Annotated in this window: 54 protein-coding genes and 3 pseudogenes (1 of these 57 cut by a window edge); 29 read left to right on the forward strand and 28 right to left on the reverse strand. The window is 69.4% G+C overall.

Translation table 11 applies throughout. The features are described 5' to 3' along the window. Positions 1-134: the 5' portion of a HemK2/MTQ2 family protein methyltransferase gene (locus ACFYOB_RS33025; protein WP_388566334.1), read on the reverse strand. It extends 553 nt beyond the left edge of the window; 134 of the gene's 687 nt are visible here — the first part of the coding sequence; the start codon lies at positions 132-134; its stop codon lies beyond the left edge, outside the window. A 577-nt stretch (positions 135-711) separates the two neighbouring features. On the opposite strand from ACFYOB_RS33025, the gene ACFYOB_RS33030 reads away from it, so the two are divergent. Continuing rightward, complete coding sequence (locus ACFYOB_RS33030; protein WP_388566547.1) at positions 712-1494, forward strand: YhjD/YihY/BrkB family envelope integrity protein; 783 nt, start codon at positions 712-714, stop codon at positions 1492-1494. 504 nt (positions 1495-1998) lie between these two features. Here ACFYOB_RS33030 and ACFYOB_RS33035 read toward each other — a convergent pair. Continuing rightward, on the reverse strand, positions 1999-2364 hold the full coding sequence (locus ACFYOB_RS33035; protein WP_388566336.1) for a PRC-barrel domain-containing protein: 366 nt from the start codon (positions 2362-2364) through the stop codon (positions 1999-2001). Positions 2365-2743: 379 nt separating this feature from the next. Between ACFYOB_RS33035 and ACFYOB_RS33040 the strand changes: the two genes are divergently transcribed. Then, entirely contained in the window at positions 2744-3232 is a 489-nt protein-coding gene (locus tag ACFYOB_RS33040) for a flavin reductase family protein (RefSeq protein ID WP_388566339.1), read from the forward strand. Positions 3233-3319: 87 nt separating this feature from the next. Here the strand turns inward: ACFYOB_RS33040 and ACFYOB_RS33045 are convergent, their stop codons facing one another. The 5 genes from ACFYOB_RS33045 to ACFYOB_RS33065 all read right to left on the reverse strand — a co-directional run bounded on the left by ACFYOB_RS33045 (position 3320) and on the right by ACFYOB_RS33065 (position 6994). Beyond that, the gene (locus tag ACFYOB_RS33045; RefSeq protein WP_388566341.1) at positions 3320-3499 is read right to left on the reverse strand and encodes a CsbD family protein; all 180 of its coding nucleotides are present in this window, start codon (positions 3497-3499) and stop codon (positions 3320-3322) included. A gap of 758 nt (positions 3500-4257) precedes the next feature. After that, positions 4258-4431 (reverse strand): hypothetical protein, encoded by a 174-nt coding sequence (locus ACFYOB_RS33050; protein ID WP_388566344.1) that lies wholly within the window; start codon positions 4429-4431, stop codon positions 4258-4260. 92 nt (positions 4432-4523) lie between these two features. Then, on the reverse strand, positions 4524-4856 hold the full coding sequence (locus ACFYOB_RS33055; protein ID WP_388566347.1) for a hypothetical protein: 333 nt from the start codon (positions 4854-4856) through the stop codon (positions 4524-4526). A 420-nt stretch (positions 4857-5276) separates the two neighbouring features. Next, the gene (locus tag ACFYOB_RS33060) at positions 5277-6278 is read right to left on the reverse strand and encodes a helix-turn-helix domain-containing protein (RefSeq protein ID WP_388566550.1); all 1002 of its coding nucleotides are present in this window, start codon (positions 6276-6278) and stop codon (positions 5277-5279) included. Positions 6279-6718: 440 nt separating this feature from the next. Beyond that, positions 6719-6994 (reverse strand): isoamylase early set domain-containing protein, encoded by a 276-nt coding sequence (locus tag ACFYOB_RS33065; RefSeq protein ID WP_388566350.1) that lies wholly within the window; start codon positions 6992-6994, stop codon positions 6719-6721. A 683-nt stretch (positions 6995-7677) separates the two neighbouring features. On the opposite strand from ACFYOB_RS33065, the gene ACFYOB_RS33070 reads away from it, so the two are divergent. Continuing rightward, the gene (locus ACFYOB_RS33070; protein WP_388566352.1) at positions 7678-8157 is read left to right on the forward strand and encodes a lamin tail domain-containing protein; all 480 of its coding nucleotides are present in this window, start codon (positions 7678-7680) and stop codon (positions 8155-8157) included. 311 nt (positions 8158-8468) lie between these two features. Here ACFYOB_RS33070 and ACFYOB_RS33075 read toward each other — a convergent pair whose 3' ends face one another. Both ACFYOB_RS33075 and ACFYOB_RS33080 read right to left on the reverse strand, forming a co-directional pair. Then, a complete protein-coding gene (locus ACFYOB_RS33075) occupies positions 8469-9662 on the reverse strand; it encodes a hypothetical protein (protein ID WP_388566354.1) in 1194 nt (397 codons plus the stop codon). Positions 9663-9885: 223 nt separating this feature from the next. Further along, positions 9886-10178, reverse strand: a pseudogene (locus ACFYOB_RS33080) (hypothetical protein); the annotation flags it as partial. Between ACFYOB_RS33080 and ACFYOB_RS33085 the strand changes: the two are divergent. Continuing rightward, complete coding sequence (locus ACFYOB_RS33085) at positions 10164-10394, forward strand: hypothetical protein (protein ID WP_388566555.1); 231 nt, start codon at positions 10164-10166, stop codon at positions 10392-10394. The pseudogene ACFYOB_RS33080 and the gene ACFYOB_RS33085 sit on opposite strands and share 15 nt — an antisense overlap. Positions 10395-10578: 184 nt before the next feature. Next, a complete protein-coding gene (locus tag ACFYOB_RS33090; RefSeq protein WP_388566356.1) occupies positions 10579-11169 on the forward strand; it encodes an SMI1/KNR4 family protein in 591 nt (196 codons plus the stop codon). Between the two features lie 150 nt (positions 11170-11319). Here the strand turns inward: ACFYOB_RS33090 and ACFYOB_RS33095 are convergent, their stop codons facing one another. Continuing rightward, complete coding sequence (locus ACFYOB_RS33095) at positions 11320-11787, reverse strand: RICIN domain-containing protein (protein WP_388566359.1); 468 nt, start codon at positions 11785-11787, stop codon at positions 11320-11322. A 149-nt stretch (positions 11788-11936) separates the two neighbouring features. Between ACFYOB_RS33095 and ACFYOB_RS33100 the strand changes: the two genes are divergently transcribed. Continuing rightward, entirely contained in the window at positions 11937-15713 is a 3777-nt protein-coding gene (locus tag ACFYOB_RS33100) for an NACHT and WD repeat domain-containing protein (protein WP_388566362.1), read from the forward strand. A gap of 224 nt (positions 15714-15937) precedes the next feature. Then, positions 15938-16733, forward strand: a pseudogene (locus tag ACFYOB_RS33105) (IS5 family transposase). A gap of 129 nt (positions 16734-16862) precedes the next feature. Here ACFYOB_RS33105 and ACFYOB_RS33110 read toward each other — a convergent pair. After that, the gene (locus ACFYOB_RS33110; RefSeq protein WP_388566365.1) at positions 16863-17624 is read right to left on the reverse strand and encodes an SDR family oxidoreductase; all 762 of its coding nucleotides are present in this window, start codon (positions 17622-17624) and stop codon (positions 16863-16865) included. A 188-nt stretch (positions 17625-17812) separates the two neighbouring features. Here ACFYOB_RS33110 and ACFYOB_RS33115 point away from each other — a divergent pair, with 188 nt between their 5' ends. Both ACFYOB_RS33115 and ACFYOB_RS33120 read left to right on the forward strand, forming a co-directional pair. Beyond that, complete coding sequence (locus tag ACFYOB_RS33115) at positions 17813-18685, forward strand: helix-turn-helix transcriptional regulator (RefSeq protein WP_388566367.1); 873 nt, start codon at positions 17813-17815, stop codon at positions 18683-18685. A 330-nt stretch (positions 18686-19015) separates the two neighbouring features. Beyond that, entirely contained in the window at positions 19016-20104 is a 1089-nt protein-coding gene (locus tag ACFYOB_RS33120) for an alpha/beta hydrolase (RefSeq protein ID WP_388566370.1), read from the forward strand. A gap of 90 nt (positions 20105-20194) precedes the next feature. Here the strand turns inward: ACFYOB_RS33120 and ACFYOB_RS33125 are convergent, their stop codons facing one another. Beyond that, positions 20195-21247, reverse strand: coding sequence for a YncE family protein (locus ACFYOB_RS33125; protein ID WP_388566373.1), 1053 nt, complete (start codon positions 21245-21247; stop codon positions 20195-20197). 145 nt (positions 21248-21392) lie between these two features. Between ACFYOB_RS33125 and ACFYOB_RS33130 the strand changes: the two genes are divergently transcribed. Beyond that, positions 21393-22316, forward strand: coding sequence for a LysR family transcriptional regulator (locus ACFYOB_RS33130; protein ID WP_388566375.1), 924 nt, complete (start codon positions 21393-21395; stop codon positions 22314-22316). Positions 22317-22444: 128 nt separating this feature from the next. On the opposite strand, the gene ACFYOB_RS33135 is transcribed toward ACFYOB_RS33130, so the two are convergent. Then, on the reverse strand, positions 22445-24211 hold the full coding sequence (locus ACFYOB_RS33135; protein ID WP_388566377.1) for a DUF4157 domain-containing protein: 1767 nt from the start codon (positions 24209-24211) through the stop codon (positions 22445-22447). A 1123-nt stretch (positions 24212-25334) separates the two neighbouring features. Between ACFYOB_RS33135 and ACFYOB_RS33140 the strand changes: the two genes are divergently transcribed. Beyond that, a complete protein-coding gene (locus ACFYOB_RS33140) occupies positions 25335-25775 on the forward strand; it encodes a hypothetical protein (protein WP_388566380.1) in 441 nt (146 codons plus the stop codon). A 207-nt stretch (positions 25776-25982) separates the two neighbouring features. Here ACFYOB_RS33140 and ACFYOB_RS33145 read toward each other — a convergent pair whose 3' ends face one another. Beyond that, positions 25983-26870, reverse strand: coding sequence for a hypothetical protein (locus ACFYOB_RS33145; protein WP_388566383.1), 888 nt, complete (start codon positions 26868-26870; stop codon positions 25983-25985). Here ACFYOB_RS33145 and ACFYOB_RS33150 point away from each other — a divergent pair. Next, positions 26869-27057 carry a hypothetical protein gene (locus ACFYOB_RS33150; RefSeq protein WP_388566385.1) on the forward strand — a complete coding sequence of 63 codons (189 nt, stop codon included), beginning with the start codon at positions 26869-26871 and terminating at the stop codon, positions 27055-27057. The genes ACFYOB_RS33145 and ACFYOB_RS33150 overlap by 2 nt on opposite strands. 33 nt (positions 27058-27090) lie before the next feature. Here the strand turns inward: ACFYOB_RS33150 and ACFYOB_RS33155 are convergent, their stop codons facing one another. After that, the gene (locus ACFYOB_RS33155; protein ID WP_388566387.1) at positions 27091-28632 is read right to left on the reverse strand and encodes an AMP-binding protein; all 1542 of its coding nucleotides are present in this window, start codon (positions 28630-28632) and stop codon (positions 27091-27093) included. A 1301-nt stretch (positions 28633-29933) separates the two neighbouring features. Between ACFYOB_RS33155 and ACFYOB_RS33160 the strand changes: the two genes are divergently transcribed. The 6 genes from ACFYOB_RS33160 to ACFYOB_RS33185 all read left to right on the forward strand — a co-directional run bounded on the left by ACFYOB_RS33160 (position 29934) and on the right by ACFYOB_RS33185 (position 33918). Beyond that, on the forward strand, positions 29934-30284 hold the full coding sequence (locus ACFYOB_RS33160; RefSeq protein ID WP_388566390.1) for a hypothetical protein: 351 nt from the start codon (positions 29934-29936) through the stop codon (positions 30282-30284). 603 nt (positions 30285-30887) lie between these two features. Then, entirely contained in the window at positions 30888-31391 is a 504-nt protein-coding gene (locus ACFYOB_RS33165; protein ID WP_388566393.1) for a hypothetical protein, read from the forward strand. A 360-nt stretch (positions 31392-31751) separates the two neighbouring features. Then, positions 31752-31877 carry a hypothetical protein gene (locus tag ACFYOB_RS33170; protein WP_388566396.1) on the forward strand — a complete coding sequence of 42 codons (126 nt, stop codon included), beginning with the start codon at positions 31752-31754 and terminating at the stop codon, positions 31875-31877. Positions 31878-32299: 422 nt separating this feature from the next. Further along, complete coding sequence (locus ACFYOB_RS33175) at positions 32300-33079, forward strand: SDR family NAD(P)-dependent oxidoreductase (protein WP_388566398.1); 780 nt, start codon at positions 32300-32302, stop codon at positions 33077-33079. A gap of 13 nt (positions 33080-33092) precedes the next feature. Next, complete coding sequence (locus ACFYOB_RS33180; protein ID WP_388566401.1) at positions 33093-33572, forward strand: lanthionine synthetase LanC family protein; 480 nt, start codon at positions 33093-33095, stop codon at positions 33570-33572. A gap of 106 nt (positions 33573-33678) precedes the next feature. Beyond that, the gene (locus ACFYOB_RS33185; protein WP_388566405.1) at positions 33679-33918 is read left to right on the forward strand and encodes a hypothetical protein; all 240 of its coding nucleotides are present in this window, start codon (positions 33679-33681) and stop codon (positions 33916-33918) included. Between the two features lie 102 nt (positions 33919-34020). On the opposite strand, the gene ACFYOB_RS33190 is transcribed toward ACFYOB_RS33185, so the two are convergent. The 4 genes from ACFYOB_RS33190 to ACFYOB_RS33205 all read right to left on the reverse strand — a co-directional run bounded on the left by ACFYOB_RS33190 (position 34021) and on the right by ACFYOB_RS33205 (position 36117). After that, positions 34021-34401, reverse strand: a complete 381-nt coding sequence (locus ACFYOB_RS33190; RefSeq protein WP_388566407.1) for a toxin Doc — start codon at positions 34399-34401, stop codon at positions 34021-34023. A gap of 2 nt (positions 34402-34403) precedes the next feature. After that, a complete protein-coding gene (locus tag ACFYOB_RS33195) occupies positions 34404-34589 on the reverse strand; it encodes an antitoxin MazE7 (protein WP_388566410.1) in 186 nt (61 codons plus the stop codon). A gap of 325 nt (positions 34590-34914) precedes the next feature. Then, entirely contained in the window at positions 34915-35697 is a 783-nt protein-coding gene (locus tag ACFYOB_RS33200; protein ID WP_388566416.1) for a phosphotransferase, read from the reverse strand. Between the two features lie 60 nt (positions 35698-35757). Next, on the reverse strand, positions 35758-36117 hold the full coding sequence (locus ACFYOB_RS33205) for a Ku protein (RefSeq protein ID WP_388566552.1): 360 nt from the start codon (positions 36115-36117) through the stop codon (positions 35758-35760). Between the two features lie 83 nt (positions 36118-36200). On the opposite strand from ACFYOB_RS33205, the gene ACFYOB_RS33210 reads away from it, so the two are divergent. Further along, a complete protein-coding gene (locus ACFYOB_RS33210) occupies positions 36201-36536 on the forward strand; it encodes a hypothetical protein (protein ID WP_388566418.1) in 336 nt (111 codons plus the stop codon). A 451-nt stretch (positions 36537-36987) separates the two neighbouring features. After that, positions 36988-37656 carry a glyoxalase gene (locus ACFYOB_RS33215; RefSeq protein ID WP_388566421.1) on the forward strand — a complete coding sequence of 223 codons (669 nt, stop codon included), beginning with the start codon at positions 36988-36990 and terminating at the stop codon, positions 37654-37656. Positions 37657-37821: 165 nt separating this feature from the next. Here the strand turns inward: ACFYOB_RS33215 and ACFYOB_RS33220 are convergent, their stop codons facing one another. Both ACFYOB_RS33220 and ACFYOB_RS33225 read right to left on the reverse strand, forming a co-directional pair. Continuing rightward, on the reverse strand, positions 37822-38139 hold the full coding sequence (locus tag ACFYOB_RS33220) for a hypothetical protein (RefSeq protein WP_388566424.1): 318 nt from the start codon (positions 38137-38139) through the stop codon (positions 37822-37824). 261 nt (positions 38140-38400) lie between these two features. After that, entirely contained in the window at positions 38401-39072 is a 672-nt protein-coding gene (locus ACFYOB_RS33225) for a DUF4097 family beta strand repeat-containing protein (protein ID WP_388566427.1), read from the reverse strand. Positions 39073-39286: 214 nt separating this feature from the next. On the opposite strand from ACFYOB_RS33225, the gene ACFYOB_RS33230 reads away from it, so the two are divergent. The 4 genes and pseudogenes from ACFYOB_RS33230 to ACFYOB_RS33245 all read left to right on the forward strand — a co-directional run bounded on the left by ACFYOB_RS33230 (position 39287) and on the right by ACFYOB_RS33245 (position 43568). Next, a complete protein-coding gene (locus tag ACFYOB_RS33230) occupies positions 39287-39409 on the forward strand; it encodes a hypothetical protein (protein ID WP_388566430.1) in 123 nt (40 codons plus the stop codon). Positions 39410-39645: 236 nt separating this feature from the next. Then, positions 39646-39765 (forward strand): annotated as a pseudogene (locus tag ACFYOB_RS33235) (LysR family transcriptional regulator); the annotation flags it as partial. Between the two features lie 598 nt (positions 39766-40363). Further along, on the forward strand, positions 40364-40612 hold the full coding sequence (locus ACFYOB_RS33240; protein ID WP_388566557.1) for a hypothetical protein: 249 nt from the start codon (positions 40364-40366) through the stop codon (positions 40610-40612). An 838-nt stretch (positions 40613-41450) separates the two neighbouring features. Next, the gene (locus tag ACFYOB_RS33245; protein WP_388566433.1) at positions 41451-43568 is read left to right on the forward strand and encodes a collagenase; all 2118 of its coding nucleotides are present in this window, start codon (positions 41451-41453) and stop codon (positions 43566-43568) included. Between the two features lie 224 nt (positions 43569-43792). On the opposite strand, the gene ACFYOB_RS33250 is transcribed toward ACFYOB_RS33245, so the two are convergent. Both ACFYOB_RS33250 and ACFYOB_RS33255 read right to left on the reverse strand, forming a co-directional pair. Beyond that, positions 43793-45130, reverse strand: coding sequence for a carotenoid oxygenase family protein (locus tag ACFYOB_RS33250; RefSeq protein ID WP_388566436.1), 1338 nt, complete (start codon positions 45128-45130; stop codon positions 43793-43795). Between the two features lie 2 nt (positions 45131-45132). Further along, positions 45133-46413: an MFS transporter gene (locus ACFYOB_RS33255; RefSeq protein ID WP_388566439.1), complete on the reverse strand. Its 1281-nt coding sequence runs from the start codon at positions 46411-46413 to the stop codon at positions 45133-45135. A gap of 135 nt (positions 46414-46548) precedes the next feature. Between ACFYOB_RS33255 and ACFYOB_RS33260 the strand changes: the two genes are divergently transcribed. After that, entirely contained in the window at positions 46549-49212 is a 2664-nt protein-coding gene (locus tag ACFYOB_RS33260) for an ATP-binding protein (protein ID WP_388566442.1), read from the forward strand. On the opposite strand, the gene ACFYOB_RS33265 is transcribed toward ACFYOB_RS33260, so the two are convergent. Further along, entirely contained in the window at positions 49174-49566 is a 393-nt protein-coding gene (locus tag ACFYOB_RS33265) for a DUF2255 family protein (RefSeq protein ID WP_388566444.1), read from the reverse strand. The two genes, ACFYOB_RS33260 and ACFYOB_RS33265, sit on opposite strands and share 39 nt — an antisense overlap. 107 nt (positions 49567-49673) lie before the next feature. On the opposite strand from ACFYOB_RS33265, the gene ACFYOB_RS33270 reads away from it, so the two are divergent. Continuing rightward, positions 49674-49922, forward strand: a complete 249-nt coding sequence (locus tag ACFYOB_RS33270; RefSeq protein ID WP_388566447.1) for a hypothetical protein — start codon at positions 49674-49676, stop codon at positions 49920-49922. A gap of 72 nt (positions 49923-49994) precedes the next feature. Here the strand turns inward: ACFYOB_RS33270 and ACFYOB_RS33275 are convergent, their stop codons facing one another. Both ACFYOB_RS33275 and ACFYOB_RS33280 read right to left on the reverse strand, forming a co-directional pair. Next, on the reverse strand, positions 49995-50387 hold the full coding sequence (locus ACFYOB_RS33275) for a nuclear transport factor 2 family protein (protein ID WP_388566450.1): 393 nt from the start codon (positions 50385-50387) through the stop codon (positions 49995-49997). Between the two features lie 81 nt (positions 50388-50468). Next, positions 50469-51689: an alpha/beta fold hydrolase gene (locus tag ACFYOB_RS33280; protein WP_388566453.1), complete on the reverse strand. Its 1221-nt coding sequence runs from the start codon at positions 51687-51689 to the stop codon at positions 50469-50471. A gap of 91 nt (positions 51690-51780) precedes the next feature. Here ACFYOB_RS33280 and ACFYOB_RS33285 point away from each other — a divergent pair, with 91 nt between their 5' ends. The 3 genes from ACFYOB_RS33285 (at position 51781) to ACFYOB_RS33295 (ending at position 53390) form a co-directional block, all read left to right on the forward strand. Then, positions 51781-52383, forward strand: coding sequence for a TetR/AcrR family transcriptional regulator (locus ACFYOB_RS33285; protein ID WP_388566455.1), 603 nt, complete (start codon positions 51781-51783; stop codon positions 52381-52383). 144 nt (positions 52384-52527) lie between these two features. After that, the gene (locus tag ACFYOB_RS33290; protein WP_388566459.1) at positions 52528-53205 is read left to right on the forward strand and encodes a hypothetical protein; all 678 of its coding nucleotides are present in this window, start codon (positions 52528-52530) and stop codon (positions 53203-53205) included. After that, a complete protein-coding gene (locus ACFYOB_RS33295; protein WP_388566461.1) occupies positions 53202-53390 on the forward strand; it encodes a hypothetical protein in 189 nt (62 codons plus the stop codon). The genes ACFYOB_RS33290 and ACFYOB_RS33295 overlap by 4 nt, the downstream gene beginning before the upstream one ends. Positions 53391-53393: 3 nt before the next feature. Here ACFYOB_RS33295 and ACFYOB_RS33300 read toward each other — a convergent pair whose 3' ends face one another. Both ACFYOB_RS33300 and ACFYOB_RS33305 read right to left on the reverse strand, forming a co-directional pair. After that, a complete protein-coding gene (locus ACFYOB_RS33300; protein WP_388566463.1) occupies positions 53394-54035 on the reverse strand; it encodes a CE1759 family FMN reductase in 642 nt (213 codons plus the stop codon). After that, entirely contained in the window at positions 54032-55132 is a 1101-nt protein-coding gene (locus ACFYOB_RS33305) for an LLM class flavin-dependent oxidoreductase (protein ID WP_388566466.1), read from the reverse strand. The genes ACFYOB_RS33300 and ACFYOB_RS33305 overlap by 4 nt, the downstream gene beginning before the upstream one ends. Between the last annotated feature and the right edge of the window lie 353 nt (positions 55133-55485).

Raw genomic sequence — 55485 nt, forward strand, 5'->3', positions numbered from 1 at the left:
TCCGTCCGGAGGCCGACGTCCTCATGGGCCAGCGCCTCGGCGAGGAAGCGGGTATCGGCCTGAGGCCGGTAGACGCCTGGCAGCGCGATCAGGCCGACAGGCAGCGTGCCCGGGGTCAGAGCCGTATTGGACACCACACACCTCCGGTATCGAATGCAGCCCGTTCGAGGCGGGCCGCGGAAATTGACGCCACCGTGCGGCTGCCCCGCCCGAAGCGCCCCATCCGGAATTCCGTCGATCTTCGGAGGAACAGACGGAAATGCCCTCTGATCTTGGTGTCGCCCAGCGGGTTCTACGGGTCCTCGGCTGAGGCGGCGAGCGTCCCGGCTGCCACAGCCCCGCCACACCATCTCTGCAAGCACGGCTCAGGAGCGCCGCCCTGACCCGGACAGATGGCCTCACTTCCACATCGCGTTCGAGTCCGTACCGGCATACCCGCTGAGGGACGGCCGAGGCGCGGTGCTGGAGCGCCGGGTGCAGGAGACCCCGGCCGGACCGGCGGATTTCGCGGCGGCCGACGCGCGCGCCTGGCGGGACCTGTACGAGTGTCGAGCCGCGTCGGCCCGGACCTGGTGCAGGGCTGACAGCAAACGCCTCTGACCCGCCCGCCGCAAGGGCAGGGGTTCGACACGGTGGATTCCCGGACACAAGGGTCCTACCGTGGGAGCAGCAGCTGGAGCGGCCATGCTCGTCACGTCACCCCTCGGGCGGATACGCAGCGCGATCCGTCGTGCGCGGGCCGGACGTCGCTGGGGCCATGTCCGCGACCTGGATCTGTGGCAGCGTTCTCTGGGGTTCGCCGCGCTCGGATTCCTGACCCTGGTCCCCCTCCTGATCGTCGTGTCCGCGGCGGATACCCGCGGTGGGCAGGGTTTCGCGCAATGGCTGGGAGACGGGCTCGGCGTGTCGCCGGCTGCCCGGGCGGAGATCGAGCAGCTCTTCGCCCTGCCCGGCGAGGCATGGCGGACCACAACGGCTTTCGGCCTCGCGCTGCTCGCCGTGTTCGGCCTGTCCTTCGGCATCGTGATGCAGAACGGATACGAAAGGGTCTGGGATCTGCCTCCGGCCCGCTGGTGGGCCAGATGGCGTCACGTACTGTGGCTCGGGGTGCTGGTCGGTGTCCTCTACCTCTCTGTGATCACGCCGCCGTGGCGCGAGTCCCCGGCCCGCGGCTTCGTGACGGTGGTAATCGGAACCCTCTTCTTCTGGTGGTCCCAGCGGCTGCTGCTCGGCGGCCGGGTCCCGTGGACCGCACTCCTTCCCGGGGCGGTGGCCACCATGATCGGACTGCTCGGGATGCGGATCTTCTCCCGGCTCGTCTTCTCCCCGCTGATCGCGTCCAATGCCGTCACCTACGGCCCGTTCGGAACCGTCCTCGTCATACAGACCTGGCTCGTCGGTATCGGCGTCGTCGTATTCGGGGGCGCACTGGTCGGCCGGCTGCTCCACGACGAGCTGTTGCGCCGGACGTTCCCGTCGGACCCCGGCCAATGACAGCTCCTGCGCGGCCCGGCCGGTGAGCTCTCCGATATCGGGTAGGCGCCACGCGTGATCACCCCGATGACCCGCGCGGCTACCGGTTTCTCGTCGCTCTTTTTGATCGTGCCCGGCGTGATCGCGGCCGGACTTCTGATCGCCTCGTTCTGGTACGGGACTCCTACGCGCCGCCCGGCGCAGGGACCCCGGGGCGCAGCCGGCCGACCGGGGGCCTCAGGCGCAGGCCCGGCAGAACTCCTGGCAGCCGCCGGAGGACTACCCCGACCGGCCTGTCGGCCGACTCCCGCCCGGAGACCTACACGTCGTAGGCGAGTTCAGCTTCAACGACTGGCAGCCCGGCACCCACTCCTTCCGCTGTCTGGCTGCCGGTGACCACTGGTTCAACAACGGCAGCGCCGGCGACCACAGCGGCCCCAACAGCCGCCTGCACACCGGACCGGGCCGAACGGACATGGGATTGGGCCCGAACTCCTCAAGTTCGGGCCCAATCCCCATGCCGGGTCAGACAGGGCGGCGGCCGTAGCCGCCGGCCGAGTAGTACGCGCCGAGCTCCTCGCGGTAGCCGACGTCACCGAGGTGCTTGTCACGGTGGAACTCCGGGGCGTTCTTGATCTGCTCCTTGGTGCCGTCGACGTAGACCGTCTCCTCGTCCGCGTCGATCCGGATCACGGTGCTCGCCGGGAGCAGCACCTCCTTGCCGAAGATCCACACACCGGTGTCGACGACCAGGTAGGCGTCACCGGCCTCGTAGGAGTGCTTGTCGACCTTGCCGATGCTGCCGTCGGTCGCCTCGACCTTGTAGCCGGTCAGATCGGAACCGGCCAGGTGGCCGGCGGTCGACTTGTAACTCCACACATGCTCAGTCACGCGAAACAACTCCTCCGAATGGACGGGGGGACGGCGACGACTTCCTTGCCGTCGCTCCCCTTCTGAAGTCGTGCGCGGTGGCATTCGTGCCCCGCCCGAACTCGCCTGCCCCACCCTCGGCGCTTCATTCGCCGGGGCGTTGTCCCCGCCCCGTACGACTGTGCGCACGTTCTCGGTGTCTGTCCCGAGGGCGCCCTCACGGTCCGCCTCCACACTGCGCCATCCGGCGGCACAGGTCCTCCATCCTGGGTACGAACCGTGGATCGGCCGGAAGGGACGACGGCCGGGTCGCACCGGCCCGGCAGCCACTGCGCGGGATAGCGTGGCCCGCACGCCGTGTTGTGGTGCACCGGAGCGCTGTAGAGGCAGGGGCCTGATCGTGGGAAAGCTGGATGCGTTCACCCGCGCACTCGACTATCCGGTGTACGTGGTGACGGCGGCGGCCGGGGACGAGCAGGCCGGTTGTCTGGTTGGCTTCGCCTCCCAGTGCTCGATCGATCCGCCCCGCTTCATGGTGTGGCTCTCCAAGGCCAACCACACGTACCGGATCGCACGGAACGCTTCCCACCTCGCGGTGCACGCGCTACGGAACGATCAGAAGCGGACGGCGGAACTCTTCGGAAGCCGGACCGGCGACGACATCGACAAGTTCGAGCACGTCACCTGGCGACGGCCGGCCCACGGGAACGCGCCGGTCCTGGAAGACGCCTGTGCCTGGTTCCTCGGCCGGATCGAGTCACAGGTCGACGGCGGAGACCACGTCGGATTCCTGCTCGCGCCCGTCGAAGAAGGCCCTCCCGGTCCCTCGCGGCCGGCTCTGCTGCTCTTCAGCGACGTCAACGACCTCTCACCGGGGCACTCCGCCTGAACCGCGGCGCGGCCGCCCGCCCGTGCACGAGTGCCCCGCCGGGCCACTGCCCGGCGGGGCACCGCGTGGGTCAGGTCGGGCGGCAGGTCAGGACCTGCCGGTGGACCGCTTGATCTTGTCCGAGGCCTTCGAGGTCATCTCCTCGGCCTTGCCGCTCATCTGCTCGGCGCTGCCCTCGGCCTGCATGCGCTGGTCGTCCATGGCGTCGCCGACGCTCTCCTTGACCTTGCCCTTGACCTGCTTGGCCTTGCCCTTTGCCTTGCTCATGACGGGGTTCCTTTCCTGGACGGGGTGCTGCCCACCCTCCTTCGGTGGCAGCCACACCGCAATTCGTGCCGGACCGCGATGCACACCGGGTTCACTCGTTCAGTCGGGCGGTTCCGGCACCGCGGGCGGCTCGCCGGGGGCGGGCCGGACGGGGGCCGGACGGGGGTCGCGCGGCTTGGGGCCGGGACTCGGGGGTACCGGATCGCGGGGCACCGGATCCGGCCTCCCCGGAATGGGCCCGGGGCGTTCGGGTTGCGGTTCGGTGATCGAGTCCATGTGGTTCACGGAGTTCCTTTGCTTCGGCTCTCTGCGTTCCGGCATTTCCGGCGTCTGCCCGGCCCGTGCCGCGGCAAACGGCCCACACGCCAGGCGGCGGGGGTAGGGGGCGGTACACCTCGGCAGGTCATCCGTCATCCGGTCATCCGTCATCCGACGGAGCGGACATGGACGTTGGCAGCCACTGGAGCTGACCCACCGCCTTGTGCTGTGCGCCGCCGCCGATGCGGTCACGGGGTGGCGCTCATACCCGGGCCCCTTGGACGAGGGCACCCCCGGGACGGAGGTCACCGGCGGCTCCCTGCTCCTGGTCTCCGAAGTCGTCGCCAACGCCGCCTGCACACGGGGCGGGTCCACCTCCCTGGTCCACTGGCCGGAGGGCACGGGCTGCTCATCGCGGAACGTCTGGGCCCGAACTGCGGCTGGAATCCGGTGGACGGCAACAGGTTCGGCAGGAACGTCCCGCGCGCGACCCACGTACGTCACTCCGGGGCGGCGCCGACGTCCGCCAGCAGGCCGTCGCGCGGAATCGTGTCGTCCGGCTCAGCAGGCGGAACACCTGCCACCGGAGATGCCCATACGCTCGCGATCGCCACCTGCGTCCGCTCGTCCCCGTAGCGCAGGGAGGGGATCAGCCGGTCGGCGATGACCGTCACGCCCCAAAGGGTCGCGCCGGGCGTGGCGCTCCTTGTCCGGAGAGCGGCCATGCCCTGTGGTCAGCTGTCGCGACCGGGCGCCTTGTCCGCCTTCACCGCCGACGCTGGGGTCGCCTCGCCCGGCGGGTTCGCCGGACGAGCAGGGCAGCGGCCAGTACGCCCGTGGCCGCGATCAGCGGGGTGCGGTTGGCCCGTGCCGTGGTAACGGCCCGACCGGCCTTTCCTCGCACGGAGTCGAGGTCCATGTCCGCGGCGAGCCGTCCGGCGCGGGAAGCCGTCTCGCGGACCTGTTCCTTGACGGCGGCGGTCCTGGAGACCAGCGCCTCGACCGTCCGTCCGAACTCCTCCCGGGCGTGAGCCACCTGTCGGCCGAGTTCCGCCGGGGTGGGGACGGACTTGATGCCGTGTGACTGCGTGATCGTCATCGGGGTGCCCTTTCCTTCGATTCCGCCGGCGATGGCTGCCTGACCGGTGTGCTGCTGCGCAGGTACCCGGCTACGGGCCGATAACGCGTGCCGGGGCGAGTTGCTGTCCCCCGTCAACCTTCTCTGCCGGGAAAGGGCTCGTTGATCTCGGCGAGGGCGAGGCCCCATCCCTGACATACATCGATCCGTCAGACACCAAGCCCCAGCTGGACGTCCCTTCCCGCGAATCCCTCAGTCCATGTCGAGGCAGTAGACCCCGGCTGTCGCGTCCGCGACACCCACATGGATCGGAGTTCTCGTCGGGGAACGCAGAGAGCCTCGCGCAGTCCTTCAGGCGTCCTCAGCCGCCCGACCGCGCCAACCAGGACGACGCCGTCAGAATCCATGACGGGCGCACACCGAGCGACTGCGTGCAACCTGTCATCGCGGGACGGCCGCCCGGTATTCGGATGGAGTCATCCCATATGCGTCACGGAACGTCCGACTGAACACCGTGGCACTGGAGAAGCCCCAGCGGGCGGCAATTGCTTGCACGGGGTGACTGCTCGACTCCGGGGATCCAAGGTCGGCGCGCGCACGCTCCAGTCGGCCCTGGCGAATGTAAGCCGCCACGCTGACGGGGTGATGGCTGAAAAGGGAGTGAAGGGAGCGCAGGGAGATGTTGTGGCGGTCGGCGATCGCTTGGGGCGTCAGATCTGGGTCGACCAGGTTGTTTTCGATGAAACGAATGACCCGTTGCAACATTTCCTGGGCGCGGGCCTCGGCCGGCGCCACCTCGGGGGTTCCGAGCTGCTGGGCCAGGCACGCGGTCGCCAGATCGAGGGCAATGGACCCCATACTGACAAGCTCCGCGGGCCGACAGCTCGGCCCCTGAGCGAGCAGGGTGCTCAGAAAGCCGCCGAGGATCGCACCTGTTCCCCTGTCGCCGCGGATGCGCTGCCCAAGGAGGCCTCCTACCTTGTCGTGCCGCAGCGGCAGGATCGAGCGGGGAACCTGCAGAATGCCCACCGTGGACTGCTCGTCGGTGCTTTCCCCTTCGCTCGGACGCGAGGTGTCCGTCAGGACCAGGTCCCCTGCGGCAACCGACTGCTGGCCCCGCTGGGTAATCCGGAAGGCGCCTCGAGTGACCAACGCCAGCTGAAACTGCTCGGGATCGCCCTTGCGCACATGAGCCGACGTGCGGCGCGACAGCACTGGGGAGCATGTGAGCGCCGACAATCGCACGGAACCGAGATTCAGATCGGCGATGTCAGCGTGAAAGCCGGCCGGATGCCTGGTGCTGAGACTGACAGGCATGACGTGATCCGACACCGCGTCACAGAACCATTCGAACCTTTCAGAAGAATCACGCCCAGCGCGAACACCTTGCGTCCACAAAGGAGTCGACGCCTCAGCCAAGGCCCCCTCCAACCCACTCGTCATCTCTGGCACGACCAGACAGTCTCATGCCCACGAAGAAGATCGAACCTCGGGCCGAAGCTGCCCACACGCTTGACGAAGGACATAGAGGCCCCACACACAGTCACTGCGAGAGATCGTCGCGCAGCGCCACCCCGAGGCTGGTCAGGTGGAGGAAGGATCACGACCACCGAGGCAGAACGCACGAAGGCCGTCGACGCGTCCGATGCCGGGCTGGATGCTGCCGAGCGGGGCGGTGACCGGCGCCGTGTGACGGCTGCCCGACGTGCCCGCAGCCGGGCCGCGCCACGGGGCTGGGAGCGGCCCTCCAGAGCGAGAACGAGCACGCCACTACGGCGCCCCGCCGCCCGGGAGGGCCAGGACCAGCCCAACCCCTCCGGACCGACGGCGTGGCCACCCAGCACGCAACGTCTCTCAGCGCGGTGCTGCAGGGGCGGAGGGTTTCAGGTGTGGATGTGGCCGTTGCGGCCGTCGTGCGCGTCAGCGGAGTCGTCGTCGAACCAGTGGTCCCCCACTCCCAGATAGCGGAACGCGTGCCGCTGCCCGGAAGGCAGGTTGACGGTCACGGCCCTCATTCCGCCCTTGCGGTCCTTGAACTCGTGCACGCCTGGGGTCCAGCCGTTGAAGTCACCCACGACGCTCACCGGGCCCGGAGGAACACCAGCGGGCAAAGTGAAGGTCACGTCGGTGGAATCCTTGCGAAGCTTGCGTTCGAGCACGGCCGGCTCCCTAAATCGCCGTCGGACAGGCACAGGCCACCATCGTCAACCCCGCAGGCCTGAACCGTAGTACGGCACGAGCAGCACACCCCCGCCAGGGCGACCCCCGGATCCGCCGCACGGCCCTGTCCCCGCTCCGTGTCCACGGCGAGCGTCGTCGGCGCCTGGCGTCACCGCACATCGCAGGACGCTCACCCATCCTTGGGCCGGAGCGGGACGGCCCGGGCAGGCGAACCGCTCCGGCGTAGCTCTTACGGCTCACACCCCAGACACCATCACCCCAACACGCCCGCCCGGGCTGCCCGCCGCGCGGGGTCGCCGCTGGCGTACGGGGATTCGGAGAAATCGCAGAAGTGGCTGTTACGGGGCGTTGAACCCGTTCGGCGCAGGGGCTACGGGCGGCAAGGAAGCCGGGCGCCGGTGAGGCGGGACGCTGCGGTCCATGGGCCTCCTGGGCATGGACCCGGACCTGCCTATTCCGACGGTCAATGCGGCGTTGACGCATGCCCCCTGCAAGGGAGAGTTACGGACATGTCCGCATTGGGCAACACCAGCTGTTTTCGCTTCTTTCGAGCAGGGCTCGGAGCCAGAGTGTGGCTCCTCGGCACGACGCCGGGAACTGTTCGGAGCCCGCCCGGCCGGCACGAGGCCGGGCCGGGCTGACCGTTGAAGGAGCCATCCGCATGTCTGCTTCTCTCGCCACCCGCCGCACTCTCGCCGGCCTCCTGGCCGCCGGAGCCCTCATCGGCGCCGCGGCGGCGCCGGCCGCCGCCGACGACCACCGGCGCGACCACCGTGGCCCGTACCCGCACTCCTCCGTCGTCATCGGCGACGTCGAGAACGCCGGCCGCGGCCGCGACAACCGTGCCCTGAACAGCGAATGGGTCGAGGTGAAGAACACCGGCCGCCACAGCGTCGACCTGCGCGGCTTCACCCTCACCGACAAGCAGGGCAACCGCTACCGCTTCAACGGCTTCCGCCTCGACGGACGCTCCAGCGTCAAGGTCCACACCGGCCACGGCCGCGACACCCGCCACGACGTCTACCAGGACCGCCGCCACCAGATCTGGGACGAGCGCGACACCGCCACCCTCCGCGACAACCGCGGCAACGTCATCGACACCGAATCCTGGGGCCGCCGCGGACACCACCACCACCGCTAGCCCACCCCGGCAGCCACACCCACACGGACTGTGACCTGCCGCCAACCACACCGAACGGCGTGCCACGGCAAACCAGCCGCGGCACGCCACACCCATGCAGACCCGCACCCAGCCCCCGCGCCGACGGGAGGAGCGCAGGTTTGGGGCGGTCACCCATCCTGTCGGGGTGGAGCCTGTCCGCGTACAGGCCGAAGTACCCGACCAGACGCACCTGAGCACGTGGGGCAGGCCCCGGCTTTTCGGCAGACCGCCAGGTCCGCCGAAAGGGGCCTACCGCAGCCGCACGCCTTCATCCGCGCGGCTTCGCTCCCCTACGCCACCGTGTGCGGTACCCAGACGGCGGCATGGAAAGGGCCGTTGGCATTGACCGGGTCGGCGGACGAAAGTGCTGCGCTGCCTGCGACGACGCCGCGACGGTTGACCTGAGCCGCGGAGGAGTTGAGGCCGCCCAGGGAGGCCAGGTAGGTGAAGTCGCCGTTGTCGACGCGGGCGACGAAGGCGAAGGAGTTGGGGGCGAAGTTGTCACCGACCATGAGGTTCCCGGCGATCTGCTTGACCTCTGTGACACCACGCCCGGAGCCGATCACGGCACTCGTGTGCGTCATGAGGTCGAACGAGCTGGCGAGCAAGCCGTCGCCGCCGGTCACAGTGCTCCCGCTGATCAGCTGCGCGGTCAGGAAGTGGGACCCCAGGTCCGTGCGGATGCCGGTACGGAGGTCGTAGGCGTATCCGGTGAGGCGGTTGCCGGCCGTTCGAGACTGGCCGACCACGGTTGAACCGCTGATGTCGTTGGCTGTGCTGGAGCTTCCGCCGAGGGTGCCGAGATCGGTCATCGTCCGGGTGCGCAGGTTATAGGCGAACCCGTGCATTGTGGTGGGAGGCGTGTTCGGCAGGGAGGAGCTGCCCACGACGATCACACCGCTGACGGCCGCCGCGGTGCTCTCGCCCGACGGGCCGGCGAGGCTGCCGAGATCGGTCATGGTCCGGGTGCGCAGGCTGTACGCGAACGCGTGGGTGACCAGGTCGCCGGAGAGCGACGACGTCCCCACCACGGTGTCACCGTCGAGGCCCGTGATGTTGGTGCTGCTGCCGCCGAGAGTGCCGATGTCGACGAGCTGACGGGTCCGGACGTTGTAGGCGAATCCATGAGTCGGACCGTCGGCGGAGAGGTCTGACTTCCCGACGACGTAATCCCCCTCTACGCCGGTCGCCTGGCTGGAGTGCCCCAGAGTGCCGAGATCGGTCATGGTGTGCCTGCGCAGGTCGTACGCGAAGGCGTGTTCGACGGCGTCGCCTCTCGTCAGTGAGCTACCGACGACCGTGTTGCCGTCTATGGCCGTCGCCTTGCTGCGGGTACCGCCCAGGGTGCCGAGGTCCTGCACGGCGTACTGCACCGACCCCGCCGCCGACTCTGCCGACGACGTGTCAGCCCCGTACGCCGGACCGGCACCCACGGCGAGCAGGCCCGCGGCGACCAGAAACCAGGCACGTGAACGTATGCGCATGATGCCCCCCTGAAACAGACGATCGAGACGAGCACGGTTCGGCAGACCGCTGTGGCCCTTCACAAGCACGGGCCGACCAGATGCTGCACGGCCTTCACTTGTACGTCAGTTCCGATCGGCCAGACAGTGGGCGCTCGGCCATAAATAGGACGTTCGTTACCGCTGCCAAGACGCGGGCCGCCGACCTCGCGCTCTCATGGGCTGGGCTGGGCTGGGCCGGCTCTCAAGGCCGTGCCCAGCCAACTCCTCGCCGAAGACCACCGCCTCCATTCACTCCCGCGTGGTTGTCCGCCAAGAGCGTGGTCCAGAAGTCGTGGATGGGCCGCGCCGAGTCCGGGGTGGACATCCCGACCTGGGTGAGCAGGATTCCGGTGAGCTGGTTGTCCGGGTCGGCGTAGGCGGTGGTACCGGCGCCGTCGTCCCAGCCGAACTGGCCGATGGGCGCGTAATCGCCACGATAGGTGCGCACTGCCATCCCAAAGCCCAGCCGGCCTGCTGCCCTTGGCCGACCGCGAGGAGACGGCCGCCGGGCCCGCACCTCGGACGGGTGCTCGCACGATCGATGCGTACGCCCGCGGGCTGGCCGAGTGCCTGCTCGTGTGCGCGCGGGAGGGTTTCGGCCCCGCGCTGATATCTGACGTCTGCGCGGTCCTCAGCCTGCCGGGACGGGACAACCACGTGCCACAGCGTGACCGGTTCTACCTCGACGTGATGCACAAGCACACGGCCTGACACAAGGCGGTCCCGGCCGGCCGCGTGGGTGCAGCTGGTCCTCGACAAGGTCGCCGCGTACGGGCACCGAGTCTGACTCAGGTCACCAGGTCGTTTCCTTCGGATCATCCGAGCGCGTAGCGGGGCCGGCGGAACACGGGGGCCAGCCAGTACGGCGCGGCCGGTCGGCTCTAGGCTCGGCATCATGCATCATCCGTCCCTACCCGCGCCGTTGACCGAGGCTGAGCTGGCCATGGCCGAGCACGAGCTTGGTGTGTCCTTCCCAGCCGCATACCGCGCGTATCTGCAGGAGCCGCAGCCTGCCAAGCGCGTGTTCCAACCGTGTCGAAAGGAGTGGGGCTGGGACTGGGGCGCCGACCGTGACACGCCGGCGGAGCTGCTGGCCCTGCCCTTCCCCCACCCCGACTCCTACTTGATCGCGAACGCCGAACTGGATGCACGCGAACCGCGACTGGAGGAATGCGTCGACGAGCAGGCCTACACCGAAGCCTGGCAGGCCTGGGACCAGGAGTATGAGGTCTTCCAAGACCACAAGACCGCAGGAGCCGTGATCCTGCAGGACAACGGCTGTGGCTTCTACACGCTGCTGGCAGTCACCGGCCCCCTCGCCGGCACAGTGTGGTGGGATGGCCGCGCCACCTGCGACCTGATCATCTCGCTGTCTCTCGATCACGCGGGCAGCGCCCGCCCGGCCACGTTCAGCGAGTGGCTTCGCCACGATTCCTGGGAATTGCTGCCGCCGGGCTGGGGTCAGTCCCCACCCTCCACCCCGTAGGCCCACTCTTTCAAAATCATCTCGACCGCGGTGCCGGCGCGCGACCGCCATCTCAACGCTTGGTTGCGCTGCCGCAAGTGTCTTTGCAGCCTCGCCGCGAGCGCGACCGAGTCCCGGCCCGGCACGCGATGTGCCGGGCCGGGACAGCGTTCAGAAGTCCCAGCTCTGGCTCCGCGCGCCGTTGCAGCCCCAGCTCACCAGGAGCTGGCCGTTCTCAGGCCGGCCGCCCAGGATGTCGAGGCACTTTCCGTTCACCCGGTTCCGGATCTCGCTGCCGTTGCGGAACCACTTCTGGTGGAGACCGCCGTTGCAGTCCCACATGGCCACCGATCCCTGGTCACCCAGATGGGGACCGTAGATCTCCAGGCACTTGCCGTTCATGCTGGAGCGGATCTGCTCACCGTCCCAGCGCCACTGCTGGTTGGTGTTGCCGGTGCAGTCCCACGTCACGGTGGAGGCGCCGTTCTCCTGATGGAACATGAAGATGTCGGCGCACCTTCCGTTCAGGTTGGACTTGAGCAGCGGCGCCGCGGCAAACGCAGGCGCGCCCGTCAAGGCAGCGCCGGCCAGCAGCCCGGTGATGGCCGCCAGCAGCATCAGTCGTCGCACAGACCTCATGGTTCTCCTTCGTATCGCTCTTGCGCGGTTGCGCTGGGCCCATGTCTAGCGGCCGGTTGATGTCCGGCGCCGGAACGAGGATTCCGGACATCAAGAGCTGGACAATCACCTCCCATCACGACTGCGAAGAGGCATAGAAAGGGAAGGCAATGCCACGCCAGGAACGCCCGCTCGACGTGGACACCGGTCCGGTGACACGGTTCGCGGCCGACCTTCGGAAGCTGCGCGAGGTGGCGGGACGGCCGCCTTATCGGGCGCTGGCCAAGAGGGCGCACTATTCGTCCACGACACTGTCGGACGCCGCGGGCGGGCACAGGTTTCCGAGCCTTGCCGTCACGCTCGCGTACGTCGAGGCGTGTCAGGGTGACCGCCGCGAATGGGAAACCCGATGGCATGCGGTCGCCGCCGAGATTGCCGCGAGCGCACATGGCGATGAGCCCGGGGAAACCAGCCGGGAGAGCACACCGTACGCGGGGCTGTCGGCGTTCCAGCCGGAAGACGCCGACCGTTTCTTCGGGCGCGAGCGGCTGACCGGCGAGGTGCTCGCGAAGGTGCGTGACCACCGGTTCCTGGCGGTCTTCGGGCCGTCCGGAGTGGGGAAATCCTCGTTGCTTCGGGCGGGGCTCGTCGCCCGCGCGCGGGCATTGGGGTGGTCGGTGATGCTGTTCACACCGGGTCCGCATCCCGTGGAGGAGTGCGCGATCCAGCTCGCCGCGGCGACGGGAGAGGCTCCCGGCGCGCTGGTGACCGAGCTGCTGGACGATCCCACGGCGCTGCACCTGCGGATCCGGCAAGCCTTGTGCGACCGCACACCGGACATCGACGCGCTGATCGTCATCGACCAGTTCGAGGAGGTCTTCACCCTCTGCAGGAACCGGGACGAACGAGACGCGTTCATCGTCATGCTGATCGAGGCCGCCACGGCGGCGACCAGCCGGACCCGGGTGGTACTCGGCGTGCGCGCCGATTTCTACGGCCACTGCGTCCAGGACCCCCGGCTGGTCGAGGCGATGCGCGACGCGCAGATCGCGGTCGGTCCGATGAACAGCCAGGAGCTGCGCGAGGCCATCACCCGGCCGGCCATGCTCGCCGACTGCACCGTGACCGGCCCGCTGCTGGCGGCCGTGGTCGCGGACGCCACCGGCCAGCCGGGTGCGTTGCCACTGGTCTCGCACGCGATGGCCGAGACCTGGCGCCGTCGCAGCGGCAGCCGCCTGACCCTGGACGGGTATCTGGCGGCCGGCGGCATCCAGCACGCGCTCGCGCACACCGCTGAGGCCGCCTACCAGGCGCTTTCGCCGGTTCAGCAAGGCCTCGCCAGATCGCTGTTCCTCCGGCTGACCGCGCTGGGCGACGGTACTGAGGACACCAGGCGCCGGATCACCAGGGAAGAGCTGGACCCGAACCCCGACACCGCCTACGTGCTCGAATCCCTCGCCCGGCAACGGCTGGTGACGCTGGACCAGGGGTGCGTCGAGATCACCCACGAAGCAATCATCCGGTGCTGGCCGAGGCTGCGCGTCTGGCTGACCGAGGACCGGGACCGGCTGATCTTGCACAGGCAGCTCACCGACGCGACCGCCGATTGGGAGGCGCAGGACCGCGACCCGCACGCCTTGTACCGGGGTGCCCGCCTGGCCGCGGCGCTGGACCTGGCCGCCGCGGACGGCAGCCGGCTGACCTCCAAGGAACGGCGCTTCCTCGATGCGAGTCAGGAAGCGCAGGCCGGCGAGATGGCGGCGGTCAGGCGACGGGCGGTCCGCCTGCGGCAGCTGGTCACGCTGCTCACCGTGCTGGTGGTCATTGCGGCGACCGCGGGCGGGCTGGCCATCGACTCGCGAGACTCGGCCATCCAGCAGCGCAACGTGGCCCTTGGGCGGAAGGCCGCCGCGGACGCGGCTGAGGTGCGGCAGCAAAACCCCTCGCTCGCCGCGCAGCTGAACCTGGCCGCGTACCGGCTGGCGGCCACCGGCGACGTGCGCGACCAGCTCATGAGCACGTTCGCGACGCCGTACACGAGTCGGCTCACCGGCCACACCTCCGACGTGGTCTCGGTCTCCATCGCCCCGAAGGGCACGGTCCTGGCCACCGCGAGCTGGGACCGCACTGTCCGGCTGTGGGACATCGGGGACGCGCACCGCCCAGTGCAGTTGGCCGTCTTGGATCAGCCGGAGCGGCTGAGGTCGGTGGCGTTCGGTGAGGGCGGCCGGATCCTGGCCACGGCGAGCGACCGATCGGTGCGGCTGTGGGACGTGGCGGACCCGCGTACGCCCGTCGAGCTGAGCACCTTGCCGGACCAGCCGTCCGCGCCGACGTGGGTGGCGTACCGGCCCGGCGGCGTCATCGCTACCGGCCACACCGACGGCGCGGCGCGGCTGTGGAACGTGAACGATCCCCGCCACCCGCGGCTGCTGGCCACCTTGCCGGGCCACACCGGCACGGTCACCTCGGTCACGTTCAGCCCGGACGGCCGCACGCTGGCGACCACCGGCGACACCACCACCAGACTGTGGAATGTCGTCGATACCGCGAACCCGCTCCTCCTCGAGGTCCTGCGCGGACACACCGACACGATGACCTCGGCCGCCTTCAGCCCTGACGGCCGGACCGTGGCGACCGGGAGCTGGGACCGCACCGCGCGGGTCTGGGACATCGGCAGCAGCCCGCGAACGCAGCCACCGGCCGTCCTGCTCGGCCATCCCGCGATCGTCTGGTCGGTGGCATTCAGTCCGGACGGCAGAACGCTCGTCTCGGTAGGCGGGTCCACCCAGTTCTGGGATGTCGCCGCCCCGGCAAAACCGAAGCGGATCAGCACGATCGAGGGCGGGTTCTACCAAGCCGCGTTCAGCCCGGACGGCCGCGTGCTCGCCAACTCCGACCGGCTCCTGGACGTGCGGGATCTGTCGCTCGCGACCCACGACGACGTGGTCACGTCCCTGGCGTTCGGCCCCGGCGGCCACCTCCTCGCCAGCGCCAGCTGGGACGGCACCGCACGCCTGTGGCAGGTCACCGGGGGCCGGGCCCTGTGGCCGCTGTCAGTCCTGCACGGGCACACCAAGTTCGTCCGGTCCGTGGTGTTCAGCCCGGACGGGCGAACGCTCGTCACCACCAGCGAGGACACCACCGTCCGCGTCTGGGACGTGACCGATCCACGGAGACCGCGGCTGACATCGGTCCTCACCCCCGGCGCCGGCGAAGTCGGCGGCGCCGGCTTCGGCCCGGACGGCCGCCTGCTGGCCGTCTGGGCCCAAGGTACGGCCGGACTCTGGGACCTGGCCGATCCCGGCAACCCTAGGCAACTGAGCCGGATCGCCGAGGACGGTCCGGACGTCACGATGGCCTCGTTCCGGCCGGACGGCCGCACGCTGGTGACGAGCACCGGCGAGTCCGGTTCGCTGCGGTTCTGGGACATCAGCGATGCGCGCAGCCCCAGGGAACTGCCGTCCCCGTTCCGGTCCGACCCTCTGACCGGCGGCGTATTCAGCCCCGACAACCGGAGACTGGCCGCTTTCCACCGAAAGGACAGGACGGTCTGGCTGATCGACGCGAGCGACATCGGCCGCCTGGCGAAGGTGACGCGGCTACCGGCGTCCGGCTCCTTGCTCTACACATTGGTCTTTGACGCGGACGGCCGCCGCCTGGCAGCCGGCGCCGCGGACAGCAAGGCCCTGCTATGGGAGGTGAGCGGTGCGGCCGCTCCCGCTGTCCTCACCGGCCACTCGAACCCCGTACCGGCCGTGGCATTCAGCCCGGACGGCAAATCCCTGGCCACCGGCGGCAACGACTTCACGATCCGGCTGTGGGACACCGGCCTGGACAGGGTCGCCGCCCGCATCTGCGACAGTGCGTATCCCCGGATCACCAGAGCGCAATGGGCGCAGTACTTCGCGGCGGTCGACTTCAACCCACCCTGCCCAGCCACATGACATCTGGCACACCGCCTGGACGCGCCCGCCGTCCTCGCGGCGGACAGCGGTGAGGACGCACTCATCTGAAAGCTAAGAGGTGGCGCGCATAGGCGGCAGGCGGGGCCGGCTGGCAGACGGAACAGGCACAGGTTCCGTGATCACGGAGTTGCGACGCTCTGTGATCACCGGGGAGACCTGTGCCTGCGCTGCCATCCTGGCTGACCGAACCGCTCTGAGACCAAATGGCCGCCCTGATGCCGCAGCGGCCCGAGTTCGATCCGGCCCACCCGTTGGGCTGCCACCGGCGCCGGATCAGTGACCGGCTCGTCTTCGACAAGCTCCTTCAAGTCCTCCGGTTCGGCTGCTCCTATGAGGCGATCACGGACTCCGCCTGCTCGGCCACGACGATCCGCAGTCGCCGCGACGAATGGATACGCCTGGGCCTGTGCGCCGAGTTGAAGCAGATCGCGCTCGACGCCCATGACCGCATCGTCGGTCTCGTCCTCGATCAGATCGCCGTGGACGGCGCCATCACCAAGGCCCCCGGCGGCGGCGAAGCGGCCGGACGCTCACCGGTCGACCGGGGCAAACAGGGCATGAAGCGCTCGGGCATGACCGACGGCTACGACATCCCGCTCGGCCGCATCCTGGCCGGCGCCAACCGCAACGACTCCCCACGGCTGGCCCCAACGCTCGATCTCCTGAGCGAACTCGGGCTCTGCCCGACGAGATCACCGTCATCTCGACGCTGGCTACGACTCGGCCCACTCCCGCGCCGTGCTTGCCGAGCGCGGTCTGCACGGCCGGATCGCCCGCAAGGGGATCAAAGCGCCGGTCCAGGCCACCCACCGGTGGCACATCGAGCGCACGCACGCCTGGCAGAACGCCTTCCACCGGCTCACGCGCTGCTACGAACGCCGGACCCGCGTTACCGAGGCCTTCTTCGACCTCGCCGACACGATCATCACCGTACGTAGTCTGATTCGCCGAGCCTGGACCACTCACCGCTGGGCAGCCCGCCCCCGACGCCGACCATGACGGGCCGGCGGCAGGGCCATGCGCCTCGCCGACCGGTAGCGCGCCGTCACGGACCGCGGCGGCGATGTCCTCAACGAGGCGAGGGCGATCGGCCGACTTGAGTGGCGGTCCAAAGGGCGAACGGCTGTGTCAGCCTTGGCGGCTGGGGAGCATGGTCAGGGCCTGGGAACGCTGTGCGACGAGGTCGTCGTAGGTGCCGTCGCGCTCAGCCCAGCGATGCATGACGACCCGGTCGACCAGGATCTCCTCAGGGGTGGGGTCCTGCGAGAGCAACTGCATGACCTCGGCGCCGAAGTCGTCGAGCGGCAGTGCGAGCGGGTTCACTTTCTCCTGTCCTGCCGTGGCGACGGCCGGGGGGACGAGCTCGACGACGCTGACGCCGGTGCCGTCGAGTTGTGCGCGCAGTGCCTCGGAGTAGGCGTGCACCGCAGCTTTCGAGGCGGCGTAGGTGGGCATGGGCGGGAACGGCAGGAAGGCGATGCCGGAGGTGACGGTGATGAAGGTGCCGGCGCCGCGTTCGACCAGGTGCGGGGTGAAGGCATCGATGACGCGGATGGTGCCGACCAGGTTGGTGTCGATCGTCGTCCGTGCCGCCTCGAAGTGCGCGGAGTCGCGCAGGTCCTCCAGGAGCATGACGCCCGACATGGTCACCACGGTGTCCAGTTCGGCGTACTGGGCGAGCACGGCGTCGCGGGCACGTGCGACGGAGACACTGTCGGTGACGTCAATGCCGAAAGTGCCGAAGCCTTCTTGGGCGAGTTCCGAGAGTGCCTCCGGGCTACGGCCGCCAACAGCCACGGTACTGCCCGCTGCGGCGAACCGGCGGGCCAGTTCTCGCCCGATGCCCGAGGTCCCGCCGACGATGAGAACGGTGCGGTTGGAGAGATCCACGAGATCTTCCCTTCAGTTCAGGGCGCGACGGCGTTTGGGCTCGCGGCGCATTCAGCGATGGTCCCTGTCCTTCACAAACAGTGATGCCGCAAGTCTTGACGGCATCCGCCGGGTGTGGCAGGGCCCCCGTCTTCCCTGGTCCTGCCAGGGCCCCCTCTGAAACGCGCGCACCGCATTACGGTGTCGGTATGAAGGATAAGGAATTGGACAACCGGCTCGGAAGCTACCTCCGCGCCCGGCGTGAGCTGGTCTCCCCGGTGCAGGCGGGGCTCCCGTCCGGCGGCAACCGCCGCGTCCCAGGCCTGCGCCGTGAGGAAGTCGCCCTGCTCGCCGGAATCAGCGCCGATTACTATCTGCGCCTGGAACGGGGCCGCGACAAGAATCCTTCTCCTCAGGTCCTCGAATCACTCGCGCGTGTCCTGCACCTCGACGACATCGAGCGGACGTATCTGCTCGGCCTCGTGGCAGCCCGCCCAAGGACGCCGCGCCGCAAGCGGCCCGAGCAGGTACCGGCACGGGTGCACCAGTTCCTTGCCCACCTTCAGATCCCCGCGTTCGTCGAGGGACGCGCCTTCGACGTCCTGGCCTCCAACCCGATGGCCGTCGCGCTCTCCCCGCGACTGCGGCCCGGTGAGAACCGGCTCCGTTCCCTCCTCCTCGACCCCGAGGAACAAGCCTTCCACCAGGACTGGACGAAAGCCGCCGCCGGCTTCATCGCCGCCCTTCGCACCACCATCGGGGACGACACCGACAATCCCCGGTTCGTCGAACTCATCGGAGAACTCGCACTGTCCAGCCAGCGGTTCCGCACCCTGTGGGCCCGACACGACATCCGCAACCTCGACGGAGGCACCACCACCGTCAACCACCCAGTCGTCGGTGAACTACGGCTCCACCGCGACAAACTCCCCGTAGGCGACGTCATCCTGGTCGTCTACTACCCGGACAAGGACAGCGACAGCGACGAGAAACTGCAACTCCTCGCCGCACTCTCACACACCGAACCTACCGACACAGCACGCAGCAGGCCAGCAGACACCAGGCACCCGAAGACACCCTGACGAACCCCGGCCGTCCGGCGGCGCAGCCAGAACGACCGCGCCGCCATTTGCGCCATTCGCAGACCGTCCGGGTGCCGTCGTCATGAGCCCCCGGCGTCCTTTCAGCGCAGGCACAGGTCTCCCCGGTGATCACAGAGCGTCGCAACTCCGTGATCACGGAACCTGTGCCTGTTCCGTCTGCCAGCTGGCCCCGCCTGCCGCCCATCCGCGCCGCCTCTAAATGATATTTATTGCATATTTTTGCAACCTGGGCGTCGAGGAGCGCATCCCAAGAGGAGGACCCACCCGTTCTGCCCGCCCAGGGCAGCCGCACTGTTCGGAGCGAAGTTCGTGCACGAGTACCCGCAGTCGCAGCAGCCCAGGCGATCCCGCAAGAAGGTGTGGATCGCCTCCGCGGTGGCCGTGGCCCTGCTCGCCGGCGCCGGCGCCGGGTTGATCTACTGGACGACGGACTGGTTCGACGGGAACGGCGAGGCCGTCAGCTACGGGAAGCCCTCTGCCGGAGCGGACAAGGGCAAGGAGACCGGCGGCGGGAAGCAGGCCACCGCGCCGAGCGCGGACCCGGACGTGTCCCTCCCCGCCGGTCCGTTCGCCGACTTCAAGCAGACGGTCAAGCTGGACGACGGCACCCGCATATCCAAGGCCCGGGTGAAGGGCGCCAAGTCCGGCTTCGAGGGCAGCGTCTGGGTGTGGACGCCCAAGGAGTACGACCGCCCCGAGTACGCGAAGAGCGCCTTCCCGGTCATGATCGCGCTACCCGGAGGCAACGGGAACGCCGACAACTACTGGGCGACCATGCCGAAGCTGGGCCTCCAGACGGCCATCGCCGAGGGCGCCGCAGCCGGCAAGAGCCTCCCGTTCATCCTGGTCATGCCGCTCCTCAACCCGGACAGCAAGTACTACTACGACGGCTCCGACATCCCCGGCCAGGCCAAGATGGGCACCTGGATCGGCGAGGACGTACCCGACCTCGCCCGGGCCAACTTCCGTACCTACAAGTCCCGCGACGGCTGGGCCTTCATGGGCAACTCCTCCGGCGCCTTCGTCGGCCTCAAGCAGCTCCTGCAGAAGCCGGACCGCTTCCGGGCCGTCATCGCCAATGGCGGCGAGATCGTCCCGGACTCCCCGCTCTGGAAGGGCCACCAGGCGGAAATGGACGCGAACAACCCCGAGAAGCTCGCCCCGAAGCTGATCAACGGCAAGGGCCCCGAGGTGAACGTCCTCTTCCAGTACGGCACCAAGGAAGGCGGCCGCGACCGGATGGAGAAGTTCCAGCAGGAGTTCGGCAAGGGCCCGATCAAGGTCACGATCCACGAGATCCAGGGCGGCGACCACAACGGGTGGGACTACGTCCGAGGGATGAAGGAAGGCCCCCTGGAACAGCTCAGCAAGCTGATGAAGGGCCCGAAGCCGCAATAGGGGCGGTGCCGGAAGGCCTCGGCGCGCCCGTCCTCCGAGGGGAGGACGGGCCCCGGCGACAGATGTACTCACCGGACCGGTAGGCGGCGATCAGGCCGGGCGCGGGAGATACGCCAGACCATGCGCACCGGGCTCGCCGAGCTTGGCGATGTCCAGCCGGGCCAGGCGATCCAGCGTCTCCAGGTCGACGATGTCGACGGTGGACGAGACGACACAGGCCACGTAGGCGAGTCGGCCGTCGGGAGACGAGGTGATGGTCAGCGGGAAGAGCCCGACCTCGAGCTCGCCCAACTGCTTGCGGGTGTCGGCGGAGAACACCGTGAGGCGACCCGGTGCTTGACGTCCGAGTCGCGACCCCGGATCGGGCACCGTGCGCACTTCGCCCGCGAGCAGCTTCCCCGTCGAGGTCAGGTGCACCGGCAGGACGATGTCCTCCGTGGGCAGGGTGTCCACGACGAACGCCGTCCGGGTGTCGATGACCCGGATTCCAGTGGTCGGCCGCTCCTCGGCGGTGCCGGAGAAGTTGGCGTAGGGCGCGGCGACGAAGGCGTGCGTGCCGTCGGCGGAGACGGCGAGTCCCTCACTGCCCGGTACCTCGACCTTCGCGGTGAGGACGCCCCGTTCGAGGTCGACGACCGACACGAACGGCGCCTCCTTGTTGGTGGCGTAACCCGTCCTCCCCGCCGGGTCGATGGCGAACCAGTGCGGGCCGGGCGCGTCCGTGTCGATCCTGCCCACGGGCCGACGGGTCGCCGTATCGATCACCACGACACCGCCGGGCCTGTCCTCGGCGCCCTCCACGCTGACGTAGAGCCGGCCGCGCACCGGGTCCAGCGCCAGGCCGTGCGGCCCGTGTTCCGGGGCGAGGTCGACGACCTCGACGATGCGGCGGGTGTCGGGGTCGACGACGGCCAGTTCGGTGCGCCGACCGCCGTTCGCGTGGTAGTAGCCCGAGTGGTACGTCAGCGTGCACCACAGCAGTCGTTGCGTCGCATCGAAACACAACTCGTGGGGCTCGGCGGGTACGTGCACATCGCCGAGGTGGCGGTCGGAGGAGGCGTCGAAGAACGAGACGGTCGGTCCGCTCTGACTGACGACGGCCAGGACATCGCCTTCCCGACCGGTACGGGGGGACTGCTGCACAGCGGCTCCTTGAAAGGGGCTGAGGGAGAAATGCCACGCGTTTTCGGGGGCGTCTCCACTCTCGGCGCCGGAAGGTGCCGCATCAATGCAAAGATTGACACTCAATCATTGCCCCAGACGTAAAACTGCAGTTCAGGAGCGACTGATGGATCTCAACCTGCTGCGAGTCCTCGACGCCTTGCTCCAGGAGAACAGCGTGACCCGCGCCGCGGAGCGCCTCGGCACCTCACCCGCGGCGGTCAGCCGCACCCTGGCCCGGCTCCGCCGTACCGTCGGCGACCCGCTGCTGGTCCGGGCCGGCCAGGGGCTGGTCCCGACCCCGCGCGCCGTGGAACTCCGGGAGGAGGTCGGCGCGTTGCTGCGCAGCTGCGACAGCGTCCTGCGGCCCGGTGCCGGGTTCGACGCCGTGCATCTCCAGCGGACCTTCACGGTGCAGGCCACCGACCTGCTCCTGGTGGGCGTGGCCGGGAGCCTGACCGAGCGGATCCACGCGGAGGCTCCGCAGGTGGACGTCGTCTTCCTGCCGGAGGCCGTGGAAGGCGGCCCCGGGCTGCGGCAGGGCTGGGTGGACGTCGAACTGGGCGTCCTGGGACACCTGGACCCGGAGATCCGGACCCGGCAGCTCACCCGGATGCCGCTGGTCGGCATCGCCCGCAGCGGGCATCCCCTCTTCGACGGGCGGATCGACGCCCGTCGTTTCGCCGCGGCCGACCACATCGGCATCTCCCGGCTCGGCAAGCGCGTCGGGCCCATCGACAGCGCCCTCGCGGAACTCGGACTGCGGCGCCGGACCGCGGTCGTCGTGCCCAGCCACACCAGCGCGATGATGCTAGCCCGGGACACCGACCTCGTCGCGCTCAGCCTGGCCGACTGGCTCCCCGACACCATCTCGGCCATGGGCCTGCGGACGTTCCCCGTCCCCCTCGACCTGGAACCCCTGGACCTCGGGATGGCCTGGCACCCCCGCAACTCTGCGGACCCGGGACACCGCTGGTTCCGCGAACACCTTGCGTCCGCCGTCCTGGCTCCGGCCGGGCCGGGGGCGGCAGCCGCTCACACTCTCAGCTGACCGCGCCCTGCCCGACCGCTAGCGGGACCCTACGGTTCTTGGCCCGATTTCCCTGGGAATCAGTTCGGCGAGGCGTCGGTGACGTCGGTCAGCGCTGGTCAGCCGACCATTTGGCGGCGGCCCGTGGGTCACGTGACCAGCCCCGCGTTGCGGAGTGCGGTGAGGCCCTCCGGGTAGTTCGTGCCGATGTAGGTCAGGACATCGGCGTCCGGGACGGTGAGCTGCTTGTATGCGGCGCACTCCTGGAGCCAGACGATTCCGGGCTGGACGCTCAGGCTCTTGAAGCTGCTCTTACCGTCGCTGCCCTGGAAGCCGTACTTCTTGTGGTTGTTGGTGAGCCACTGGATGACCGCGGCGGTGTCCTTGGGAAGCGGTTCGAGTGCCGTGATGCCGGGCGTCTGACCCCTGCCCGCGATCTCGGTGGCCACGTCGGATGCGCTGGAGTTGCCGCCGAGCACCCCGGCCTTGTAGAGCGCCAGGCAGGCCCTCATGTACTCCTGGCGGCGTGCCGCGTTCACGTTGCCCGTGACGCTGTCGGCCGCGTTCCGGGCGTGGTCGAGGAGGGAGGGGGAGGTCTGGAGGATGTCCTGACGCATGAGGTTCATGGTCACCTCGAACCGCCCGCGCTCCATCCAGTAGTTCGCGAAGATCATGGGGTCGTTCGTGATGTCGGGGCTGCCCGCGTTCTGCCACTTGGCCGCGTTCGACTCGACCGTCTGTGCCGTCACCTGCGGATAGGCGATCTCGGCTACATAGGGCTTGGTCTGCCACCCGGAGCCGTCCTTCTCGAAGATGTGCCCCAGGCTCTTCGCGGACGTGATGTCGTACCAGGCGACATCGCTCCCGTCGAGCTGGAGGACGACATCGGGACGGGTGTTGCCGTGGGTGACCTGCATCGCCACGGAGAACTTGAGGCCGGAGGCCGGACCGGTCCAGGACTTCCGCTCGGTGAGGAACACCTTCGTGGCGAGGGACTCGATGGCGTAGCCGGCCATGGCGGGGACCAGCGCGGCTATCTCCGCCTTCTTCGCCGGGGTGGCCTGGAGGTATTCCTGCCACTGCTCCGCCCACCGGCCCAGATATCCGTCCGTACGCGCGAGATTGGCGTCGGTCGGATTCTGGGTGGCCTGGAGCCAGGCGATCTGGACGGCCGCGTCGAGCTTCTCGCCGAAGCCCACCAGGTCCTTCCCGACCTGCTCGCTGGGGACCTGGCCGGACGTCGGGTAGGGGTGGATGGAGCGCTGGACGGACTCCGGGCCGCCGCCGGTCCGTTCGGCCGTGCCCTGCGCCGCCTGGCGGGGCACCGGTCCACTCAGAGCCCTGGTGGCGTTGGCCTCCGCCTCCCGCTCGAAGCGGTCCGACGGGTCCGAGACGCGCAGCCCCGACCCGTTGTCCGTGCCGGCCACCGGGCCCTGCCGCTGCTGGATGACGTGGGTCAGCTCATGGGCCAGGGTGTGCCGGTCGGCGCCGCCCTCGCCGATGACGACGTGGTTGCCGGAGGTGTAGGCGCGGGCGCCAACCTCGGCGGCGGAGGCGCGGGCCGCCTCGTCGGTGTGGATCCGTACGTCGGAGAAGTCGGCGCCGAGGCGGGCTTCCATCTCGGTGCGGGTGGCGTCGTCAAGGGTTTTGCCGGGGGTGCGCAGGACGTCATCGACGGTGGAGCGCTGTACGGGGTGCTCGGTCTGCTGGTGGTCGCAGTCGGCGCCGTGCTGGTGTCGTTCCTGGGCCCCTGGGTGTCCGGCCCGGCGGAGCATCTGGACGACTGCCGCGTTGCCGACGGTGCTCTGCAACGCGAGGAGGCCCGGGGGCGGCGTCGGGTTCACGGCCTGGGGTTGGCGGGCCGGTGCCCTGCCCTTGCGTGCCTCGGCAGACCTGGCCCGTTCTTCGGCGTGCATGCGACCTCTTCCTCGGCGAGCAGACGACTCCCCTCTGGATACCGAAGGCGCGGGCGGTCGGGCCATGTACACGAGGGCAGAGCAGGGGCAACGTGCGTGGGCCGTACAGGCGGGCGGCCATGGCGCGCCGGGCCATCAGGCCGAGTCCGGCCCGGCGGACGATCAGGTCAGACTGTTGCGGCGGCCGCCGACAGTCGAGACCGTCGAATTCGGACGGGTGGCCGCAAGGCGGTGAAGGTCTTACGTGACCACGGCGGATTGCCCGCCCGGCTGAAACGGACACACGGCTCTGAAGACAAGCCGTCCGCGTAGCCCCCTCCCCTCCCCCTCCCCCTCCCCCTCCCCCACTCACCCCCGTGCCGCCGCTCTGAACCGCGGAGAGCGCGAACGCAATCCGTGCACGCGCCGCCTTGAGCGGCCACCAGGTCGCCAGCCCAGGGCATCGTCAGTTCAGGTTGCGAGGGGCGATGACAACGCCTTCATCGACGCGGTGGATACCCCGCCGAGTTGCTGGATCGTCCCGTCCGGGCGGCGCAGCAGGACTCATGCGGGTAAGAGGAGACGGCTACCGGGCACCAGCACCGCCTCGTCGAGGAGTGCTCCGGACGAATGGTGCATCTTCAGCCGATCGTCAACAGGCGCCGCCGGCCCCGCAAAAGGAAGGAATGGGCAGGTAAGACCGCCTGCCGCACCTCGGTGGAACCGGTTTTCGGTATCCGGACGGCACCCGGAACGAGCCGTGGCGGCGACCTCCAGCCCACAGACCGGGGTGCTTCATGACTACGGTCGGTCCGTCCGGCGACAGCCGCCTCTCCCCCTTGACCACGGAGGCATCTCGTGTACGACGAGCCCGCACCCCACACCGACCCCGCACACCGACGGGCACGCTTCGAACCGAACCATCCCGTCGGACTCCTCAACGCCGCGTGCGCCGACAACCGCGTGGCGCACCAGGTCGACAACACCCCTGGCTGCCCTGGGCATTCACCCGGCCCGCCCGGGTAGCAGAGCACCGGCGCCCCCCGGGCCCGGGCGAACCCACCTCTCGCAAGCACCCGGCTCGCTAACGCAACCCCGGCGGGGGACGCACCCGCCACCACCACGGACAGGAGACCCTCCCGCCATGACGACGACAACGAAAACCCGTGCAGGGCTGACCACCGTGCTGCTGCTCCTGACCGTACTGACTGCCGTCGGACCAGCCGCCGCCTGCCCCGAGCCCGTGTCCGCGGCGGGGGTCGGGGAGACCTCGGCGTCCGCCCGCGATGTACGCCTCATCGGTCACTGGTCTGAGCCCGTCGACGAGAACCGCCCCGGAATCACCCACTACATCGAGAAACTGACCTTCACCGCGGACGGCCGCTTCGAACAGATCAACAACTACATCTGCAACCAGGAAAACTGCCCCGTCTTCAAGATCGGCCTCAACAAGGGCACCTACCGCACCAACGGCAACACCATCCACCTCGACGGCAACCTCACCGACCTCAACGGCACCATCAAGGCCCCCGACACCATCACGATCGACGGCCACGCCCTCCACCGCGTGGACAACGACCACTGACCCCACTTCACCGGCCGCCCCGCCCCCCGCGCCTCCGCCAACATGGGGTGCGCGGGGGCCGCGTCGAAGAGGGGGTCGAGCGGATCTCGTTCGTACCCGACGACGAGACAGGCCACGGCCACCGGTCCGCGGGAGAGATTCACGAGCCGGGCTCGAAGTCGACCTTCCGGACGACAAGCCGCTGCTCGGCCGGGTACTGGGCGTGTGTCAGATCTCGAGGGCGCCGGGGAACGGTCCGTTCCCGATGCCGGGCGCGGTTACTGCCAGCCAACCGTGACCACTCATGGGGGTGTTCTCGTCGATCTTCTCCGGGTCGACCGTCAGTGTTTCCGCCACGTCGTTGGCACTCGTCTCGCACGAGGCGTTCGGTTCGTACAAGCCGGGTTCCCAGTATTCGTCGTCCGTCTGGGGGGTCTCCCAAGGCATCGGGTCGCCCGTCCATGCCGGCTCGCGGTAGGTCTGGTAGGAGCGGATCACCCGGCCCTGCTCGGCGATCGCCCAGCTGTGATCGTCGTCGTAGGCGTCACGGAAGTAGAAGTGAGCCTGCCCGCAGTACGCGCTGACCCGGGCCAGTACCTCCTCCTCGGCGCACCTGGGCACCGGGCCGCCGAACACCATCCGCCAACCGGCGAACTCGGGCGTGACGAAAGCCCGGTGGACGGTCTTCTCCTCGCCCTCGGGGCCGGTTGTCACGGCCGTGTCATGCTGCACTGCCGACATGCCCAAGGCCATCGTCGCGGGGATGCGGTCGTACATTTCCAGGGCGTCGAAGACACCCTCGTACGTTGCGGCCGGCACCGCGATCCACATGAACGGGCAGTGGTAATCCAGCGGCCGGTCGTTCAGCAGCTTGATCCGAACGAGGCGCTCCAGCGCCCGCCGGTCCCGGCTGTTCAGCTCATTCCCGGCACCGATCATCGCCAGCGCGTGCAACGCATGCCGGCGCAGTGTGCCCGGCCCGTTTCGTCGTATCTCCAGCAGGTCGCTGACCCCTTCGGATCCGAGCGCCTTCAGGTCCTTTTCGACCTGCCACACAGCATCTCGGCGGGCGATCTGCGACAGGAGCGACTCAAGGGTCCGGTTCTGCGTACTCATGACGCCGACCCTAGAACAGGTCTCGATCGGGCAGTACTTCACCGACGTCCGCAGGCCGGCGGACTCGGCAAGGACCCCCGTATGCGCCGAGAGCGGACGGGGCCACGAGCTGGAGGTGGAGGGGCTGGGGATCGTCTGGGGCATCGCCGCCCACGGGTTCGCCGTGGTCGGCGATGCACGTCGTTGACTCCGCACGGTCCCGGCACGGGTTCTTCTACGGTCAGGGAGACGCGACCAGCGCGACAGCCCGGCCGCGGAGCAGCTTCTTGTCCGGCTTGCCCGCGTCGGTCAGGGGCAGCGCGTCGACGAAGGCGATGCTCGCGGGCTCGTACATGTGGCCCTTCCTGTCCCGCACCATGGCGCGCAGCTCCTTTTCGCCGACGTCGCCGCCCGGCGTGCGGACGACGACCGCGTGGACCCGCTCCATGAGGTTGGCGTCGGGGACTCCGAGCACTGCGCTCTGCAGTACCTGCGGATGGGAGTTCAGCACGTCCTCCAGTTCCACCGTGTACACGTGGCCTCCCACCACCACGATCATGTCCTTCAGCCGGTCCACGATCGTGACGTAGCCGTCCGAGTCGACGAACCCGATGTCACCGGTGTGCAGCCAGCCGTCCCGCAGTACCTCCGCGGTGAGCTCGGGCTGCTTCCAGTAGCCCTTCATCACGTGCGGGGAACGTACGCATATCTCGCCGTGCTCGCCGGCGGGCAGGTGTCGTCCGTCGGTGTCACGGACGACGACCTCGACGCCTTCCATGATCTTCCCGGCGGTTCGCAGCAGCTCCGGGCGCCGCGGATCGTGGTCCTGGGGGGAGAGCATGCTGATCCCGCCCGCTTCGTTCTGGCCGTAGAACTGGTTCAGCACGGGGCCGAAGCGACGGACCGCCGCCGCGAGGCGGGTCGGGGAGGAGGCGCAGCCCCCGTACGTGAGCATGCGCAGGCTGGAGGTGTCGGTGCGGTCGACGTCGGGGTGGTCCATCAACTGATAGAGGAGCGGCGGCAGCAGGAACATGTGGGAGATGCGCTCGCGCTCGATGGCGGCGAGTACGGCGCCGGCTTCGAACTCGTCCAGCAGGACTACGGTGCCGCCGCGGCGCAGCGTGGTGTCGGCCATGAGGCCCGCCGCATGCGCGAGGGTGGTGCACACCAGGGCCCTGACCTGCCCCTCCTCGGACCAGTCCGGTCCGATCGACACGCACTGCTCGAAGGTCGTGCAGATGGCCTTGGGATGACCGGTGGTCCCACCGGTGTGACGGATGGTGCAGATGTCCTGCGGACGCGCCGCGCCCGTTAAGACCTCCGTGGACTCCTCGGCGGCGAGCTCCACCAGGTCCGGGCCCATGACGCTGCCTCCGCCGAGCACCAGCACCTGTTCCAGCGGCACCCGCTGGGCCAGGTCGGCGGCGCGCTCACGGTATGCGGGGTCGACTATCAGCGCCCGCGTCTCGACGTCCCGGAGGATGTCGGCGTGCACGTCGGCCGAAAGGCCGGCGTAGAGGTGGTTCACGGCGCAGCCGAGCAGCCCGGCAGCGTAGCGGGCCGCGATCGTCTCGGGAAGGTTGCCGGCGAGGAGGGTGACCGTCTGACCGCGCCGCACCCCCTGGGACCGCAGCGCGCGGGCCATGCCGTAGACGAGGCCGCGTAATTCACCCGCGCTCACGCGCCGGCCCCGGTGTACCAGGGCCTCGCGGCCCGGTTCCTTTTCCAGGGCGTCGAGAATCTCCTCCACGTGGCTGCGGAAGTGTTCGGTGGTGTCGTCCATAACGATCCCCATTGGTTGACTTGAGCAACTAGCGGGAGGTTAAGGGTCGGTGATCCACAAGCCCAAGCCGGACGCCGACATCCAGCCAATACCCGCACCCTCCCCCACGCCCCCGTCCGCGCCCTCCTCCGCGTCCGCGAAACCCGACCGAAACCGCTCGACCACCCGCACCTCCCAATCACCACCAACGGCCCAGCGCCCGGCGCAGTCGGTCGGTCGGCGCACGGACGGCCCGAACTTCCCGGCCGCGGGGGCGGCACTGATGGAGCTCGTTGAAGAAGGCCACCCCCTGCTCGGGGGCGACCTCGCACCTGCCCAGTGGATCTCCCCACCCGTCCGGCACCTGAGCTGCGGACGGGCGCCACAAGGGAGGGGCCTGTGGACGTCGGGGAACACTCGGCGTGCCCGCCGAGGCGGACCAACAGGCCGTCCCGGGCGAGGTAGCCCACGGCCGAGGCGGTCACCCGCGGCCCGCCCATACGCGTCGAGCCGACGACGCGCCCCTTACCACCCCTCAGACCATCCCGACCGGTGTCGCTCACGGCGTCCCTGCCTTGGCTGTTCTCTGTGAAGTGGCGTTTTTCCGGTGAACGCCTGACTGCTGATCGGGTGACCGTCACCCCCAACCCGTATCCGGCGGGCGCGGACCGGGCTACAACCGTGGCCGTGACGATCACCATGACGCGCTCGGCCGCCGCTGTGGCTCTGGCCGTGAACCCCGTGCCCCTGCCCACCACCACCGCCCACGCGAGCGCGGCGGTACCCGAGGGGCTTCCCATCCGCGTCGCCGCCTCCACCCTCCCCGTTGCCGACGAATCCCGTACCGGCTACCAGCGCGACGCCTTCAAGCACTGGACCGCCGGGGGCAACCCCACCTACGGCTGGAACACCCGCTCCGAAGTCCTGATCAGTGAAGCCGTCGAAGCACTCAATATCGGCCCCCGCTGCACACTGACCGGCGGCAGCCGGTTTTCCTACGACGACGAGCAGACCGTCACCCCCACGGAAGCCTGGGGTTCGGGGCCGGCACCTGGACGCCCGCTCGGTGTGAGGCGTACGCCAACGACCACGGACAAACCAGCTCCCACCTCGCGGCCACCGCCCGCTCCAACCACTCCAAGGCCGACCAGGATCCGGCGGAGCGGGCGCCGCCGTCCTCGTCCGCGCTCTGCCGGTACGCCTCGGAGTGGACCGCCTCTACGACCTCGCCGCCGGCTACGGCAACGACACAGGAACACTGCCTGATCCCGTTCACAGTGCGGCATCCGCCCGCACGAACCGTTCTGTTCTGAGGAGAGAAAATGTTGCGAATCCCCAAGGCTCTGGCCCCGGCCGCCTTGACTTGTGCACTTGCGGCCGGACTTGTCATCGCCACCGGCGCACCGGCCAGCGCCGACCGGTGCCCATCCAGCAGGTCACCGAAGATCGACGGCGCCCAGGCGCACTGGACTCTCGCGTGCGACACGGGCGACGTGAAGATCTACGGGTGGGTCGACGACACCCGCAGGGACGGCAAGTGCGCCGTTGTCCGCATCCGTCCGGCTGCGGGTGAGGCCCGGGAATTCCAGGCGTGCGGGTCCGGTACTCGCGAGACATTCAGCGTCACCTACGACGACCAGAACGTGGCCGAAGTGACGCTACGCCTGCGCTGACCTCCGTCAGCCCATGCACCCGAGCGCGCCTCTCACGCGCCCGGGTGCCCCAACACCTCACCGCGCCCGGCCCCTTCAAAAGCGCAGCCTGTCCAGCCATGCCAGTGAGCCTTTTCAGGCGGGCCGCCGATCGGGAGGTTGCCGGCGAGGTGGGGACCCGGGGTTGCAACGGCCGCCGTCGCCGCGCCCCGCGAACGCGTCCAGCGCGTCGGCCGTCGCGGCGCCTTCCGAGCAAGCAGACCACGCGGGAGACCCGGCGGTGCTGAGCACCGGCCTGCGGCGGGGCACTTGCCGCACACCATCTCACCCGGTGGGTCCACCAGCTCGGGCCCGCTCTGATGGCCGTCGCCAGCCGAGGCGCTGGCCGCCTACGAGTCCGGGACGTACGCCCTGCCCCTCGCCTCCGGACAAGATTGGGGCACCAGACCCGCGGGTTCCCGCTGAAGGGCCATCAGGGGTGTGACCGAGATACGCAGCAAAGGGACAACGAGAGGCAATTCACCCAAATAGCTCTCCCGGCTGGCCAAAGGCAAGTCGATAAAGCGGGAGAGAAATTCAGCCGCTCGGCTGGATTACCGCTTCGGCTTTCCGGAGGTACGAACCATGGAAACTTTCGCGACCATTGATGACATCGTTCGCGGCGGACAGGTCACCCTCGCGGCGGATGATGGGAGTGTCCTGGCAACGGTGCGGGAAACGGTCATGAGCGGCAGGACCGCGACGTTCTACCTGTCCCGCGCCCAAGCCGACGCAATCAAGGTGTGGTACTGGACACCCACACGCATCAGAGAAGCAGGGATGGAGCCCGTGTCAGCCGAAGAAAGGGCTCGGATCGAGTCCGAATTGGGGCTCAAGTGCACACCGCCCGCCTACTCGAACACGCTTACGTGCGAGTGTGGAGGCACGTACGGAGCGTTCGAGTTCCTTCAACAGGGAATCCGCGAACACGGAAAGGAGTTGGTGGAGGCGATCTTCGCACTGAAAGACACTTCCGTCATTCGCGTAAATTCCAACAATAGCGCCATTTGCGCCAAGTGCAATCAAAGGATGCTGCGATCCCACTACTACGACTACCGTAATTACGGATGCTGTTCCGTCGCTGTGTAAATTCCCGCAGCGTAAAGCCTGGTTTCCCGGTTGACTCGGGACGGCTTTGCCTCTCGGATCTCCTCGCGGTGGGGGTGCAGGGCTGATGCGTTCTGAGTTGGCGAGATGACTTGACCAGCTGCGTACGCGAGGTACGTCGAGGAAAAGCTCGGACTGCTGTAACTGGGCACCGCGGAGTTCGCCGCCCATCACGGGGCGGCGACCCGCCAACCGACATGTTCTCGGTGTCCCCCGGCACCGGCACACGGGCGCCGGGCGACTCGCTGGGCCGACGGCTGGGGTACCTCACCAGGGCTGCGGCTGTGCGTTCTGTACGGGTTGCAGCGGCGCAGGGTGTGGCTGCAGAACTGCCACCGCACTGTGACCGGGGAGGCGGCCGGGGTGCCGGGGGCGGAGGTGAAGCGGCGGGAGAGCGAAGACCTCCCGCCCGGCAGACTGCGGCTGGCCTCCCCGTACGACACGGACGCGCGCCACGGCCTCAAGTAGGGCTCCTGATGGGGGTGTGACCGAGATACGCGCCACGGGGCAACGGGATGATCTTGCTCTCTTCATGAGGCGGTCCTGGTGGCCTCCCCCGCGGCGCTGGGGCCGCTTTCGTACGTGCGGGACTCAGGCCGGTCCCGTCGGTCGCGTCGTCCTCGGCGAGGATGCGGCAGACGGCGGCAGACGGCGGCAGACGGCGGCAATCGGGGGGTGTTCGCCTTTGTTCCTGCCCGAGGCGATGACGAGCTTGCGGGCGGTCTGCGGCATGGGCACGCGTCCTGTCCGCAGGGTGCGGGCGTAGGCGGCCTGTCGTCGACGACCCTGGGGCGTCCGCCGTGCCTGCCGCGTTCGCGGGCGGACACCTGACCTGTGGGACATCGGACACCTCCCACCCACTGGACGCACGTCCCGTCTAGGGTGCAGGCATGATCTCGCACAGCTACCTCTCCGAACTGTTCTCGCTGGACGGCCGGGTGGCCGTGGTGACGGGCGGCAGTTCCGGCATCGGCCGAGCCATCGCCGGGGCTCTCGCGCGAGCGGGGGCGAACGTGGTGATCGTGGCGCGCCAGGAGTCGGAACTGGCCTCCGCTGTCGACGAACTGGCGGCGGACGGCTGCCGGGCGGCCTGGGTGAGCGCCGACCTGAGCACCCGCGACGGGGTGCGCGCGGCCGCGGAGCAGGCAGCCGAAGTGTTCGGCGAGCCCGACATTCTCGTCAACAGCGCCGGGATCAACCTGCGGCCGCCGATGGGTGAGCTGGGCGAAGACGTGTGGGACGCCACGATGGCGGTGAACCTGGAGGCGCCCTACCTGTTGGGCCAGCGGTTCGGGCCCGGCATGGCCGAACGGGGCTTCGGGCGGATCATCCACATCACCTCCCAGCAGGCGCACCGGGCGTTCGTCCAAAGCGGCGCCTACGGGGTCTCCAAGGGGGCACTGGAGTCACTGGCCCGCTCTCAGGCTGAGGCGTGGTCGCCACACGGCGTCACCTGTAACACGCTGGTGCCCGGCTTCGTCATGACCCCGCTCAATGCGCGGTTGTCGTCCGACCCGGAGAAGGTGGCGGCGCTGGCCGCCCGCACGATGGTCGGGCGCAACGGGCTGGCCGACGACTTCGCCGGAGCGGCGGTGTTCCTGGCAAGCCAGGCATCCGGCTACGTCACCGGGCAGGCGATCTTCGTCGACGGCGGGTTGTCCGTTCACTGAGCCCCACCACCGTATGAAAACCGAACCAGCTCGGGCGCCACGCCCTTTACATGGTCGAGTCCGTCCAAGCCCGCTGGCGGGCCGTGCTCACACCCCGCCTCGTCGCCTCCGTCCGCGCTGGCGCCATCTATGGACCGACACCGCACACGCCGCACTACGAGCCACCGCCGCGCGGAGCCGCACAGCACCCGAAATGAGTCAGCCCGGCCTCTGCCACGGCCTGGGCGGCCTCCTCGTCGCACTTGAGGCCTTCCGGGAGGAACGCGCCAGCGACGTGCTCGACGAAGCCATTGAGACCACCGTCCAGAACATCATCCGCAGGCACCGGCCGGCCGATCCCTTCGGATTCACCGTCCCACAGGAAGGCTCCGGACTCCGCTTGGACCACCCCGGCTTCCTGGACGGCGTGACCGGGATGCTGCTGGCCTTGTGGAGATACGCCACCAACGAGCCGCCGCGCTCCGGCTGGGAGGCGGCCCTCCTGTTGTCCTAGCGTCCAGCGCCGTTTCGGGAACACACCGTCGATCCGGGCCCGGACTTGACGGCCTGCCTGCCTGCTCCAACCGATCAACACCCAAACACAACCTGAGGTAGATCTGATGACGAACAAGCTCGCCCGTCCCCTGGCTCTCACGGGCGCGGTCGCGGCCCTCTCCTTCGGCGCCATGCTGCTCGGCACCGGCGCCGCGAACGCATCCGCGTCCTACACGAAGTACATAGACACCTACCCGACGTACTCCACGTGCATTGACGTCGGCCAGAACTACATGCGCGAAGGCTTCCGCAACTACGACTGCCTCGCCACGACCGGCGGATGGCAGCTCTGGCTTCGCTACTGACGCCGAACGTGGGTGGCGCGAGGCCGCCGGTCCGCCGGGCCCGGGCTCGCCGTGGCCGAGCGTCCGGTGAACCGAGCGGCCTGCTGCGGTCGGAGGACTCGATCAGGAGCTGGGGCGCAGCGAGCGCAGCCGGTCTGCGACGTCGAAGACGTTCAGGCGCAGGGCGCGGATGTCGGTGATGAGGTCGCGCCAGGGTTCGAACGCGTCGTCCACGTCCTTGCCGGAGGCCCGGATGTAGGCGACGGCGACGCCATAGCCGAAGTACTCGTTCCTGGCCGGCAGTGGGCGCAGGAGCACGATCTGCTCCAGGAGCGCGGCGGCCCGCCAGTACGCGTCGGGTTCCTCGGTGGCCAACGCCGGAGTGTTCACGCGGTGGCGGGCGACCGCGGCGACCAGTCCCGAGTAGTCCAGGACTCCCAGGTCTTTGCCGAGCAGTTCCTCCTGGCGGTCAAGGAGCCACCGGATGTCGATGTGCAGGTCCAAGGTCAGGCCGCCCGGCGCGTGCTCGCGGAGGCCGGGAGTACGCCGAACTCCCGGCCGAGGGCGAGCTGGTTCTCTTCCTCGATCGCCAGCTCCGCCAGGTAGGCGCGCACGCTCTTGCCCTGGGCGGCGGCGACCGCGGCGAAACGGTGCCTGCTCTGCGAGTCGATCTTCACGGTTGTGTCTGCCATGGCTCCGAGTACGCACCTTTGCATACCTATGCGAATACCCCTTCATACTCTGCACCAACTCGGGAGGTGTTGCGAGTCAGCGGTCGGCTCCGTGTCCGGCGGAATGCGATGTGCGCGGCGCGACCCCGTGAGGGGACCTGCGCAACTGGCCACCGGCAAGCTGGCATCCAGCTGGCAACCGCGCCGCGAATGACAGATAGCCACCCACGGCACCACACGCCGACTCGGCAGGCAGCCGCGCGGGCGACGCGCACTCGGCACCGCAGCCACCCCGATATCCCCTGATCCGCCGTCTCGCCACGTGGTCGCGTCCAGCCGGGTCGCGTCAGGCGTGGCCGAGTAGTTCCTCGCGCCGGGCCAGCGCCCACGCGCGCTCCTCCTCGATGTCCGGAATAAAGTCCTGCCGCAGGAACGCCGCCCAGGGGTCCGCGCCGAGCGGGCCCAGGCGCGCGATCCGTTCGGTCTCGTCGCGCTGCAACCGCGCCAGCGCGTCCAGCACGTCGGCCGGGACCGCACCGTAGGCGTCGCACAGCAGCCGCAGCCGTCGCGCCAACGGCGCGCCATCTGCGCCGTAACCGACCTTGCGCTGACGGCGGGGAAGCCGCAACGGCACGCAGTACCAGGCAAGTTGTGCGAGGTCGTCCAACGCCTCGCCGGGGATGGCCAGGTCCCAATCGATGACGCCCACCAAGCGGTCGTCCGCCCAGACCGAGTTCCAGCTCGTGAGGTCGCCGTGGCGCATGATCAGCCCGGGACGCCAGCGGGCGTCCGGGTCGCACCAGACGGCCTGCGACGAGGGCCGGAAGTCCCGTACCGCCTCGTGGTAGTCGCGCAGCCACCGCCCGAGCGCGGTGACGCCCTCGTCCGCGAGCAGCGCCCGCGGCCACGGGTACAGCCCGACCTCGCCGCGCAGCAGCGAAACCACCTCGTGGCCGTCCACGGGACCGTCGCCCAGCGCGCGCGGCACGCCGGCGAATCCCACCTGCTCCAAGTGGCGCAGCAGTTCCCGCACCGCGGGGGTCCACACGCGCCAGGGCCTGAGGATGCTCTCGCCCTCACGGCGCACCGTCGACAGGCCGCCGCGCATCGATTCACCGTCCTGGATCACGGCGGAATCCTAGTGAACGCGGCAGATTGCCGGGCCCGGCCGCCCTCCCCCTGGCGCCACTCAGCAGCCTCGTGGTCGGCGATGAGCGCAACCGGTCCGGCTCACGGCTCGGACCGTAGGAACCGCCGAGTCGAGTCGAGTTGCCGCAGGTCCCCCCTCACCGACGTTGACGAACCCGGCGATCTCCAGTGAGCGGGAGCGGCCCGGCGCTATCTCGTCCAGCTCCTCGGGCTCAAGCACGTACTCGTCGCCGGTGTCGTAGCCCTCGCCGATGTCGTCCAGCTCGACCTCATCGCCGGTCCGCGCTTTCACTCGCCGGTTGCGGATCCGGTCCGAGGTGCCCTGCCGGGCCCGGCAGGTCAGGCCGCGGGGCCGAGGTCTCCTTCGAGGAGTGTTTGTACGATCTGGGACCGGTCTCAGAGTCGTGGCGACGCTCGTGTGTACCCGCGCCGCACGGCCAGCGGCGCAGCGACTGTTCCATCCGCACCGTGAGGAGACGTACCGTGCCGTTCATGAGCCGCCGCTCCCGTGCCTCAGCCCTGGGCTTCCTGGCTGCCGCACTGTTCGCTTTCACTGGTCTGTGCTTCTACCAGGGCAAGACGCCAGGCCTCCTCCCGGAAAGCAGTTGGGGAGCCTGGAGACACGATGAGATCGCCGGCTGGTCGACGCACGTTAGGGTCAACACCTGGTCGCAGGCCGCCGAAGCCCAAATCAACTGGGGCAAAGCGGAAGCGATCGAACTCAACGCATACGGCAAGACGGCCCGCGGTACCACCACCACGGACCGCACCGTCTTCACCCTCACTCCCGACGGAAAGCTCACCGCAAAGCGGTCTTGAAGAACCAGACCCGGAAACCGACGGCTGGTCCTCGGCGGTGACCTCGCCGTCTGGGACACCGTAGCCGGGTGACTGTCCTTCGAAACGCTCCAGCGCCGCGCCGCTGCCCGCGGCCGCACGGCACTGGCCCGCGAGAATTCCGGCCTTCTTCATCGTCTACTGGTGACGACCCTCGGCCCTGCTGTCCTCCGGCTAAGGAGCGGGCGTGAACTCGACATCGGTACCCTTGGCGCCCGCCGCGATGTCCAGAAGCCGCTCCCGCTCGGCCTTACGGCGGGGAAGCCGGAGCCTCGGCGGCCCGACCCGAAAAGGCGGCGCGGTCTCGGCCCGTCACAACACGCGGTCGCCCCACGCGATCAAGGTGGAGGGAGTTGTCGGCGTGCGTGGCGAAGCAAAGCTCAAGACCGGTCAGGAATCGAGAAGCCCCGGCCGCCGCGCAGCCCCTAGCGTGATGGTCATGGCAACCACCGCTTCCATCGCAGCCAACACGTCCATCGCGTCCGTCACCCTCGAGGTGGCCGACCCCGGGGCCGCCCGCCGCTTCTACAGCGCCTTCGGCGTGGAGACGTACGTACGCCTGCGGGCGTCCACGGCGCACTCGACCGGATTCCGTGGCTTCACCCTGGCGCTCACGGTGTCCGGGCCGGCCACTGTCGACAGCTTCGTCGGCGCCGCCGTGGACGCCGGCGCCACGGTTCTGAAGCCCGCCGTGAAGTCACTGTGGGGCTACGGCGGCGTCGTCCAGGCCCCGGACGGGACGATCTGGAAGATCGCGACCTCGGCGAAGAAGGACACCGGCCCCGCAACCCGCGAGATCGACGAGGTCGTCCTGCTGCTCGGCGTCGAGGACGTGAAGGCCACCAAGGAGTTCTATGTCGGCCGGGGCCTTGCCGTGGCCAAGAGCTTCGGCGGCAAGTACACCGAGTTCGCCAGCGGTCAGTCCAGCCCCGTCAAGCTGGCACTGTACAAGCGCCGCGCTCTGGCCAAGGACCTCGGCGTCCCCGTCGACGGCACCGGCTCGCACCGCATCGTCCTCGGCAGCACCGCCGACACCTTCACCGACCCGGACGGGTTCGCCTGGGAGGCTGCCGCGTCGGCCGCCGCCCTCACGCAGTCCTGACTCCGGGCCCCACGGGCGGCTCGGTCCCAACCGGGACAGCGCCGCCTCATCCCCCCTCGCCAGGCACCGCCTGATCCGGAAGGCTGTCCACACCAGTCGGTGACGTCGGGCAGCTTGGGGTGGCTCTCCTTCTGGTTCCGTATGAACGGCGGGCAGTCAGCCGGCTCACGGCTCATACAGGGGCAAGAAGTGGATGACCGCTTCCTCATACGGGTGGGCGTCGCGAACCGCCTGCTGGACTGCACGGGCCTGTTCCTCATCGCAGAAGGATTCGATCCTGCATTCCTCGCCGGACTGTACGACGCCCACCTCGCCGTCAAATGGCTGCGAGCCAGGCAGCGGCTGCCAGGTGCCGGTCACCCGCCAAACACTGGAGCACCGGGCATACTCGCCGACCCGTCCCGCTCCAGCCGCGTGGAGGGCATCGATCACCACCTCCACATGACTCTCGGGAACGGAAATCTCAACCTTCAGACGCGTCATGCCCGGACCCTAACAGCCCACCGCGGACAGCCCCTTCGGAAGTGCTGCAGCGCAGGCCGACGTCCGGCGCTCCCTGCTTTTCGGGTCAGCCGAGCCTTTACGAGTTCGGTGAGGGCGGCGACGAACGGCTGCTCGGTCGGGGCGACGGGAAACTCGACGGCGGTCTTCCCGCCTCCATGTTGATCACGACGATCGCGATAGGCCAGGCCAGCGAGCATCCGCGCCGACAGCCACACCATCAATGGCTTCTGCCAGGACCTCTTAGAGGCTGCGGGCAGTGATGTTGCCGTAGGCGGTGGTGGCGTGGATGTTGAGGTCGGGGGTGGCGCCGTCGGTGTTCTTGAGGGTGTTGTGGATCCGGCCGTAGCTGGTGCCGGCGTCCAGGGAGGCGGAGACTCCGCGGGCGGCGCCGACCGAGATCTCGCCGTGTTCGGTGCGCAGGGTGAGGGTGCCGCGCTGGGCCTCGGCGATCTGGAGGTCGCCCTTTTGGGTGCTGATCTCCGAGGGGCCGCCCAGTCGGCCGACGGATATGTCGCCGGCCTGGAGGGTGAGGCGGGCACTCGCGGTCTCGTCGAGCTTGACCGTGCCGTGCGCGCTCTCGAAGGTGACGTCGCCGAGCCGCCCGACGCCCTGGAGTTCGGCACTGGCCGCCTTCGCCTCGACGTGCGATCCGGCGGGCAGCTCGACGGTCACCTCGATAGTTCCGCAAGCACCCAGGATCCGGTTGCTCGCCGCCGGGACCTCGATCCGCAGGACGCCGTCGCGGTATGCGACCTCGGTTTGCTCCGCCGCCTTCACATCGCGACCGTTCGAGGCGTCCGCCGGCAGGACCTCGACCGTGGTGTCGGTTCGGTCGCCAGCGATGAAGCGGATGAGACCTGCGGGGACGTCGAGGAGGGTGGTCACCGGGGCGGGAGTGTCGAACTTCTGCATGATGAGTTCCTTCGGTTCGTTGTTTCAAGCGAGCGAAAAGCTACGTAGCCTTCACAAATTCAGCAACTTTGCCATTGCTGCGAAGTTGACATTTGTTCAGGTCAGGCAATATTGCGAGAGTTCGTTGCAATGACTTGGCGGTGAACGGTCTCTTGAGGACACCACGGACCCGACGGAGACCGCGAGGCAACTCACCGAGCAGGAACACCCGCAGATGGCGCTCGGAGTGGCCGGCGGCCTCGTCTACGCGCTCGTCCGGAACGGCGTCCTCGCGGTGGTCGGCCAACCGGGTGGCGCTCTCGGCGAGTTCCTGGACGGCGCGTTCGGCTGTCGGTGAAGAACGGAGCTCCTTCAAGGCGGCCACCGCTGCGACACGTGCATCGCTCTCTCACCCTCCTTGCGCAGGTTCTGAACGGGTGCGTGCACGCACGTGCTGCTACGGATGCTCTTGATCGCGTCTGGCAGCACAAACGGAAGGTTCTTCGTGCGTGATTGCATGCCCTGATGCTCGCCGCCCGCCATGGCCATGATCAACATGGACTTACGCACCGCTCGATAACCGGGGGGTTATCGATGCCGGACTTCCTCGTACTGGCCGAGGAGCTGCACTTCGGCCGCACGGCCGTGCGCCTGCACGTCTCCCAGGCCCGCGTCAGCCAGGCCGTCAGGAAGCAACAGCGACGCATCGGCGCTGTCTCCACAGATGACCGCGCCCGAGCCCCCTATGTCCCGGCACCCTCAAGGCAGCAACCCTCGCCGCGAGTGACCGGAGACCATTTCGGGAAGCGCCCAACGGAAAACCCTCGTAGACGTCCTCTTCCCTCGTCCCTTCCGTACAGCGTGGGCAGCTCCGGTTGCTGGGCCCGCAGAGGGTCCGACCCCGGGGGGACAGGGGACCCTGGATGGCGCATGTCGTCGTGCGACGATGCCCATGCCATCGTGCGCGCTAGCCGGGAGCGCCGCATGCTGTCCGGGACCACGTTACGCACCGAGGATGTTCCTCCGCCGGAGCGCTTCGACTACTGGCAAAGCCATGTGTCGGAGATGGCGGCGGCACCGGTCGAAGTCCACAGCGACGACATGGCCGACTTCCGGGCGATGCTTCGCGTCGTACCCCTCGGTGACGTGCAGCTCTGGACCATGGAGCACCCACCGATGACCCTACGGCGCACCGCGCGGCTGGTCCGGATGCACGATCCCGCGCTGTACCACCTGTCGGTTCCGCTCGGCGACGGTCCGCCGCCCAGGTCCGACGGCACGACCGACCAGGCTCCGCGGGGCACATCTCCTCGTGACCGTCAGTGGGGTGGCGGAGGCCGTGGTGGGTGTGCTGGTGCTGGTTCCGTGCAGCAGGCCCGCCGGGGGCTTGGCCGCCGCGGTCCTGATCACCTGTTACCTGGTGTCCCACGCGGATGCGCTGCGACGCGCGCGGCCGGAGCGGCCCCGGCTGCTGGAGCGGCCGGTCGGCGCGGCGGCTCGCCTGGTCGTGAACGTTCTGTACATCGTCTGGGCGATTGCCGTGGCCAGATCCGCGGCCTGACACCGATGCCTGGCAACCGATCGTCCGTGGGCGCCGGTTACGCCGGTCTACTTGCGGCCAAACGCCCCGCCCGCCGGCTGCGCCGAATCGGTGGGGCACGGCCCGGCCGCCGCTGAGCGCCCACGGGTCGTGGGCGAAGAACCGCAGGCCGTAGCGGGAGACTTGGCATGGACTGGTGAGCGCACTCCGGGCAGGGCACGAACACGCGCGGGCACACGCCGTGGAGGGCCTCCCACGCCCACCCGCACCCGAGGTCGGACTGTATGGCGTCGAGCCGACCGCGCTCGTCGTGCCGTGCGGTGAATGCCGCCGTCATCCCCCTCTGGTCTGCATGGTCACGTCACTGACCCTGTCACCGTTCTTGCCAGGCACAAGCACCCGACCGCGGGCGGCTCGGCACCGCAGGGCTTCGGCCTGTCGAAGTCGGAGCTGAGCACGCCCCCCATGGCGTCCCCAACTCGGAGGCAGGCGCGGGTGGTTGACGGCACCGCAGCCGGAAGTTGACAACGTTTCAGTTGCGGTGGCCGGCAATCTGACCAGAAGCCTTCCGGCGCGATGCGACATGTGAAATTTTACATGTCACACATCGACGGCTCGTGTCCCCGGCACGCGGCCACAACGGCCCCGGAGGCCCCCACAGATGCATCCCTTCCGCATATCGAAGGCCAGCGCGCGCAGACTTCCTGCGCTCGGCGCAGCCGTCTTCATTGCGCTCGGCCTGTTCGCGCCACAGAGCCAGGCCGCCTCCGTCCGCGCCACGGTCCCGGCCGGTGCGAACGCACGCGGAACTGCGGCCTCGGCGCCGCGGTCGATCCCGGTCCCCAAGTCGCCCGATGCGATGAGCAACAGCTCGCGCTTCCGGATCTCCTCGCAGGACAGTGCCCTGGAGTCCGCCCCTGCCCCCGCCCCCACCGTCAAGGCCGGCAAGCAGTCCTCGGCCGCCGCCGGGGACGAGTGCGGCGACCTCTCCGGCGTGATCAACGCCACGGGCAGCGCGTTGGTCCAGCAGCTCAAGGCCCTCCCCCGGATCAACTGCACTTACCCCCTCTTCAGCCTCACCGGGGAGAACGCGCGGAAGGCCTTCGGTGAAGCCCAGATGGTGACCGTCGCCAACGCGCTGCGCGACTCCTCCGCCACCTACTCGGGCAACAACAGCGCCGCCGTCGGGCAGCTGGTGCTGTTCCTGCGCGCCGGCTACTACGTGCAGGACAACCACGCGGACGTCGTCGGCGACTACGGCACGACGCTGGACAACGCAGCGCTCGGCGCGCTGGACGCCTTCTTCGCCTCCTCGCGCAGCAAGGACGTCACCGACGCCAACGGCGAGATCTTCAACGAGGTCGTCACGCTGATCGACAGCACCCACGCGGCCGGCCGGTACGCCGGCGTCGTCAAGTGGATGCTCGGCAGCTACGACGCCACGTGGCCCGGCCAGATGAACCTCGCCGTGCAGCACGTCGAGTGGGTGGTCGAGAACGGCTTCAAGGCCAAGAACGACGCCCGCGGCTGGCGGGCCGCCCTCAAGGCCGACCCCGCCATCCTCAACACCTGGGCCGGCTTCATCACGCGCAACAGCGCGCAGCTGAACCGCTTGGACGTCGTCAGCAACGTCGGCCGCTACCTCGGCTTCGCCCTCGACGTCCCCGAGCTCAAGGACCGGGTCCGGCCGCTGCTGAAGGACCTGATCAACCGCTACCCGAACGTCGGCCCCACCGCGCCGATCACCATGAACCTCGGCTGGTACACGCGCCAGTACGACAGGAACAACTGCGCGGCCTACGCCATCTGCGACCTGGGCGAGCGCGTGCTCCCGGCGATCCTGCCGATCCAGCACACCTGCACCCCGGACCTGAAGATCCGCGCCCAGGACATGTCCCCCGGCCAGTTGGCCGGCACCTGCACCAGCCTGGTCAACCAGGACGCCTACTTCCACCGGATCATCGGCGACAAGGGCGCGATCCCCGGTGACGTGAACACCAACCTCGAGGTCGTCGTCTTCGACGACTACACCCAGTACTCGCTGTACGCGTGGGCCATCTACAACATCGACGTCGACAACGGCGGCATGTACGAGGAGGGCAACCCGGCCGCCGCCGGCAACCAGGCCCGCTTCATCGCCCACGAGGCCCACTGGCTGCGCCCGGACTTCCAGATCTGGAACCTCAACCACGAGTACACCCACTACCTCGACGGGCGCTACAACATGGCCGGCGACTTCGAGGCCGGCATCACCACGCCGACCATCTGGTGGGTCGAGGGCATCGCCGAGAACATCTCGTTCGGCTACCGGGGCGAGCGCAACGCCGACGCGATCGCCGAGGCCCGCAAGAACACGTACAAGCTCAGCGACCTGTTCGACACCGTCTACGACCAGGACACGGACCCCGCGGTCAACTCGAACCGGGTCTACCGTTGGGGCTTCCTCGCGGTCCGCTACATGCTCCAGGCGCACCCCGCCGACGTCGAGACCGTGCTCGGCAAGTACCGCGCCGGTGACTGGAACGGTGCCCGCACCTTCCTGAAGCAGACCATCGGCACCAGTTACGATGCAGGCTTCGCCACCTGGCTGACGACCGCCTGCGCGACCAACGACTGCGGCCCGCTGCCGGAGGCCTCGTCCACCCCGCTGTGCACCGTCAGCGACCCCCGTCAGTTCGACAAGAACTGCCGCCGGGACAATCTCGCCGCCTCCACCGGCAACTACAGCTACCACTTCGTGTACCTGCCGGCCGGAGTCAAGCAACTGACCATCACCAGTAGCGGCGGCACCGGCAACGCCGACCTGTACTACGGCGGCAGCACCTGGGCCACCACCAGCAGCTACCAGGCGAAGTCCACCAACGCCGGCAACGGCGAGACCCTGACGATCGACAACCCGCCGTCCGGCTGGGTCTACTTCAGCCTCGCCGCCGCGCAGGACTTCAGCGGTGTAAGCGTCTCCACGCAGTCCAAGTGAGCCGGTCCGCCGGGGCCTGAACGTGACGGCGGTCCTTGCCTCCGATCGCGGATGGCAAGGACCGCCGTTCGTGTTCAGGCGACCGGGTGGACGCAGACGGCCCGCCGCGCCGGCCGCCCGGACCCGGGGCGCGGCCGCCAGGGGCGCATCGAGGGGGCGGTTCCTCGGTGCTGGAGCCCGGGCCGCCGTGTGGGGGAACACGGCGGCCCGGGCGGCTGGGTGGGTCAGGCAGGCTGTTCGGCGTCGGGAATCCAGTGGCCGTGGATGCCGGCGGGCACCCTGCGCGGGAGTTCGACGGCGGCCACGGTGCTCAGGTCGCCCGCGTCCAGGACGAGCAGCTCCGAGGCGTCGGCCCTGAGGTCGCTGACGATGGTGAGCAGGTAGCCGTCGTCCTCTGCGGTCCCGCCCTCGGCGGGCACGAAGACGGCCTCGCCGGGCATCCGGCCCTCGCCGTGGGCGAGGAGTTCCTGCCGGCCGGTGCGGGTGTCGAACTTGGCGGTGTGGAAGCCGGACAGGCCCGCGCCGGGGAACGCGATGGCGTAGCTGTAGCGGTAGTTCGAGCCGGTGTAGGCGTCGTTGATCGAAGGGAACTCGGTGACCAGGTCGCCCAGGGACTCGGTGGTGACCTTGCCCGTGGCCGGGTCCATGATCCACCGGCAGAGCGTCGAGCCGGCGGCGGGGCTGGTGCCGTAGCCGGGTGAGCCGACCCACCACTTCCACGAGCTCTCCCAGGCGGAACGGTCGAAGGACGGTGCTTCGAGGACGATCCGGCCCCGCGCGTCTGTGTAGGCGTTGGTCACGTGCAGCAGCACCGCCTGGTCGGGCACCTCGAACCAGGTGGTCCTGCCCCCGGCGCGCGGCATCACGCCGATGCGCAGCGGGACGTCGTCGTGCCAGCGGTAGGGGATGCCGGACTGCTCGGCGTGATCGAAGACCACCGGCGAGTCGATGAAGACGACGTGCTGGCGGGTGATGGCGAAGTCGTGCATGAGCGACGGGCCGGCGCCGTCGACGGTCTGCGACCTGACGATGTCACCAGAGGCGTCGGCCACGTAGTAGGTCAGGTGCGGCGGGAAGGGGCTGTAGCTGAAGAAGTGCAGCTCGCCGGTCTCCGGGTCCTCTTTGGGGTGGGCCGTCATCGCGCTGGTGAGCTTGCCGCCGAAGTCGTGGACGCCGATGGTGTCGAGGTCGGCGCTGACCTCCCAGGGCAGGTTGGCCTCCTGCAGGGCCAGATAGCGGCCCCCGTGGAAGATGATGTTGGTCGCGGCGGCGCTGACGTCGAGCTCGGTTCCGGTGAACGGCACGCCGTCCAGGAAGGGGGTGCGCACCCAGCGGTTGCGGTACCACTCGGCCCGGCCGTCCTTGAGGCGAATGCCGTGGATCATGCCCTCGCCGCGGAACCAGTGGCTGGGGGTGATGCCCGGCTTGGGGTTGTGGCCGTTGCGGAAGTAGCGGCCGTTCAGCTCGGGCGGGAGGGTGCCGCGCACCTTCAGTTCGTGGCCGGTGATCTCGTCGGTGACGGGGGTGTAGTGGCCGGTGACGTACGGCTTGTCCAAGGTCATGATCAGGCCTTTCGTATGGAGAGAGCGGAGATGAGCAGGGTCAGGGCGGCGCAGGCCAGGAAGGCCGTGCCGGTGGAGGGGAGCAGGGTCAGGAAGGACAGGCCAATGGCTCCGCCGATCTGCCGGGCGGCGTTGACCAGCCCGCCGGCCAGGCCGTTGTCGGCGGCCGGGACGCCCGTGGAGGACAGCGCGGTGAGGCGGACGAAGGCCACCCCCAGCCCGGTGCCGATGAGGAGCATCGGCCCGAGCAGGTCCACGGGGAGGGTGCCGTCGGCCGGAGTCCTGGACAGCCAGGCCAGTCCGGCCGCGAGGACCAGCAGGCCAACGGGGAGCACGTGGCGGCCTGGGACCTTGCCGGTGACCCACGACGAGAGGGTGACCATGAGGGCGAGGGGAAGCTGGGTCAGCCCGGCTTCCAGGGGCGAGTAGCCGAGGGCGTGCTGCTGGTAGAGGGGCAGGAAGTAGAAGAGTCCGAGCCAGACCGCGCCCAGCAGGGCCATCAGCACGTTGGGCACCGCCACCACGCTCATGCGGGCCGGTAGCAGAGGGTCGGCGGCACGGTTTTGGAGCACCACGAACAGGCCGAGCAGCGCCAGACCGAGCACGGCCAGCGGCCAGGGCCCTGACAGGCCGTAGGTCAGCGCGACCAGACCCGCCGTCACCGTCACCGTGCCGGGCACGTCCAGGCTTCCGCCGCGTGGCTGGTCGGCGTCGACCAGCAGCCAGGTGGCCACCAGTACGGCCAGGGCGAAGGGCACCATCACGACGAACACCGCGCGCCAGCCGAACAGGCTGGTGAGCAGCCCGCTCAGCAGCACGCCCGCCGCCCCGCCGGCCCCGGAGACCGCGCCCCACACACCGAGTGCGGTGCCACGCTGCTCCTTGCCGGAATAGAGCGTCAGCACCAGGGCGAGTGCCGTGGGTGCCAGCAGCGCGGCCCCGATTCCCGTCACCGCCCTGCAGGCGATCAGCACGATCGCCGTGGGCGCCAGTGCCGCGCCCAGGGAGGAGAGGGCGAACAGGCCGATGCCGAGCAGGAACACGCGACGAAGGCCGTATACGTCGCCGGCCCGCCCGCCCGGCAGCAACAGGGCGCCGAAGGCCAGTACATAGGCGTTGACCGTCCACGCCTGGCCCGTGTCCGACAGCTCCAGCCCGGCCCGGATCTGGGGCAGGGCGACGTTCACGATCGACGTGCTCAGCACGACCAGGAACTGGGCCGTGGCCAGAACCACCAGCGGTATCAAGCCGATCGTCGTCTGTTGCGGTGCGGTGCGGGTCATGTCTCGACACTCGCAGCGGGAGCCTCGCGCTCGCGTCGGTAGTCATCGCCTATACGACTGCCTGCGGGAGGCCTTTAGGTGACGCCGGTCGGCCTCGGATTCCCCTGCGGCCCATGACCGCATAGGTTTTCGAACATGCCCGAGACACACACGGATGCGCTGGTCGGCCGTCAGGACGAGATACGACGGCTCGATGCCCTGCTTCGAGCGGCACGGGAGAGCCGGGGCGGCGCCCTGGTCCTGCGCGGTGAGGCGGGCATCGGCAAGAGCGTGCTGCTGCGGCACTTGGACGAGGCCGCGACCGGATTCCTCGTCATGCGGGCGTCCGGTGCGGAATTCGAGACGGAGCTGCCGTTCGCCGCGCTGCACCAGTTGCTCACGCCTGTCACCGACCGGCTGCCTGCGTTGCCCGCGCCGCATCGCAAGGCGCTGGGGATCGCTTTCGGCCTCGACACCGGCACACCCGATCCGTTCCTGGTCGGTGTCGCGTCGCTGGGACTCCTGGTGGAGACCGTGCGGGAACGCCCGCTGCTGTGCGTCGTCGACGACGCACAGTGGCTGGACCGGGCGTCGGCCAAGGCGCTGGCCTTCCTGGCCCGCCGTGTCTCGGCCGAGTCGATCGCCCTCGTGTTCGCGGTGCGCGAGCCGAGCCGCCTGCCCGAGCTGGACGAGCTGCCCAGCCGTCCGCTTCAGGGACTCGGCGAAAAGGATGCCCGCGCGTTGCTGGCCGCGGCGATCCGCGCCCCGTTGGACGAGCGGGTACGGGACCGCATCCTGGCCGAGGCGCGCGGCAATCCCCTCGCGCTGGTGGAACTTCCCAGGACCGCCGGGCTTGCCGGGATGGCGGGCGGATTCGCCCAGCCCGACTCGGTACCCGCAGTGATCGAGCAGAGCTTCCGTTCCCGGCTGGAACTCCTGCCGCCGGCTGCCCGGCTGCTGGTGACCGTCGCCGCCGCCGACCCGATCGGCGACCCCGGCCTGCTGTGGCGCGCGGCCGAACTCCTGGGCATCGACGCGGCCGCCGCCGCGGAGTCCGCGCCGCTGGTCGAGTTCGGTACCCGGATCCGCTTCAGCCACCCCCTCGCCCGCTCGGCCGCCTACCGCGCCGCGGCGCCGGAGGAGCGGCGCAGGTCGCACGAGGCGCTGGCCGCCGTGACCGACCCGGTCGCCGACCCCGACCGGCGGGCGTGGCATCGCGCCCAGGCCAGCGCCGGTCCGGACGAGCAGGTCGCCGCCGAGCTCGAAGCCTCCGCCACGCGCGCCCGCGAACGAGGCGGTGTCGCGGCGGCGGCGGCGTTCCTCGAACGCTCGGCCGCGCTCACGATCAGTCCGGTCCAGCGCGCCGAGCGGGTCCTCGCCGCGGTCGAGGCCAAGCTCTCGGTGGGCGACTTCGACACGGCGGCCGAACTGCTCACCACCGTGGCGACCGACGTTCCGGGCCTGGACGCCAGGGCCGACCTGCTCCGCGGCAGGCTGTCGTTCGTCCGTCGCCGCGGAGACGAGGGCCCCACGGAGTACCTCCTGCGTGCCGCCGCCCGGCTGGCAACCACCGACCCCGCCTGGTCACGGGAGTGCTATCTGGACGCCATCGAGATGGGCGTCCTGCTCGGCGGCCTCGACCACGTGGTGGAGGCCGTCAGGAAGGCCCCGCCGTCGGGCGAGCCGGTGGCCGGTGCGGCGGCGGTCCTGACGGGCCTCACCAGCCTGGTCTGTGACGGGCATCGGGCGGCCGGGGAGATCCTGAGGCCGGTCGTCGGCGACCCCGGCCACGAGGTGTGGGCCAGGCGGCCGTCACTGGGCTTCATGGTGGCCGCCGAGCTGTGGAACCGCGACGCCATGTACGGCATCGCCACCCGTGCCGTCGCGGCCGGCCGGGAGTCGGGCTCCTTCCACGCCCTGCCCATCGGACTGGCCATGCAGGCCGCCGTGACCGCGCACGCCGGCGACTTCGGTGCCGCGATGGAGCTGATCTCCGAGGAGGAGGCGATCGCCGACGCCACCGGCGCGGCACCGCTGGTCTACCCGCGCCTCCACCTGGCCGCGTTGCGCGGGCGGCGCAAGGAAGCCGCCGAACTGTTCGCGTCGGTGGACCACCGGATGACCCTCAGCGTGCAGTGGGCGACGGCCGTGCTCGGCAACGGCCTGGCCGACTACCCGGCCGCGCTGAAGGCGGCTAAGCAAGCGGTCGAGTACGGCGCCGTCGGCACTTCGAGCCTCGCCCTGCCCGAGCTGGTCGAGGCGGCGGTGCGGTGCGGTGAGAGCGAGGTCGCCGCCGCGGCCCTCGCGTCCCTCCGGGAGCGCACGCAGGCGGGCCGGCACGCGTGGGGCCTCGGCGTCGAGGCCTATGCGCGGGCTCTGGTGACCGAGGACGAGTCCGCCTACCAGGAGGCGATCGGCCTGCTCGACGACGGCGCTCTGGTCGTCTACCGCGCCCGCGCACAGCTGCTGTACGGGGAGTGGCTGCGCCGCCAGGGCCGACGGCGTGACGCCCGCTCCGTGCTGCGGCCGGCGCACGAGTCGCTGTCCGAACTCGGTCTGGAGGCGTTCGCCGAGCGAGCCGCAGGCGAACTCCGCGCCACGGGCGAGCAGGCCCGCAGCCGCACGTCGAAGGCGTCGGACCAGCTGACGATGCAGGAGGTGCACATCGCACGCCTGGTCGCTGACGGCGCCACTTCCAAGGAGGTGGCGGCGAAGCTGTTCCTCAGTCCGCGGACGGTCGACGCGCACCTGCGCAACATCTTCCGCAAGCTCGGGCTCACCTCACGCAGGCAACTGCGAGACCTGCCCGACTTCCGTTAGTCGCAGGGTGGTGGCCGCGGCCTCGGGCCCGTTCATCGACTCCACCGGGCCGGGCCAGCTCAAACCGTACTTGGCCCGGTAGGCACCGGAGACGCGCTGGACGAGTTCGAGGTCGTCCACCGGCCGGAGGGTGACGGACGTCCGGACCCCGGCCACCTCCACCTCTGTGTCCGCATCCCGCAGTACCCGGCGGTACCAGGCACTGCGCCGGCCGAAAGCGGAGCGGACATACGCCTGCCCGTTGAGACCGTTGAGGCCGCCCAGCACCACCACCCAGACCGTCCTGGCCGACCACCGGCCGTCCGCGTGCCGTACCCACAAAACGATCTCCGCACGATCCGTGTAAGCGTTCACGGACCAACCTTCACCGTGGCGGCACTACGTACGCGTCGGTGGTCTTCACCTAGATAGGCGGGCTTCACCGACGCGACAGCGGTGCGCCCGCGACGAAGCTGAGCGTCATGACGAACATCGACATGAAGCCCGAAACCGCAATCGACACCGACACCGACACCGACACCGAGAATGCGCAGGCGCCGCATCACAAGGGCTCGAAGAAGGACAAGGGCAGGAAGAGCAAGGCCCGGCGCCGCGTCGCCAAAGCACTGGCGTACTTCTCCCTGGTCTTCAGCGGGCTCCTGGTCCTGGCCGAGCCGTGGCTGTTGATCCCGGTCATCGCCATGCTCCTGGCGGTCTCCCTCTGGGACTGATCGTCCGCGAGACCGGAGCCGCCGGCTCGACCGCCGCCACGAGCGCGTCACGCCGTCAACGACAGCGGGTCGTCAGCGGGCGCTGCCGATGTTGCGGTCGGCGTCGGTGCCGCTGAGCATGAGGGTGGTTTCCTCAATACGGTCGAAGCGGCCGTCGGGGGCGAGGTCGGCGAAGACGTAGACCTCCATGGTGACGGTGCTGCCGTCCTTCTTGGTGATGTGGCAGGTGTGGCGGTCGGCGTACTTGGTGCCGTCGTAGAGCTCGTCGTGGACCTCGACCTTGCCGCCGGCGACGACGGTGCGCAGGTGGCTGATGTGGTCGAGGAACTCGGCGCGGTCGGCCCACTCGCCGTCGGTGCGCTGGCGGTACGCGGGGGTGAAGTGACGGTCGGCGGCCTCCTGCAGGGAGATGTCGCGGTTGAAGAGCAGGTCGTTGAGGGCGGCTGCGATACCGGTGCGGTTCATCGGGGTTCCTTGAGGGTGTGAGGCGGTCCGGACGGACCGGGAGTGGTGGCTGGTCGTGGTGTGCCGGCGGTGGCCGGCCGTTCAGACTGCGGCGGCGAGGGTGGTGTCGAGCCAGTCGTAGATGCGGGCGAGGGCGAGGCGCATGGCGCCGGGGTGGCAGTGCGCGCCGGCGCCCTCTTCGGCGGTGAACACCATCAGGGTCTTGGGGCAGGTGAGGTGCTCGTAGAGCTGCTCGGGCTGGCCCTTGAAGAACTCGTCCTCGGCTGCGTCGCACACGAGGGTGGGGCACTGGATCCGTTCGGCGATGCCGCCGTCGAGGGTGTAGTCGAGGTAGGAGGCGCTGAAGTCCCGGGGGGTGTGCACGCCCATGACGTACATGCCGTGGTTGATGGCCCACCGGGCGGTGGCGTCCTGGGCCATGATCTCTTCGAAGTTCGCGTCGAGTTCGGGGGCGGAGTCCGAGCGCAGGAGCCGTTCGGCCTGGCCCCGGTCGCCGGGGATGTTGCGGGTGGATATCTGGCCGAGGTCGTAGACGCCGTCGACGGCGATCAGGGCGGCGAGGCGGTGCTCGAAGGCGGCGGCTCTGGGGGCGAGTACGCCGCCCATGCTGCTCCCGAGGAGTGCGATGCGGCTGTTGTCGACCTCGGGCAGGGTTTCGGCGAAGTCGACGACGGGGGTGATGACGTTCTCCCAGTCGGGGCGGAAGACCAGGCCCTGGTGGTGACGGGGGCCGGGCTGTCCCGGGCCGTCGAAGGTCAGGACGGTGTAGCCGCGTTCGACGGCGGCCAGTGCGCCGCTGAAGTGGAGTTCCTCGGCGGTGCCGTCGAAGCCGCTGTGCATGATCAGGGTCGGGCGGGGTGTGCCGGAGTCGTCGGCCCGGTAGAGGTAGCCGGGCAGGGTGGTGCCCTCGTAGGGGATGCGGACCGGCTCGATGACGGGGGTGAACAGGGCCGCCGCCGCTCGGAAGCAGGCCACGCTGCGGTCGTAGGCGTGGTCGTGGCGGGGGTCGCACGGGTGGCCGTGCAGGAAGAACTCGGCCGACCGGTAGTAGTTCGAGGCGCGCAGGAACCCGTCCCGGGCGCTGATCGTGTGGCCGGCGTCCAGGGCCTTCTGGGCCTCGGCGGAGACGCGGTCGGCGGTGGCGAGCCACTCGTGGTGCCAGCTGTCGTAGTCGCCTTCCTTGATGCGCTCGCTGGTGGCCACGACCTCGCCGAAGTCCGCTCCGCCGTAGGCGATGTGGCTCATCGAGCGCAGGGTCTCGTACCAGAACTGAGGGTTGTCGGGGAACAGCAGCTGCTTCATCACACTCTCCTTAAGCACAGATCTGTGCGTACGGCATGACTGTAGACCCTCCATGCGCTGCAAAGCAAATAAATGTGCTTACGATGTGGGCGTGACTTCGAAAGATCCGACCCCGCGCATCCGCAAGAGCCCCGAACAGGTCCGCTCCGCCGTCCACCAGGCGGTCCTCGACCTGCTGTCCGACCCCGAGGGCAGCGACCTCACCATCCCCGCGATCGCCCAGCGTGCCGGGGTGAACCACACCAGCGTCTACCGGCGGTGGGGCAGCCGTGAGGCGCTCCTGGCCGACGTCGTCGTCACCCGGCTCGAACGGGACTGGCCGCTGGCGGACACCGGCACCCTGCGCGGCGACCTGACGGCGTGGGCCGAAGCGGGAGTCGCCTCCATCCGCAAGCCCGAAGGCCGGCTCCTCGTGCGAGCCGTTGCCCTGTCCATGCCGGGCAGCGCCAAGGCGCTGGGGGAACGTACGCAGCACTTCGCGCGCCGCATCCACGCCATCGAGCGCATCCGCGACCGGGCCGCTGCCCGCGGCGAGAACCCACCGCCCCTCGACCAGATCCTCGACCAGCTCATCGCACCGCTCTACCTACGGGCGATCTTCGGCATCGACCCGCCGGCCTCCGGCTACCCCGAACTCCTCGTGAACCGCCTGCTCGGCGGCACGGGACCGTCGCCGGGCGCCGACATCTCGTGATCATGTCACCGCTCTGCGACAGCGGTGTCCTGGAACGAAGACGGCGCCATCCCCTCGGCCCACAGCTCCCTCATAGTGATCAAGTAAGCGCCAAGGAGCCGAAACCGCTTCGGCCTCGACCACCGAACACCAAGGGGCTCTGTCATGTCCGGCAGCCGTCGCAAGGCCTTTCTCGTCTCCGCAGCCCTCATCGGCGGCGCCTTAACGCTGACCGCGTGCCAGGACTCGGACGCGGCCACGGACACCGGCGCCGCGCAGAGCTCTTCCTCCGCCGCTCCGGCCGGCAAGGCGAGCACCCCGTCCGCCTCGGCGACGGCGGGCGGCAACCAGGGCAACGGCAAGGGCGCCGACGCGACGGGCAAGGGAACCGCGGACGGGGCCGGTTCCGGCGCCGACACCGGCGACGGCGAGCGGAAGTCGGTCGGGCAGACCTGCGGCGCCAACGACATCGCCTGGAGCACCAAGTCCGAGAGCCAGGCCGGCGGATACATCCTGATCACCGCGAAGGCGAAGCCCGGGATCACCTGCTACCTCCCCGCCGCGCTGCCGACCGTGGCGTTCGGCTCCGACGGCACCGAGGCGGGCCCCGCGGAGCAGTCCGTCGGCAAGCAGATCAAGCTGAGCGGGAGCACCGCCGCCTACGCCGGGGTGAACCCGAAGACCACCAAGGAGAACGGCGGCAAGGAACTGGACAGCATCATCGTCGCCGTCGGCGACGGCGACCCCAACCCGGTTTCCCTGCCGGTCGGCACCATCACGGTCGACCGTCCGATCGTCACCAACTGGCACACCTCCCCGAAGGACGCCGTCCCCGTCAAGTGAACGGACCCTCGGTCCGTCCGCCCCGTCGGCCGGCCAGCCATCACGCGAAGATCACCACGGCCGGCCCGTACTGCGACCAGACCTCCGTCGTGACCTTCGGGCCGGACCGGCCCGTCCACTTCGACATCCAGATCCCCCACCAGGGTCACGACTGTGGCGGATACAGCGACGAACCGCCTTTCTGACGCCTACTCGGCCCGTAGCGCGGCCAGCCGCTGTTCGAACGGCACCATCTCGAAGCCGCCCGCCGGATCCACCGACGTGATCGCCCCTGTCAGCGAACGGGGTGCGATCGCGACGGCGGTGTCGACGTCCGGGGCGGCGGGCGCCATGAAGCGCGCCAGCTCCGCGCCCGCACGGGCGATCCGCTGCGCCAGCCCCAACTCGCCCCAGTCCTCCGAGGCCGCGTACACGGCGGTTGGCAGGACGAGCGCACGCAGGTAGGTGAACAGGGGGCGCAGAGCGTGTTCGGTCACCAGGGAGTGGCGGGCCGTGCCGCCGGTCGCGCCGAGGAGCACCGGTTTCCCGGTGAGGGCGTCCTTGTCGATGACGTCGAAGAACGACTTGAACAGGCCGCTGTACGACGCCGCGAACACCGGCGTCACGGCGATCAGGCCGTCCGCGGCCGCCACCGCGTCGAGCGCGGCGGCCAGCCGGGCGGGCGGGAACCCGGTGACGAAGTGCTGGCCGATCTCTGTCGCCAGCTCCCTCAGTTCGATCACTTCGGGCTCGGCGTCCACGTGCCCCAGCGTCGCGGCCGCGAGCCGGTCGGCGAGTAGCCGCGTCGAGGAGGGCGAACTCAGACCCGCCGATACGACGATGAGCTTCATGCCTGCGTCTCCTCCTTCGAGGTCTCCTGGGCTGCTGCCACGCGGGCGGAGTGCGTCGGCGCGTCCGGTACGCCGGCCGGGCGCAGGTTCGCGAACTCCTTGCGCAGCACCGGCACGACCTCCTCGCCGAGCAGGTCGAGCTGCTCCAGGACGGTCTTCAGCGGCAGGCCTGCGTGGTCCATCAGGAAGAGCTGGCGCTGGTAGTCGCCGGCGTAGTCACGGAAGGACAGGGTTCGCTCGATGACCTCCTGCGGCGAGCCGACGGTCAGCGGTGTCTGGGAGGTGAACTCCTCCAGGGACGGGCCGTGGCCGTACACCGGCGCGTTGTCGAAGTACGGGCGGAACTCGCGCACCGCGTCCTGCGAGTTCTTGCGCATGAACACCTGGCCGCCGAGCCCGACGATGGCCTGCTCGGGGGTGCCGTGGCCGTAGTGGGCGTAGCGCTGCCGGTACAGGTTCACCATCTGTTTGGTGTGGGAGGCCGGCCAGAAGATGTTGTTGTGGAAGAAGCCGTCGCCGTAGTAGGCGGCCTGCTCGGCGATCTCCGGCGAGCGGATGGAGCCGTGCCACACGAAGGGCGCGACGCCGTCCAGCGGGCGCGGGGTGGAGGTGAAGGACTGCAGCGGTGTGCGGAACTTGCCCTTCCAGGTGACGACGTCCTCGTCCCACAGGCGGCGCAGCAGCGCGTAGTTCTCGATGGCGAGGTCGATGCCGTCGCGGATGTCCTTGCCGAACCAGGGGTAGACCGGACCGGTGTTGCCGCGGCCCATCATCACGTCGACGCGGCCGTCCGCGACGTGCTGGAGCATCGCGAAGTCCTCGGCGATCTTCACCGGGTCGTTCGTGGTGATCAGCGTCGTCGACGTGGACAGGATCAGGGACTCGGTGCGCGCGGCGATGTAGCCGAGCATCGTCGTCGGCGAGGAGGGGACGAACGGCGGGTTGTGGTGCTCGCCGGTGGCGAAGACGTCGAGGCCGACCTCCTCGGCCTTCTGCGCGATGGTGAGCATCGCCTTGATGCGCTCGTGCTCGCCGGGCACGCGTCCGGTCGTCGGATCGGCCGTGACGTCACCGACGGTGAAGATCCCGAACTGCATGGCTCCCCTTCCCGAGGTTGTTTATGCTTCAACTATACCCTCGAACCGGGGGCACGTCTGAGGTATTCCCGATGGGGCGTGGGCGCGGGGCGGGGCCGCCTGGCCGGGTGACCGGGGCGGCACGAGGGGCGGGTCGCAGCCCCTGGCGGACCCCAACGGGGGGCCTCCCCTTCAGGCTGCCCCGGCTGGGCACTGTCGGCGCCGACCGCCCGACCGCCCGACCGCCCGACGGCTCGGCGGCTCGGCGGCTCGGCGGCTCGGCGGCTCGGCGGCTCGGCGGCTCGGCGGCTCGGCGGCTCGGCGGCTCGGCGGCTCGGCGGCTCGGCGAGCAGAACCAACAAGCCCCGCGCCAG

The organism is Streptomyces sp. NPDC006463 (genome assembly GCF_042870715.1).
GTDB lineage: Bacteria > Actinomycetota > Actinomycetes > Streptomycetales > Streptomycetaceae > Streptomyces.

Excerpts from the sequence above, each read along its gene's own strand:
- ACFYOB_RS33070 (WP_388566352.1), top strand. The coding sequence starts at position 7,678 with ATGTCTGCTTCTCTCGCCACCCGCCGCACTCTCGCCGGCCTCCTGGCC.
- ACFYOB_RS33060 (WP_388566550.1), bottom strand. The coding sequence starts at position 6,278 with ATGACGAGTGGGTTGGAGGGGGCCTTGGCTGAGGCGTCGACTCCTTTG.
- ACFYOB_RS33135 (WP_388566377.1), bottom strand. The coding sequence starts at position 24,211 with ATGCACGCCGAAGAACGGGCCAGGTCTGCCGAGGCACGCAAGGGCAGG.
- ACFYOB_RS33075 (WP_388566354.1), bottom strand. The coding sequence starts at position 9,662 with ATGCGCATACGTTCACGTGCCTGGTTTCTGGTCGCCGCGGGCCTGCTC.
- ACFYOB_RS33100 (WP_388566362.1), top strand. The coding sequence starts at position 11,937 with ATGCCACGCCAGGAACGCCCGCTCGACGTGGACACCGGTCCGGTGACA.
- ACFYOB_RS33045 (WP_388566341.1), bottom strand. The coding sequence starts at position 3,499 with ATGAGCAAGGCAAAGGGCAAGGCCAAGCAGGTCAAGGGCAAGGTCAAG.
- ACFYOB_RS33055 (WP_388566347.1), bottom strand. The coding sequence starts at position 4,856 with ATGACGATCACGCAGTCACACGGCATCAAGTCCGTCCCCACCCCGGCG.
- ACFYOB_RS33275 (WP_388566450.1), bottom strand. The coding sequence starts at position 50,387 with ATGAACCGCACCGGTATCGCAGCCGCCCTCAACGACCTGCTCTTCAAC.
- ACFYOB_RS33195 (WP_388566410.1), bottom strand. The coding sequence starts at position 34,589 with ATGGCAGACACAACCGTGAAGATCGACTCGCAGAGCAGGCACCGTTTC.
- ACFYOB_RS33095 (WP_388566359.1), bottom strand. The coding sequence starts at position 11,787 with ATGAGGTCTGTGCGACGACTGATGCTGCTGGCGGCCATCACCGGGCTG.
- ACFYOB_RS33175 (WP_388566398.1), top strand. The coding sequence starts at position 32,300 with ATGATCTCGCACAGCTACCTCTCCGAACTGTTCTCGCTGGACGGCCGG.
- ACFYOB_RS33225 (WP_388566427.1), bottom strand. The coding sequence starts at position 39,072 with ATGCAGAAGTTCGACACTCCCGCCCCGGTGACCACCCTCCTCGACGTC.
- ACFYOB_RS33245 (WP_388566433.1), top strand. The coding sequence starts at position 41,451 with ATGAGCAACAGCTCGCGCTTCCGGATCTCCTCGCAGGACAGTGCCCTG.
- ACFYOB_RS33230 (WP_388566430.1), top strand. The coding sequence starts at position 39,287 with ATGGCGCTCGGAGTGGCCGGCGGCCTCGTCTACGCGCTCGTCCGGAAC.
- ACFYOB_RS33180 (WP_388566401.1), top strand. The coding sequence starts at position 33,093 with ATGAAAACCGAACCAGCTCGGGCGCCACGCCCTTTACATGGTCGAGTC.
- ACFYOB_RS33115 (WP_388566367.1), top strand. The coding sequence starts at position 17,813 with ATGAAGGATAAGGAATTGGACAACCGGCTCGGAAGCTACCTCCGCGCC.
- ACFYOB_RS33250 (WP_388566436.1), bottom strand. The coding sequence starts at position 45,130 with ATGACCTTGGACAAGCCGTACGTCACCGGCCACTACACCCCCGTCACC.
- ACFYOB_RS33160 (WP_388566390.1), top strand. The coding sequence starts at position 29,934 with ATGTTGCGAATCCCCAAGGCTCTGGCCCCGGCCGCCTTGACTTGTGCA.
- ACFYOB_RS33215 (WP_388566421.1), top strand. The coding sequence starts at position 36,988 with ATGGTCATGGCAACCACCGCTTCCATCGCAGCCAACACGTCCATCGCG.
- ACFYOB_RS33150 (WP_388566385.1), top strand. The coding sequence starts at position 26,869 with ATGACGCCGACCCTAGAACAGGTCTCGATCGGGCAGTACTTCACCGAC.
- ACFYOB_RS33280 (WP_388566453.1), bottom strand. The coding sequence starts at position 51,689 with ATGAAGCAGCTGCTGTTCCCCGACAACCCTCAGTTCTGGTACGAGACC.
- ACFYOB_RS33130 (WP_388566375.1), top strand. The coding sequence starts at position 21,393 with ATGGATCTCAACCTGCTGCGAGTCCTCGACGCCTTGCTCCAGGAGAAC.
- ACFYOB_RS33165 (WP_388566393.1), top strand. The coding sequence starts at position 30,888 with ATGGAAACTTTCGCGACCATTGATGACATCGTTCGCGGCGGACAGGTC.
- ACFYOB_RS33270 (WP_388566447.1), top strand. The coding sequence starts at position 49,674 with ATGACGAACATCGACATGAAGCCCGAAACCGCAATCGACACCGACACC.
- ACFYOB_RS33260 (WP_388566442.1), top strand. The coding sequence starts at position 46,549 with ATGCCCGAGACACACACGGATGCGCTGGTCGGCCGTCAGGACGAGATA.
- ACFYOB_RS33305 (WP_388566466.1), bottom strand. The coding sequence starts at position 55,132 with ATGCAGTTCGGGATCTTCACCGTCGGTGACGTCACGGCCGATCCGACG.
- ACFYOB_RS33185 (WP_388566405.1), top strand. The coding sequence starts at position 33,679 with ATGACGAACAAGCTCGCCCGTCCCCTGGCTCTCACGGGCGCGGTCGCG.
- ACFYOB_RS33145 (WP_388566383.1), bottom strand. The coding sequence starts at position 26,870 with ATGAGTACGCAGAACCGGACCCTTGAGTCGCTCCTGTCGCAGATCGCC.
- ACFYOB_RS33140 (WP_388566380.1), top strand. The coding sequence starts at position 25,335 with ATGACGACGACAACGAAAACCCGTGCAGGGCTGACCACCGTGCTGCTG.
- ACFYOB_RS33155 (WP_388566387.1), bottom strand. The coding sequence starts at position 28,632 with ATGGACGACACCACCGAACACTTCCGCAGCCACGTGGAGGAGATTCTC.
- ACFYOB_RS33300 (WP_388566463.1), bottom strand. The coding sequence starts at position 54,035 with ATGAAGCTCATCGTCGTATCGGCGGGTCTGAGTTCGCCCTCCTCGACG.
- ACFYOB_RS33090 (WP_388566356.1), top strand. The coding sequence starts at position 10,579 with ATGCATCATCCGTCCCTACCCGCGCCGTTGACCGAGGCTGAGCTGGCC.
- ACFYOB_RS33220 (WP_388566424.1), bottom strand. The coding sequence starts at position 38,139 with ATGACGCGTCTGAAGGTTGAGATTTCCGTTCCCGAGAGTCATGTGGAG.
- ACFYOB_RS33255 (WP_388566439.1), bottom strand. The coding sequence starts at position 46,413 with ATGACCCGCACCGCACCGCAACAGACGACGATCGGCTTGATACCGCTG.
- ACFYOB_RS33290 (WP_388566459.1), top strand. The coding sequence starts at position 52,528 with ATGTCCGGCAGCCGTCGCAAGGCCTTTCTCGTCTCCGCAGCCCTCATC.